The sequence below is a fragment of the Kitasatospora sp. DSM 101779 genome (assembly GCF_025655475.1).
GTDB lineage: Bacteria > Actinomycetota > Actinomycetes > Streptomycetales > Streptomycetaceae > Kitasatospora.
The window spans coordinates 2,690,896-2,736,338 of record NZ_JAHTIK010000001.1 but is presented as its reverse complement, the minus strand read 5'-3'; the positions used below and the strand labels follow the sequence as shown (position 1 = coordinate 2,736,338).

34 protein-coding genes are annotated in these 45,443 nt (G+C 73.8%); 14 read left to right on the top strand and 20 right to left on the bottom strand.

The genetic code is table 11. The features are described from left to right. Positions 1-121: 121 nt before the first annotated feature. Positions 122-1,519 (bottom strand): CHASE3 domain-containing protein, encoded by a 1,398-nt coding sequence (locus KSNIM_RS12635; RefSeq protein WP_263103334.1) that lies wholly within the window; start codon positions 1,517-1,519, stop codon positions 122-124. 235 nt (positions 1,520-1,754) lie between these two features. Between KSNIM_RS12635 and KSNIM_RS12630 the strand changes: the two genes are divergently transcribed. After that, positions 1,755-2,330 (top strand): nucleosidase, encoded by a 576-nt coding sequence (locus KSNIM_RS12630; RefSeq protein ID WP_263103333.1) that lies wholly within the window; start codon positions 1,755-1,757, stop codon positions 2,328-2,330. Positions 2,331-2,400: 70 nt separating this feature from the next. Here KSNIM_RS12630 and KSNIM_RS12625 read toward each other — a convergent pair whose 3' ends face one another. The 8 genes from KSNIM_RS12625 to KSNIM_RS12590 all read right to left on the bottom strand — a co-directional run bounded on the left by KSNIM_RS12625 (position 2,401) and on the right by KSNIM_RS12590 (position 11,174). Beyond that, positions 2,401-2,823, bottom strand: a complete 423-nt coding sequence (locus tag KSNIM_RS12625; protein ID WP_263103332.1) for a hypothetical protein — start codon at positions 2,821-2,823, stop codon at positions 2,401-2,403. Positions 2,824-3,057: 234 nt separating this feature from the next. After that, positions 3,058-4,074 carry an N-acetylglucosamine kinase gene (locus KSNIM_RS12620; protein ID WP_263103331.1) on the bottom strand — a complete coding sequence of 339 codons (1,017 nt, stop codon included), beginning with the start codon at positions 4,072-4,074 and terminating at the stop codon, positions 3,058-3,060. A 54-nt stretch (positions 4,075-4,128) separates the two neighbouring features. Continuing rightward, positions 4,129-5,409 carry a 6-phospho-beta-glucosidase gene (locus KSNIM_RS12615; protein WP_263107929.1) on the bottom strand — a complete coding sequence of 427 codons (1,281 nt, stop codon included), beginning with the start codon at positions 5,407-5,409 and terminating at the stop codon, positions 4,129-4,131. An 8-nt stretch (positions 5,410-5,417) separates the two neighbouring features. Next, complete coding sequence (locus tag KSNIM_RS12610) at positions 5,418-6,308, bottom strand: carbohydrate ABC transporter permease (protein ID WP_263103330.1); 891 nt, start codon at positions 6,306-6,308, stop codon at positions 5,418-5,420. Between the two features lie 3 nt (positions 6,309-6,311). Further along, complete coding sequence (locus KSNIM_RS12605; protein ID WP_263103329.1) at positions 6,312-7,265, bottom strand: carbohydrate ABC transporter permease; 954 nt, start codon at positions 7,263-7,265, stop codon at positions 6,312-6,314. 10 nt (positions 7,266-7,275) lie between these two features. Beyond that, positions 7,276-8,625, bottom strand: coding sequence for an extracellular solute-binding protein (locus KSNIM_RS12600; protein WP_263103328.1), 1,350 nt, complete (start codon positions 8,623-8,625; stop codon positions 7,276-7,278). Between the two features lie 85 nt (positions 8,626-8,710). Continuing rightward, positions 8,711-9,898 carry an ROK family transcriptional regulator gene (locus KSNIM_RS12595; protein WP_263103327.1) on the bottom strand — a complete coding sequence of 396 codons (1,188 nt, stop codon included), beginning with the start codon at positions 9,896-9,898 and terminating at the stop codon, positions 8,711-8,713. A 223-nt stretch (positions 9,899-10,121) separates the two neighbouring features. Continuing rightward, on the bottom strand, positions 10,122-11,174 hold the full coding sequence (locus KSNIM_RS12590; RefSeq protein ID WP_263107928.1) for a mechanosensitive ion channel family protein: 1,053 nt from the start codon (positions 11,172-11,174) through the stop codon (positions 10,122-10,124). 407 nt (positions 11,175-11,581) lie between these two features. Between KSNIM_RS12590 and KSNIM_RS12585 the strand changes: the two genes are divergently transcribed. Next, positions 11,582-12,202 carry an HNH endonuclease gene (locus KSNIM_RS12585; RefSeq protein ID WP_263103326.1) on the top strand — a complete coding sequence of 207 codons (621 nt, stop codon included), beginning with the start codon at positions 11,582-11,584 and terminating at the stop codon, positions 12,200-12,202. Positions 12,203-12,308: 106 nt separating this feature from the next. Further along, complete coding sequence (locus KSNIM_RS12580; protein ID WP_263103325.1) at positions 12,309-13,004, top strand: HAD family hydrolase; 696 nt, start codon at positions 12,309-12,311, stop codon at positions 13,002-13,004. Here KSNIM_RS12580 and KSNIM_RS12575 read toward each other — a convergent pair. Then, positions 12,994-16,788, bottom strand: a complete 3,795-nt coding sequence (locus tag KSNIM_RS12575; protein WP_263103324.1) for a beta-N-acetylglucosaminidase domain-containing protein — start codon at positions 16,786-16,788, stop codon at positions 12,994-12,996. The two genes, KSNIM_RS12580 and KSNIM_RS12575, sit on opposite strands and share 11 nt — an antisense overlap. A 293-nt stretch (positions 16,789-17,081) precedes the next feature. Here KSNIM_RS12575 and malQ point away from each other — a divergent pair, with 293 nt between their 5' ends. Then, the gene (gene malQ / locus KSNIM_RS12570; RefSeq protein ID WP_411543697.1) at positions 17,082-19,205 is read left to right on the top strand and encodes a 4-alpha-glucanotransferase; all 2,124 of its coding nucleotides are present in this window, start codon (positions 17,082-17,084) and stop codon (positions 19,203-19,205) included. 20 nt (positions 19,206-19,225) lie between these two features. Continuing rightward, a complete protein-coding gene (locus KSNIM_RS12565; RefSeq protein WP_263103323.1) occupies positions 19,226-19,459 on the top strand; it encodes a hypothetical protein in 234 nt (77 codons plus the stop codon). A gap of 82 nt (positions 19,460-19,541) precedes the next feature. On the opposite strand, the gene KSNIM_RS12560 is transcribed toward KSNIM_RS12565, so the two are convergent. The 3 genes from KSNIM_RS12560 to KSNIM_RS12550 are packed head-to-tail and all read right to left on the bottom strand — an operon-like array spanning position 19,542 to position 22,179. Beyond that, the gene (locus KSNIM_RS12560) at positions 19,542-20,297 is read right to left on the bottom strand and encodes an FAD:protein FMN transferase (protein WP_263107926.1); all 756 of its coding nucleotides are present in this window, start codon (positions 20,295-20,297) and stop codon (positions 19,542-19,544) included. Between the two features lie 29 nt (positions 20,298-20,326). Then, on the bottom strand, positions 20,327-20,800 hold the full coding sequence (locus tag KSNIM_RS12555) for an FMN-binding protein (protein WP_263103322.1): 474 nt from the start codon (positions 20,798-20,800) through the stop codon (positions 20,327-20,329). Between the two features lie 23 nt (positions 20,801-20,823). After that, on the bottom strand, positions 20,824-22,179 hold the full coding sequence (locus KSNIM_RS12550) for a ferredoxin reductase family protein (RefSeq protein ID WP_263103321.1): 1,356 nt from the start codon (positions 22,177-22,179) through the stop codon (positions 20,824-20,826). A gap of 192 nt (positions 22,180-22,371) precedes the next feature. Between KSNIM_RS12550 and KSNIM_RS12545 the strand changes: the two genes are divergently transcribed. Continuing rightward, the gene (locus KSNIM_RS12545; RefSeq protein ID WP_411543696.1) at positions 22,372-23,121 is read left to right on the top strand and encodes a response regulator transcription factor; all 750 of its coding nucleotides are present in this window, start codon (positions 22,372-22,374) and stop codon (positions 23,119-23,121) included. 65 nt (positions 23,122-23,186) lie between these two features. Next, complete coding sequence (locus KSNIM_RS12540; protein ID WP_263103319.1) at positions 23,187-24,632, top strand: sensor histidine kinase; 1,446 nt, start codon at positions 23,187-23,189, stop codon at positions 24,630-24,632. Positions 24,633-24,689: 57 nt separating this feature from the next. Here KSNIM_RS12540 and pepN read toward each other — a convergent pair whose 3' ends face one another. Beyond that, the gene (gene pepN / locus KSNIM_RS12535; RefSeq protein WP_263103318.1) at positions 24,690-27,272 is read right to left on the bottom strand and encodes an aminopeptidase N; all 2,583 of its coding nucleotides are present in this window, start codon (positions 27,270-27,272) and stop codon (positions 24,690-24,692) included. A 336-nt stretch (positions 27,273-27,608) separates the two neighbouring features. Between pepN and KSNIM_RS12530 the strand changes: the two genes are divergently transcribed. The 6 genes from KSNIM_RS12530 (at position 27,609) to KSNIM_RS12505 (ending at position 36,135) form a co-directional block, all read left to right on the top strand. Continuing rightward, entirely contained in the window at positions 27,609-28,805 is a 1,197-nt protein-coding gene (locus KSNIM_RS12530) for an ROK family transcriptional regulator (protein WP_030266291.1), read from the top strand. A gap of 232 nt (positions 28,806-29,037) precedes the next feature. After that, positions 29,038-30,132: a sugar ABC transporter substrate-binding protein gene (locus KSNIM_RS12525; protein WP_263103317.1), complete on the top strand. Its 1,095-nt coding sequence runs from the start codon at positions 29,038-29,040 to the stop codon at positions 30,130-30,132. 190 nt (positions 30,133-30,322) lie between these two features. Then, complete coding sequence (locus tag KSNIM_RS12520; protein ID WP_263103316.1) at positions 30,323-31,111, top strand: ATP-binding cassette domain-containing protein; 789 nt, start codon at positions 30,323-30,325, stop codon at positions 31,109-31,111. Continuing rightward, on the top strand, positions 31,108-32,400 hold the full coding sequence (locus tag KSNIM_RS12515) for a sugar ABC transporter permease (RefSeq protein ID WP_263103315.1): 1,293 nt from the start codon (positions 31,108-31,110) through the stop codon (positions 32,398-32,400). The genes KSNIM_RS12520 and KSNIM_RS12515 overlap by 4 nt, the downstream gene beginning before the upstream one ends. A gap of 183 nt (positions 32,401-32,583) precedes the next feature. Further along, the gene (gene dxs / locus KSNIM_RS12510; protein WP_263103314.1) at positions 32,584-34,491 is read left to right on the top strand and encodes a 1-deoxy-D-xylulose-5-phosphate synthase; all 1,908 of its coding nucleotides are present in this window, start codon (positions 32,584-32,586) and stop codon (positions 34,489-34,491) included. Positions 34,492-34,542: 51 nt separating this feature from the next. Next, a complete protein-coding gene (locus KSNIM_RS12505; protein ID WP_411543695.1) occupies positions 34,543-36,135 on the top strand; it encodes an ArnT family glycosyltransferase in 1,593 nt (530 codons plus the stop codon). A 166-nt stretch (positions 36,136-36,301) separates the two neighbouring features. Here the strand turns inward: KSNIM_RS12505 and KSNIM_RS12500 are convergent, their stop codons facing one another. The 5 genes from KSNIM_RS12500 to KSNIM_RS12480 form a co-directional block, all read right to left on the bottom strand. Next, positions 36,302-38,428 carry a 3-hydroxyacyl-CoA dehydrogenase NAD-binding domain-containing protein gene (locus tag KSNIM_RS12500; RefSeq protein ID WP_263103312.1) on the bottom strand — a complete coding sequence of 709 codons (2,127 nt, stop codon included), beginning with the start codon at positions 38,426-38,428 and terminating at the stop codon, positions 36,302-36,304. A 2-nt stretch (positions 38,429-38,430) separates the two neighbouring features. Further along, positions 38,431-39,648, bottom strand: coding sequence for a thiolase family protein (locus KSNIM_RS12495; RefSeq protein ID WP_263103311.1), 1,218 nt, complete (start codon positions 39,646-39,648; stop codon positions 38,431-38,433). A gap of 290 nt (positions 39,649-39,938) precedes the next feature. Further along, a complete protein-coding gene (locus tag KSNIM_RS12490; RefSeq protein ID WP_263103310.1) occupies positions 39,939-41,174 on the bottom strand; it encodes a ribonuclease D in 1,236 nt (411 codons plus the stop codon). 196 nt (positions 41,175-41,370) lie between these two features. Further along, positions 41,371-42,096, bottom strand: coding sequence for a response regulator transcription factor (locus KSNIM_RS12485; RefSeq protein WP_263103309.1), 726 nt, complete (start codon positions 42,094-42,096; stop codon positions 41,371-41,373). Between the two features lie 430 nt (positions 42,097-42,526). Next, positions 42,527-43,171, bottom strand: coding sequence for a DUF3000 domain-containing protein (locus tag KSNIM_RS12480; protein ID WP_263103308.1), 645 nt, complete (start codon positions 43,169-43,171; stop codon positions 42,527-42,529). A 199-nt stretch (positions 43,172-43,370) separates the two neighbouring features. On the opposite strand from KSNIM_RS12480, the gene hemE reads away from it, so the two are divergent. Further along, positions 43,371-44,417 (top strand): uroporphyrinogen decarboxylase, encoded by a 1,047-nt coding sequence (gene hemE / locus KSNIM_RS12475; RefSeq protein ID WP_263107925.1) that lies wholly within the window; start codon positions 43,371-43,373, stop codon positions 44,415-44,417. Positions 44,418-44,456: 39 nt separating this feature from the next. Here hemE and KSNIM_RS12470 read toward each other — a convergent pair. Further along, on the bottom strand, positions 44,457-45,443 hold a 987-nt coding region (locus KSNIM_RS12470), incomplete at its 5' end, for a DUF4349 domain-containing protein (RefSeq protein WP_263103307.1).

Here is a 45,443-nt window from a genome sequence, read left to right as displayed (position 1 = left end):
GCCGTGCCGCCCGCGAGCAGCCCGGCGGCCGCCGCGAGCGCCGCTGCGGCCGCCGTGCCGCCCGCGACGGCCGCCCGCACCCTGCGGGCCTTCACCGTGCGCACCGTCATCCCCCGCCCCCTCACCGGTACTCGGCCAGTCGACGGCCGATGCCCCTGACCACGCCCGCCGCCGCCAGGACGGCCAGCACCGCCGCCCCCGCGGCCAGCGCCTCGTACCCGCCGGCCACGCCGGAGGTCTCCGCGGCGAAGCGGGCCTGCTCGGCCTCGCCTGCCGCGGCCAACTGTCGGTCCATCGCGGCCCAGGCGGCCTCGGTGGTGGTGTCCGAGGCGACGGCCACGGTCGCCCGCAGCGCCGCCTCGTAGTCGCCGGCCCGGTCGCTCGCCGCGGCCGCGTCGTGCCGGGAGTCCCACTGCGCGAACTGCTTGCCGGCCTCGTCCAGCCGGCGTTCCGCCTCGCCCGCGGGGGCCAGTTCGGCCGCCCGTGCCAGCGTGCCTCCGCCGGCCCGGCCGCCGCCCGGCACCGGCGTACCGCCGAGCGACCCGGTGACCGTCTGCCAGCGCTTGCCGTAGCTGTCGCTCGCGCCGCGGGCGACCAGGTTGAGGTTCTCCGCGGCGCGGGCCTGCAGCGCCTCCGTCCGGGCCTGGCCGAGCACCCGCAGCGGTTCGGCGCCCCCGGTGCGGCCGGCCGCCAGCGAGGCGCTGGCGACCGCGCCGCCCACGGCCAGCCACAGCACCACGGCCAGCACCACCGCCGAGGCCGCCACCAGCCCCGGGTTGAACACCCGGTTGGTCCGGCGGAAGAGCAGCACCTGCTGGCCGCCGAGCGCGGCCAGTGCGGCCAGCCCCAGCAGCAGCGCGGCCACGGGCATCGCCCCGGCCGCGGCGAAGTCCTCGTCGAGCTGCCCGGACTCCGCGGCGACCAGCTGCTGCGCGGACGGCAGCATGGTGTTCTGCATCAGCCCCGAGGCGTACCGCAGGTAGGCGCCGCCGAGCGGCAGGCCGAGCCGGTTGTCGGCCCGCGCGGTCTCCACCAGTCCCGCGTACTGCGGCAGTTGGCGGCTCAGCTCGTCGATCCGGTGCTGCGCCTCGGAGTTGGCGGCCGTCCGGGCGGCGGCCCGGGTGAGCAGCTCGCCGGCCGTGGCGAGGTCGTCCTCGTAGCGCTTGCGCAGTCCGGCCGGCTCGTCGCCGGCGAGCAGGAAGCCGCTGGCCGCGGTGGTGTCGGCGTCGGCGAGGGAGCGGTAGATCTCGGCCGCGTCCCGGCTGAGCGGCTGGCTGTGTCCGACCACCCGGTCGGTGGCTGCGGCCCGCCGGTCGGCCTGCCGGGCCGCCGTCCCCCCGAACAGCAGCAGCAGTGCGACCAGGGCGGCGCCCGCCAGCCGCAGCCGGCCCGGCGGGGTGCCCGCCGCCCGCCGCAGTCCGGCCAGCCGTTCGCCGGCGTCCTGCAGCCCGGGCAGCCGTGCCGCGGCGCCGCGTCCCGCCGGCGGCGCCGTGCCCTCGACGACCGTCGGTCCCGTCACCCGCCCCACCTCCCCCTGTGTGCCCCGGATCCCCGGGCGCCCCGCAGGGCGCCGGCCCCCTGATGCCAGCAGTATGGCCGCCGGATGTGACGACCACACGCGAGTTGTGCCGATCTTGAGACTGCACCAAAGGGCCGTTCCGCCCGAACGCGGACGTTCTGTGTGCGCAGCTGCCCGCCCGGGAGCCCGAACACCGCCGCCCGGGGCTCCGCGGCGGCGGCCGTAGCATGGCGGCATGCGTCTGCTCGGCACCATCACCCCGGACCGCCCGCTGCTCGTCGTCGCCGTCCGGGAGGAGGCGGCCCACCTGGGCGAGCGCCTCCCCGTCCTGCTCACCGGCATCGGCAAGATCAACTCGACGGCCGCGCTGGCCACCGTGCTCGCCCAGGGCGCGCGGCCGGCCGAGGTGGTGAACCTCGGGACGGCGGGAGCGCTGCGCGCCGGCCTGGCCGGCACCACGCACGAGGTCTCCCGGGTGCTGCAGCACGACATCGACACCCCGGTGCTGCGCGCGCTGACCGGCCGCAGCTACGGCGCGCCGATCACCCTCAACGACGGCGTCGGCCCGACCCTGGCCACCGGCGACCTCTTCGTCTCGGACGGCGCGGCCCGCGACCGCCTCGCCGAGCAGGCCGACCTCGTCGACATGGAGGGCTACGCGATCGCCACCGTCGCCCGCCGGGCCGCGGTGCCGGTGCGGCTGGTCAAGTACGTCAGCGACGAGGCCGACGACGGCGCCGCTCACACCTGGCGCGAGTCGGTGGACGCCTGCGCGAAGATCCTCGCGGCCTGGGCGGACGAGCACCTCTGAGCCCCGCGTGCAGACACGGCGGAGGCCGGGACCGCTGTGGTCCCGGCCTCCGGCCGTCTGCGCGCGGGGCTCAGCCGGTGATCTGCACGCCGGTCAGCGCGGGCACGAACTGGTCCAGCTCGGAGCGCCAGTAGCGGGCGACGTTCAGGCGGGTCGGCTTCTGCTCGCCGGGGAAGTGGAACTGCATCGAGCTCCACATCGCGGCCCGCTTCACCTCGGTGATCAGGGTGCGCGCCTGCTCCAGCGGCACCACGTGCACCAGCTCCTGCGGCCGGTTGCTCATCCGCGAGGCGCGGTGCACGACGACGACGCGCTCGGTGAGGGTGACGAAGTAGTACTTCACGAACAGCTGGCCGATCAGGCCGAGCTGGCTCATCAGCCACGGGCTCGGGCCGGTGACGGTGTGGAAGGTGACGACGGGCCGGTCGTTCGGCTCGATCGCCGCGATCGCCTCGGCGACCTGCTCCTGCATGGTGGACTTACGGATCGCCATCTGGCGCTTCCCCCTGGGGATCGGGTGGGCGCCCCGTGGACGGGCGCCGTACGAAGCCGGGAGCGTAGCGTTCGTAGGACCGTCCGATCAACGTTCAAACCTTCCGACCCGGATTCTTGACCGTCCCTTGACCGGCAGGTCGCCCGCGGTCCACCGGCGGACCCGCCGCCGCCCGGGGTGTGCGGGCCCCGGGCGGCGGCGGGGGATCAGGGCGCCGGAGAGCCGGACGAGGGGTCAGGCGGCCGCCGGGCGCACGGGTTCGTACGCGGCGCGCAGCCGCAGCTGCGCGCCGTCGCCGGCGCCGATCCGGTCGAGGCCGAGCAGGGCGGCACCGAGGACGGGCGGTGCGACCACGATCCGCGGCTCGGCGAGCGGCGCCACGGCGGCCAGCCGGGCCGTCACGTTGTCGACCAGCAGCGGCAGCCGGGCGGCGAGCACACCGCCGCCGAGTACCACCGGGACGGCCTCGTCCAGCAGGTCGAGCCGCCGCAGCGCCACGGTGGCGAAGCGGACGATCTCGTCGGCCTGCCGGTCGACCAGGCGGAGCGCCACCCGGTCGCCCGCCCCGGCGGCGGCGAACAGCACCGGGACGATCTCGTGCAGCCGGTCCGCGGCGATCTCCCCGAGGTGCATCCCCTCGGCCACCGCGGTGGCGGTGGGCCGCCCGAAGTGCGCGCCGATCGCCGCGGCGAGCCCGGTCGGCGCGCCCCGGCCGTCCTCGGCCCGGGTGGCGTGCCACATCGCCTCGGCGGCCAGTCCGCCGCCGCCGCCCCAGTCGCCGGTGAGCCGCCCGAGGGCGGGGAAGCGCGCGGTGCGCCCGTCCGGCAGCAGGCCCACGCAGTTGATGCCGGCGCCGCAGACCACGGCGACGCCGCGCGGGCCGTCGGTGCCGGCCCGCAGCAGCCCGAAGGTGTCGTTGGCGACGGCGCTGGTGGTGCCCCAGCCGCGGGCCTGAAGGGCGGCGAGCAGCCGCTCCTCCTCGACCGGCAGGTCGGCGTTGGCGAGGCAGGCGGACACGTGCGCGGCCACCGGGGTGCCGGGTCTCAACCCGGCCTGCTCGGCGACCGATTCGACGAGTGGGGCGAGGCCGCCGATGGCCTCGTCGGCGCCGTCGAGCTGCGGCTGGAAGCCGCCGCCGCGGGCGGAGCCGAGCACGGTGCCGTCGGCGGCGACCAGCGCCACGTCGGTCTTGCTGTTCCCGGCGTCGACGGCGAGGACGCCGGGGAGCGGGGCGTCGTGCTGGCGGGTCATCGGTTCCCCTCGGTGCGGTTCGGGGCGGGGTGGTGCGAGGCGGTCATCGTCGGGTCACGCCCAGCCGAGGTGGGCGCGGTTGTGGGCGATCAGCCGGTCGGTGAGCCGGTCGGCGAGGTCGATCTGGCCGACCAGCGGGTGGGCGAGCAGGGCGTCGAACACGCGGTCCCGGCCGCCCTTGAGCGCGGCCTCCAATGCCAGCTGCTCGTAGCCGGTGACGGCGGCGATCAGGCCGGCGTACAGCGGCTCGACGGGGCGCTGCGGCAGCGGGCGCACGCCCTGCGGGTCGACCTCGGCGGGGACCTCGATCACCGCGTCGTCGGGCAGGAAGGGCAGCACCCCGTTGTTGCGGGTGTTGACCACCTGCACGCCCGTGGTGCCGTCGGTGCCGAGCAGGGCGGCGATCAGCTGGACGGCGGCCTCGGAGTAGAAGGCGCCGCCGCGCCTGCCGAGCAGTTCGGGCTTGGTGTCCAGGGCCGGGTCGGCGTACATCTCCAGCAGCTGCCGTTCGATCGCGGCCACCTCGGCGGCCCGCGAGCCCTTCTCCTTCAACTCCTCGACCACCAGGTCGTGCTGGTAGAAGTAGCGCAGGTAGTAGGAGGGGACGACGCCGAGCCGGCGGACCACGTCGAGCGGCAGGTGCAGGTCGGCGGCGATCGCCTCGCCGTGGCCGGCGAGGAGTTCGGGCAGCACCTCGCGGCCGGTGGCCGCGCCGGGGGCGTCGAGCAGGGTGACGCCGCGCTCCCAGGTGAGGTGGTTGAGGCCGACGTGGTCCAGCCGGATGCGGTCGGGCTCGACGCCGAGGTGGCCGGCGAACTTCCGCTGGAAGCCGATCGCCACGTTGCACAGGCCGACGGCCTTGTGGCCGGCGGTCTGCAGGGCGCGGGTGACGATGCCGACCGGGTTGGTGAAGTCGACGATCCAGGCGTCCGGGTTGGCCCGGCGCACCGTCTCGGCGATGTCCAGCACCACCGGCACGGTGCGCAGCGCCTTCGCCAACCCGCCCGCGCCGGTGGTCTCCTGGCCCACGCAGCCGCACTCCAGCGGCCAGGTCTCGTCCTCGTTGCGGGCGGCCTGCCCGCCGACCCGCAACTGCAGCAGGACGGCGTCGGCGCCCTGCACCCCGGCGGCGACCTCCGACGCGGTGGTCACCACCGCGTCGTGGCCCTGCCGCGCGAAGATCCGCCGGGCCAGGCCGGCGATCAGCTCCAGCCGATCGGCGGCCGGGTCGACCAGGACGAGTTCGCCGATCGGCAGGGTGTCCCGGAGCCGGGCGAAGCCGTCGATCAGCTCGGGTGTGTACGTGGAACCGCCGCCGACGATTGCCAACTTCAGTGCGGACATCAGCCCTTGACCCCTGTCAGTGTCACGCCTTCGATGAAGGCCTTCTGTGCGAAGAAGAAGAGGATGATCACCGGCGCCATCACCAGCAGGGTGGCCGCCATGGTGAGGTTCCAGTCGGTGTGGTGGGCGCCCTTGAACGACTCCAGGCCGTAACTGAGCGTCCAGGCGCCCGGGTTCTCGCTGGCGTAGATCTGCGGGCCGAAGTAGTCGTTCCAGCAGTAGAAGAACTGGAAGAGCGCGACCGCGGCGATCGCCGGCCGGGCCATCGGGAGGACCACCCGCAGCAGGGTGCGGACGTCGCCGCAGCCGTCGATCCGGGCGGCCTCCAGGTACTCGTTCGGCACGGTCAGCAGGAACTGCCGCAGCAGGAAGATCGAGAACGCGTCGCCGAAGGCCATCGGCACCAGCAGCGGCCAGAGCGAGCCGGTGAGGTGGAGCTGCTTGGCCCAGAACAGGTACATCGGGATCACGGTGACCTGCGGCGGCAGCATCATCATCGAGACCACCGCCATCAGGGCGAGCCGCCGGCCGCGGAAGCGGAACTTGGCCAGGGCGTACGCCACGGGGAGGCTGGAGACGACGGTGAGCAGGGTGCCGAGGCCGGCGTATAGCAGGCTGTTGCGCCACCAGGTGAGGAAGCCGGGGGTGCGCCAGACCTGCGCGTAGTTCTCCCAGTGCCAACTCGTGGGCCACAGCTCGGAGGTGAGCGCCTGGCGGTCGCTCATCACCGAGGTGAGCAGCACGAAGACGAAGGGCAGCAGGAAGAACAGCGCGGCGGCGATCGCCAGCGAGTGCACGGCGACCCACTGGAGGGCGGCGCGCCGGCGGGCGGTGCGGGCGGCGGCCGTCCGGACGCCGGCCGGCAGCGGCAGAGCGGGGTTGAGCGTCATGGCTCAGTCCTCCACCAGGCCGGAGCCGCGCCGCAGCAGCAGGGCGGTGAAGGCCATCGAGATCGCGAACAGGACGAGGGCGGCGGCACAGGCGGTGCCGGTGTCGAAACGCTGGAAGCCGAGGTTGTAGACCATCTGCGGCAGGGTCCAGGTCGAGCCGTGCGGGTAGCCGGGCTCGAACTGCTGGCCGGAGCCGCCGATCACGCCGCTGGCGACCTTCCCGGCGACGATCGCCTGGGTGTAGTACTGCATGGTCTGGATGACCCCGGTGACCACGGCGAACAGCACGATCGGGGTGATGTTCGGCAGGGTGACGAAGCGGAACCGCTGCCAGGGGCCCGCGCCGTCCAGCTCGGCGGCCTCGTACTGCTCCTTCGGCACATCGAGCAGCGCCGCCATGAAGATGACCATCAGGTCGCCGATGCCCCACATGGCGAGCAGGGTGAGGGCCGGCTTGGACCAGTCCGGGTCGGTGAACCAGCCGGGCTGCGGCAGGCCGAGCTCGCCGAGCAGGTGGTTGACCGGGCCGGTGCCGGGGTTGAGCAGGAAGGCGAAGGCCATCGTGGCGGCCACCGGCGGCGCGAGGTAGGGCAGGTAGAAGGCGGTGCGGAAGAAGCCGGCGCCGGTCTTGACCTTGGTGATGAGCACGCCGACGCCCAGGCCGAAGGCGACCCGCAGGGTGACCATGACGGCCACCAGCCACAGGGTGTTGCGCAGGCCCTGCCAGAAGAACGGGTAGTGCTCGAAGAGGTACGTCCAGTTCTTCAGGCCGTTGAAGGTCGGTGCGGTGAAGCCGTCGTACTTCATGAAGGAGAAGTACGCGGTGGAGACCAGCGGGTAGGCGAAGAACAGGCCGAAGCCGATCAGCCAGGGGGAGAGGAAGGCCAGGGTGCGGACGGCCTCCCGGCGGCGCTTGCGGCGCAGCGCCGCCGGCCGGGGGGTGTCGAGGAGTGCCATGGCGCGTCCGTCACTTGGCCTGGTCGATGGCCGCGTCGATCTCCTTGGCGGTGGCGGTGAGCCCGGCCTTCAGGTCGGTGAGTCGGCCGGACTCGTACTCGTAGCCGAGGTTCTGCAGCGAGACCTGGTAGGCGCCGCCGTTGACCGAGGCGGGCGTGGTGGAGGAGTTCGGGTTCTTCGCGATGGCCAGGAAGGTACGGAAGTTCGCGTCGGCGTCGAGCTTCGGCGAGTCGAGCGCGGCGAAGGTGCTGGGCACGTTGTGGATGGCGTTGGCGAAGCCGACGACCGCATCGGTGTCCGTGGTCAGGTACTTGACGAGCTGCCAGGCGGCGGTCTGCTTCCGGCTGCCGTTGGCGATGCCGATGATGGTGCCGGTCTGGTAGCCGCGGCCGTAGGTGGCTGCCTGGTCATCCGGGACGGGGAAGGGTGCGGTGGCCCACTCGAAGGCCGGCTTGTCCTCGGCGAGCGAGGCGGTGCGCCACTCGCCGTCGATGGCCATCGCGACCTGGCCGGTGGTGAACGGGTTCTTGGCGCTGAACTCGTCGCCGAAGCCGGTGCGGTACTTCTCCAGCTTCTCGAAGCCGCCGAGCTTGTCGGCCAGGCCCTTCTGCCAGGCGAACATCGCGGCGACCCGGGGGTCGGAGGCTATGTCGGACCTGCCGTCCTGCCCGAAGTAGCCGGCGCCGTACTGGCCGAGGAAGTGCGAGGGGGTGGACTCGTAGCCATGGTAGTTCGGCATGAAGCCGAGCTGCTTGTAGCCGTCGCCCTGGGCGGTCGTCAGCTTGACGGCGTCCGCCTCGAACTCGCCGAAGGTCTTCGGCGGGGCGGTGATGCCGGCCGCGGCGAAGGCGGTCTTGTTGTAGTAGAGGCCGTACGCGTCGCCGAGCAGCGGCAGCGAGCACTGGTTCCCGCGGTAGCCGCTGTAGGAGAGCATCGCGGCCGGGAAGGTCCTGGCCGGGTCGATGCCGTCCTTCTTCAGGAAGGGCGTGAGGTCGGCCCAGACCTTGGCGGAGCAGAACTTGCCGACGTTGTCGGTGGTGAACGAGGAGACCACGTCGGGGGCGTCGGCGCCGCCGGCCCGCAGGGCCTGCTCGCTCTTGTCGTCGGCGATGTTGCCGACCACCTTGACGTGGATGTTGGGGTGGAGCTTCTGGAAGGCGGCGATGTTGGCGTCGATCGCCTTGGTCTCGTTGTCCTGGCTCCAGCCGTGCCAGAAGGTGATGGTGACGTCCTTGCCCTCGGCGGAGCCGTCGTCCCCGCCGCCCTGGGGGGTGCCGGTGCAGGCGGTGAGCAGGGCGAGGGCGGCGGCGGCACCGGTGGCGGCGGCGAGCGTCCGGCGGGTTCTGCGCGGGGTGTGCACTTCGGGGTCCTCCTGGGGGTACGCGGGCAGGGGGCATCGCCCCTCGGCCCGTGTGCGGGAGACGGTGGCGTGGCGGTGGTGCGGGTCAGTGGGTGGAGAAGGCCGCTTCCCGGGCGGTGGCCAGGGCGCGCTGGAGCGCGCCGTGCAGGACGGGGGAGCCCGGGACGGCGCTGCAGCGCACCTCGGGGCGGGGGATGGAGATCAGGGCGAGCGACTCCTGGACGAGGGCGCGCAGCCGCTCGCCGCCGGCGGTGGGGATGCCGCCGGAGAGCACCAGCAGTTCGGGGTCGACGACGGAGACGATGACGGCGAGGCCGACGGCGATCCGCTCGGCCAGCTCCGCGAGGAAGGCGTCGCCGTCGCCCTCGGTCCGCAGGGCCAGGGCGACGGCCTCCTCGGCGGTGCCGGCGGTCAGGCGGTGCGCGGCGGCGAGCTCCAGGACGGCGTCGGCGCCGGCGAGTTCCTGGAAACCGCCGGAGTTGCGCCGCCGCACGTCGCGGACGACCGGGGCGCCGGGCACCGGCATGTAGCCGACCTCGCCGGCGCCGCCGGTGAAGCCGCGGTGCAGCCGCCCGGCGATGACGATCGCGGCGCCGATGCCCTCCTCGGCCCAGAGCAGGACGAAGTCCTCGCAGCCGAGCGCGGCGCCGAAGGCCTGTTCGGCGATGGCGGCCAGGTTGACGTCGTTCTCGATCGAGAACGGGGTGCCGAGCGCGGCCTCCAGGTCGGCGAGCAGCCGCGGGGAGTGCCAGCCCGGCAGGTGGGAGGCGTAGCGGAGCTTGCCGGTGGCCGGGTCGAGCGCGCCGGGCACGCCGATGACGACCTGGTGGAGGCTGCCGGGGGCGAGGCCGGCCCCGCGGACGGCGTCGGCGACGGCCTCGCCGACCTTCTCGACGGTGCCGGCCGCGGACCAGCCCTTGGTGGCGACCTGGTGCTCGGCCAGGGTGGTGCCGGTGATGTCGGCGACGGCGATCCGCACGTGGGTGGTGGTGACGTCCAGTCCGGCGACGTATCCGGCGGCCGGGTTGACCTGGTAGAGCTGCGCGTTCGGCCCGGGCCCGCCCGCGGTGGTGCCCACCGGTACCACCAGTCCGGCGGCCTCCAGCCGGGTCAGCAGCTGGGAGGCGGTCGGCTTGGAGAGGCCGGTGAGGGTGCCGATCTGGGTTCTGGAGAGCGGGCCGTTGGCGAGCAGCAGTTCCAGGGCGGCGCGGTCGTTGATCGCGCGGAGCAGGCTCGGGGTGCCCGCGAGCGGGGGTCGGGTGGTGTCGGTCACGGCTCGATCCTCCTCTGCGGGTGCAAAACGGTCACCCGCGGGTCCGCCGGGTGACGCGGTGAACTGTTAGGAAAGTTTCCAATTGCTTCGAGAGGACCGTAGATCCCGGCCGGAGCAGGTGTCAATGACCTGATGTCGAAGCGTTACCCCGGGTACGCGGCCCGGCACGGAAAAGGGCCCCGTTCCCACCCGGGAACGGGGCCCTGCCGAACACCTGCTGCCGCTAGGGCTGCTCCACCGACTGTGCCGGTATCGGCTTGACCGCGGCGGACTGCGGCGACGCCGGGTCCGAGAGCGCCGAGGGCGCTGCGATGTCGGCGGCCGGGACGGCGGCGACCGGTGTGGCCGACACGGTGACCGCCTCGTCCTTGAGCTTCACCCCGGCCTCGTCGAAGGCCTGCTTGAGTCGCTGCCGCAGCGCCCGCGCCACCTGCGCCGACCTGCCCGGCGTCGTCCGGGCCTCGACCTTCAGCACCAGCGAGTCGGTCGCCACCGAGTCCACGCCCAGCACCTTGACCCGGCCCCAGATCAGCTCGTCGTACGGGGTCTCCTTGGACAGCTGCTCGGCCGCCTCGGTGATCAGCCCCTCGACCCGGACGAGGTCCTCCTTGTAGCCGACCTGGACGTCCACCGTGGCGGTGCCCCAGCCCTGGCTCATGTTGGCGATCCGCTTCACCTCGCCGTTGCGGATGTACCAGATCTCGCCGCCCACACCGCGCAGCTTGGTCACCCGCAGGCCGACCTCCAGCACCGTGCCGGTGGCCACCCCGGTGTCGATCTCGTCGCCGACGCCGTACTGGTCCTCCATGATCATGAAGACGCCGGACAAGAAGTCCGTCACCAGGTTCCGCGCGCCGAAACCGATCGCCACACCGGCCACACCGGCACTCGCCAGCAGCGGCGCGAGGTTCACGCCCAGCGCCGAGAGCACCATCAGCGCCGCCGTGCCGAGGATGGTGAACGAGGCCACGCTGCGCAGCACCGAGCCGATCGCCTCGGAGCGCTGCTGGCGGCGCTCGGTGTTCACCACCCCGCTGTTGGCCAGCAGGCCGCCGAGGCGGCCCATCATCTCGTCCTCGTCCTCCGAGGGACGGCCCATCCGCGACACCAGCTGGGTTATCAGCTTGCGGACGACCGCGCGCAGCACCAGCGCGAGGACCACGATGAAGACGATCCGCACGCCGCCCTCGACCCAGCTCTGCCAGTTCTGGTCGAACCAGCTGGCGGCCTGCTTGGTGGAGGCCGTCACCTCGTCCGCGCTGGTCGGCAGCTTCAGGTCGAGGGTGGGTTGGGCGGGCGAAGGGGTGGCTTCGGCCAGGAGGCCGGTGACACCGGAGCGGAACACGTGCGGGCCTTCCGTGGTGCGGGGTACGGCCGGCGCACGGCGCCGGCACGGCCCGGCTGGCGGACCGTCCCGTCCCACCCTAGCGGCCCGGGCGGGCACGCCCGGACGGCCCGTCAGCCTGCCCCGGCACCCGCACACACCCCCTCACCGGCGGCGACGCGTGCACCGGGCCCGGCGCGCGGGCATACGTCCTATGACGGATTCCACATCCGGTCCGTTACACAGGAGTGGTGGCGCCGTACGAAGGCGTAAGGCGACACTGGGGGAGATCGCGCCACAGCGCGATCACCGCTCGTCCCGGCGCGAGCCACGCGCCGCAGGCGTCCAAGGAGGCATCCGTGCCGCATGTCCTGGTCCTCAACGCGTCGTACGAGCCACTCGGAGTGGTCTCCACCCGCCGCGCCCTCATCCTGGTCCTCAACCACAAGGCGGTCAGCCTCGAGGACTCCGGAACCACACTGCACAGCGCCACCACCACCGTGACGGCACCGTCCGTCGTCCGTCTGACCCGCTTCGTGCGGGTCCCGTTCCGCGGGCCCGTCCCGCTCACCCGCCGCGCACTGTTCGCCCGTGACCACGGGCGCTGCGTGTACTGCGGGGCCGCCGCGACCAGCGTCGACCACGTCATTCCGCGCAGCCGGGGCGGCCAGCACCGGTGGGACAACGTGGTCGCCGCCTGCCGCCGCTGCAACCACGTCAAGGCCGACCGGCACCTCTCCGACCTCGGCTGGCGCATGAAGCACGCCCCGGCCCCGCCCAGCGGCCTCGCCTGGCGCGTCATCGGCACCGGGATCAAGGACCCGCGCTGGCGCCCCTACCTGGAGCCCTACGGCGGCCTCGACCAGTTCCGTGAGTACGAGCACCACGACCATACCGACCATGCGGGTGCCCTGCCGGCCCCGGCCGCGAGGACCCACCCGACCCGCCGCCGCGGGGAGCCCGAACCGCTCTCCGCCTGACAGACAAGGGCCTGCCCGTCACACTTCGGTACGCCTCATGGGCCGCCGGCGCACCCCCCAGCGGGAGCGTCGGCGGCCCGCCGTCTGCATCCCAGGAGCCCGCACCGTGCCGCCCGAGAGCCGCCGCCCCGCCACCGCCGAACCGCTGTCCTCCGACGCCGTCTCCTTCGACGCCGTCTCCTTCGACGGCGACGACACCCTCTGGGACTTCGCCGCCGCCTTCGCCCCGGCCATCGCCCACGCCGCCGACCTGCTCGGCGCCGAGCTCGGCGCGCCCGTGGAGGTCGACTGGCTGCAGCGGATCCGCGAGGAGGTCGCCGCCGGCCTGCCCGGTGCCACCCTGCCCGAGCTGCGCCTGGCCGCCTTCGCCGAGGCCGTCCGCCGCCGTGCCGGCCGCCCGGAGCTCGCCGACCGGGCCTTCGAGGCGTTCATGGCCGCCCGCGCCCGCTCCACCCGGCTCTTCCCCGAGGTCGCGGAGGTCGTCGCCGCACTCGCCGCCCGGATGCCGCTCGCGCTGACCACCAACGGCAACGCCGAACTCTCCTGGACGGGCCTCGACCCGTACTTCAGCGCGGTCGTCCGCGCCGTCGACTGCGGTCGCTCCAAGCCCGACCCGGCGATCTACCTGATCACCGCCGAGCGGCTCGGCGTCGCGCCGGCCCGCATCCTGCACGTCGGCGACCACCCCGTCGAGGACGTCGCCGGGGCCCTCGCCGCCGGGTTCCAGGCGCGGCTGATCGACCGGACCGGCCGCACCCCCGGCGCCCTCACCTCACTGGCCGGGCTGCTGCTCAGCCGGTGACGGCGTACAGCTCGACGCCCCACAGCGAGTAGCCGTACTTCGTCGCCCGGGTCACCCCCTGCACGCGCAGGAACCGGGTGCCCGGCGCGTCGAAGCGCACCGTCTCCACGCCGCCCTCGCCGTCGTCCACGGTGGCCACCGTCGTCCAGGTCACGCCGTCCGCCGAGGTCTGGACCTTGTAGGCGGCCGCGTGCGCGTCCTGCCAGTGCAGCACCGCCGAACCCAGCCGCGCCGCCTGGGGCAGCGCCAGCTGCACCCACGAGCCGTCGGTCGCCGGCGAGGACCAGCGGGTCCGCGGATCGCCGTCGTTGATGTTGGCGGCCGGGAAGGCCGGCGTCTCGTCCGCCGAGGAGGTGGCGGTCGCGGCCCGCGCCAGGTCCGGCCCGCCGGCCGGCGGCACCACGTGCACCAGCAGGTCCTGCCGGACGGTCAGCGTGCCCGCGGTGAACGTCACCGGCAGCCGGTAGGTGCCCGAGGGCGTCCCGGCCGCCGCCACCACCTGCAGCGGCACCCCCACCCGGCCGCCGCGCGGCACGGCCACCGCGGTGCCCTGGGTGACGGTCAGCCCCTTGGCGACCGCAGGCACCTCCACCTTCAGCTCGCCGCTGGTGCCCTCCGGCCGGCCGGTCTCGAGCACCGCCTTCGTCACCTGCGGCACGGCCTGGCCGGTCACCACGTCCAGGCTGGAGTCCGACAGGCTGAGCCGCGCCGCCGGGGTGTCCGCGTACCAGGGCACGATCTGGTTGACCACCGGGGCCTGGAAGCCGGGCGCCCACACCAGCCGGATCGCGTCGGCCGGCCGCCCGCCGGCCGGGAGCTCGTTGTAGCCCGGCTTCAGCGTGCCGATCGCCGTCCAGAGGCCGTCCGCACCGCGCACCGCCACCGTCGCGACCGCCTGCACCGTCGGGTCGGTCAGCACGGTGACCCGGTCCAGCGGCCGGGCCGCGCCCAGCTCCACCGTCAGCGGCGCCGAGACCGACGTCGGCGCCTCCGCGGCGCGGAACGCGGTGTCCGGGTCGCCGTCCAGCACCGCGTCCGGCGAGGAGCCCGGCGCCGCGGCCGGGCCGGTCACCACCGCGGGCGTGTCGTCCGGCGCCGCGACCGAGAACTCCCGGACGGCCACCGCGGTCTTCTGCGCCGTCCGCGCGCGCAGCCGCACCGCCTTCGCCACCGTGCCGGCCGGGGCGGTCACCGACACGCTCTTCTGGCCGTGCACGACCGCCAGCTGCTTCCAGCCGCCGCTGCCCGTCGAGTACTCCAGCACCCCGTCGCGCAGGTAGTCGTCGGCCGCGGTCGCGGCGTCCGGGCCGTCGCCCCACGAGCCCATCAGCACGGTCACCCGGCCGAGCGGACGGCCGTTGCCGAGGTCCAGGCCGACCGCGTCGCCGGCCTGCGGCGGGGACGCGCTCCAGTAGAAGGTGTCCGCGGCGCCGTCCGTCATCAGCGCCGGCCCGTGGTCGTTGGCCGTGCCGATCGTGGTGGTCGGCGTGCCCGCGCCGGCGTCCACACCGGCCCAGGTGTCCGCGTCCTTGAGTGCCCGCTCCAGGAACGGGTCCAGCACCCCGGCGCCCAGCGTCACCGTGCCCTGCCCCAGCTGCTCGCGCAGCTGCCGCAGATCCACCCGGGCCTGCCAGGCCGCGCTGCCGTCCCCGCCGCGCTGCGCCAGCAGCATCGCGACCGCCGCCTGCCCGGCCCGGCCGTAGGTGGCCAGCCGGACCAGCCACGGGCCCGCGTCCTGCGCCACCGCCTCGCCGGCGAGGGCCTGCGGCGCACCCGCCATGGTGGCGAAGGCCTCCTGCAGCGGCGCGGCGGCCGCCTGCAGCGCCGCGCGGTCCGGGGTGCCGCCCGAGGACGGCTCCAGCGCCGCCCAGAAACGCTCCATCAGCGGAGTCAGGTAGCCCGACTCCTGCTTGTCCAGCGGCGAGGACGAGCTGTTCCCGGCCAGCGCCGCGAGCGCCGCCTCGGCGCCGCCGCTGCCGGACATCGCGTGCACCGCCGCCTTCAGCGAGTCCGCGGACCGGTAGCCCTCCGGCTTCCAGCCGAAGTCGGCGGCGGTCGCCAGTGGCAGCCGGGAGGCCACCGGCTGCGCCATCGCCGCGGTCAGCAGCACCGCCGAACGGGTCGCCACCGCCGGGTCGCGGTTGGTGTAGCCGCCGAGGAACAGCCGGTCCGGCGTGGAGTCGTTGACCGGGTAGTTGTCCATGGTCACCAGCGGACGGTCGAAGAGCGCCGCCGTCTCGGCGAGCTGGTCGCCGGTCACCTTCGGCGCGATCACCGCGCCGCCGCTCCACGCCACCTGCACGCCCGCCGGCAGCGCCGCCGCCAGCGCCTTGCGGTACGGCGTCGCGCCCTGCTTCTGGTACTCCGTCGGCACCACCGACAGCGGCGCCAGCTCGGGGTGCGCGGCGATCAGCCGCTTCTGCACCTTGGCGGCCAGCTCCGCCTGCGCCTTCGCCGCCGCGGCCGGGCCGGTGCCGTAGGTGCGGCGGTCACCCGGGCAGTGCCACTCGTCGTAGCTGACGTCCAGGAACTGCAGCTGGAAGGCGCCGAAGCCGAGCCTGCGCAGCCCGTCCAGCTTGGCGACCAGCGCGTCCACGTCCTTGCCGGAGCCGTAGCAGAACGACTGTCCGGGGTCGATGGAGTAGCCGAGCACCACGTGGTTGTCCCGGGCCCGCTCGGCCAGCCGGCGCAGCGCGTCCTGCTGCGCCTGCGGGTACGCCTCGCGCCAGCGGGAGGTCCGGTACGGGTCGGCGCCGGGCGCGTAGAGGAAGAAGTTCTGCTTGGTGCGGCCGAGGAAGTCGATCTGCTCCAGGCGCTCCGCGGTCGTCCACGGGGTGCCGTAGAAGGACTCGGCGGTGCCGCGGACGGGCGCGCCCGTCGGCCAGTCCCGCAGGACGACCCCGGGGAAGCCCCGGCCGGCCTCGGCCGGGCCCTGGCCCTGGCCGGACTGGATCGGCGCGAGCAGCTGCCGCAGGCTCTGCGCCGCGTAGAAGGTGCCGGTCGCGTCGGCGCCGGACAGCACCACCGCGCCGTACGTCCCGCCGCCCGCCGCGGGCAGCTGCCCGGCGGCCAGCACGTAGCCGCCGGCCGGCAGCCCGGTCACCGACACCTCGGAGGCTGCCCGCCCGGCGGCCGAGGCCAGCCGGCGCAGGACCTGGTCGGTGTCGCCTCCGGCACCCTCGCCGGGGCCGCCCACGTACACCACCAGCGAGCCGGCGGCGGGGGAGGCGCCGGGGTCGGCCTCGACGATGTCGGTGGCGCCCGCGGCGCCGAGCACCTGCCGGACGGCGGCTAGCGCGGGGCCGTCGGCGTGGTGCGGTGCGACCAGGGCGACGGTGTCCGGCACCGCGACGGCGCCGCCCGCGGCCTGCAGCTGCTGCGGGCGCGGGTACACCTGCGGCTCGGTGATCGAGCCGAGCGGGGTGACCGGGGCGGTGGTGACGGGGCGGTCGCCGATCGACGGTGCGGCGAGGGCCGCCGGCCCGGCCAGCAGACCGCCGACCACCGCGGCCGCGGACAGCGTCGCGGCCAGCTGCAGGGCGCTGCGGCGGCGGCCGGCGGGGGTGCGCCGCTCGGCACGGACGGACGCGAGCAGCGGCTCGGTGCCCTTGATGTCGGCGATGAAGCGGTCCGCGGCGCGGGGCGCCAGCTGGCGGGCCGTCCGGGCGGCCGTCCGGCGCGCCGTCAGCGCGGCCGGGTGGTTGAGGAGTTCGCGCAGCGCAGGGCTGTGGTCCAGCTGCTGCCTGAGCCGCCGCCCGGCGGCCACCGACACCCGTGCCTGCACCGGACCTCCTCCACGCTCCGGGCAGCCGGTCCGCCGGGCCCGCCACCCGGGGTCACCGCCGTGCCCGCCTAGCGGGCCAGCCCACCAGGTGACCGGCCGGGTGTCAACGCCGTTGGCGGGTATGCCCGATTTGCGCATCTGTCGGTCGGTGACCGGGTCCGGCCCGGCGCGCGTCCGCCGATCTGCGTCGGCGTGCCCGGTCGGTCCCGTGTCGGTCGGGGTCGCGAAGGGTGCGGGCGGGTAGGACTGTGCCTGTTCGCGTTCGGTGATGTCCCGACTCCAGGGAGCCGCGAGTGGCCGCATACCTTGACCGTGACCAGGCCGGGGAGCAGGTCCCCGCCGAGGACGCTCCGCCCCCGCCGCCGGACCTGGTGGCGCTGGCGCACGCGTACGGGGTGGACAGCACGTACAACCCGGGCGGCGGGAACGTCCCGGTCGGGTCGGACACACTGGTCGCGGTGCTGGCCGCGCTCGGGGTGGACGCCTCGACGCCGGAGTCCGTCCGTGCGGAGCTGCACCGGCACCGGGTGGAGACCGCCGCCCGGCTGCTGCCGCCGACGGTGGTGGTCCGTCAGGGCCGCCGCACCGCGCTGGACGTCCCCGCCGAGGCCGAGCTCGCGGTCGAGCTGGAGGACGGAGGCCACTGGGGCCTCCCGAAGGGCCACTCGCACTGGCTGCCCGCCGACCTGCCGCTCGGCCGCCACCGCCTCACCGCCAAGGCCGGCCCCCGCGAGGCCTCCGCCGCGCTGATCGTCGCCCCGGAGCGGCTGCCGGAACTGCCCGGCCGCTCCTGGGGCTTCCTCGCCCAGCTCTACTCGGTGCTCTCCGACCGCTCCTGGGGCATGGGCGACCTCGGCGACCTGGCCGACCTCGCCCAGTGGGCCGGCCACACGCACGGCGCCGGCTTCGTGCAGATCAACCCGCTGCACGCGGGCATGCCGGGCACCCCGTCCGACCCGTCGCCCTACCGTCCGTCCTCGCGCCGCTTCGCCGACCCGGTGCACCTGCGGATCGAGGCCGTCCCGGAGTACGCCTACGCGGGCCTCGACGGGTACGCGGAGCGGGCCGGCCGGCTGCGCGCCGAGGTGCTCGACCACGACGGCCTGATCGACCGGGACGCCGTCTGGGCGCTCAAGCGCGAGGCGCTGGAGGCGCTGTACGCCGTGCCCCGGACGGCCGGCCGGGAGGCCGCCCTGCGAGCCTTCACCGAGCGCGAGGGCGAGTGGCTGGAACGGTACGCCACCTGGTGCGCGCTCGCCGAGGTGCACGGCCCGAACTGGCACGGCTGGCCGAAGGGCCTGCGCCGCCCCGACGGCCCGCACCTCGCCGCGGCCCGGGCGGAGCTGGCCGAGCGGATCGGCTTCCACCGCTGGCTGGCCTGGCTGGTCGACGAGCAGCTCGGCCGGGCCCAGCAGGCCGCCGAGGACGCCGGCATGGCGGTCGGTCTGATCCACGACCTCGCGGTCGGCGTGCACCCGGACGGCGCCGACGCCTGGGCGCTGCAGGACGTCCTCGCCAACGGCATCTCGGTCGGCGCCCCGCCGGACGCCTTCAACGCGCACGGCCAGGACTGGGGCCTGCCGCCCTGGCGCCCCGACGCGCTGGCCGCCACCGGCTACCGGCCGTTCGCCGACCTGCTGCGGGCCGCCGCCCGGCACGCGGGTGCACTGCGGATCGACCACGTGATGGGCCTGTTCCGGCTCTGGTGGGTGCCGGCCGGCCATCCGCCCACCCGCGGCGCCTACATCCGCTACGACGCGGAGGCGATGCTCGGCGTGCTCGCCCTGGAGGCGCTCCGGGCCGGCGCGTACGTCATCGGCGAGGACCTCGGCACGGTGGAGCCGGGCGTCCGCGAGGAGCTGGCCTCCCGGGGCGTCCTCGGCACCTCGGTGCTCTGGTTCGAGCGGGACTGGCAGGCCAAGGGCGAGATCCTCCCGCCGGAGCGCTGGCGGGCCGGCTGCCTGGCCACGCTGACCACCCACGACCTGCCGCCGACCGCGGCCCGGCTCGGCGGCGAGCACGTGGAGCTGCGCCACCGGCTGGGCCTGCTCGCCCGCCCGCTCGGCGAGGAGCAGGACGCGGCCCGGACCGAACTCGCCGAGTGGGCCGCCGAACTCACCGCCCGGGGGCTGCTCCCGGAGGGCGCCGAACCGACGCCGGAGGCGCTGTACGCCTTCCTGCTCGCCACCCCGGCGGCCCTGGTCGGCGTCTGGCTGCCGGACGCGGTCGGCGACCCGCGCCCGCAGAACCTGCCCGGCACCTGGGACCAGTACCCGAACTGGCGCCTCCCGGTGGCCGACCGGGAGGGCCACCCGGTCACCCTCGACGCCCTCGCCGCGGCCCCCTCCACCGCCCGCCTGGTGGCCGGTCCGGCGGCCCGGCTCGGAAGGCGCACCCCGCCGAGCGGCGGCGTGTGAGCGGCCGGTACGGTGGCAACGTGGACAAGAGGAACGCTATGCGCGCCGGTGCGGTCACCGCGGCGGCCACGCTGATGATGCTGATGACGTCGCCCGCGATGGCCCTGACCCGCGACGACGGTGACCAGCCGGGCTCCGGGATCAGCACCGCCGAGGTCGTCGGCATCTACGTGCTGCTGCCGATCGCGCTCTTCCTGGTGATCGCCGGTCTGGTCTGCCTGCCCTCGCTGAAGAACAAGGGCAAGAACAAGTAAGACGTCCGTCCGAGCGCCGTCGGGGCACCGCCCCGGCGGCGCTCCGGCATGTCCGGGGCGCTCCGGCACCCGGTCGGGGCCGTCAGGAGGCGGCGGCCGGGTGCCAGTCGGCGGGGCCGGCGGGCGGGAGGTGGCGGGGGAGTCCGTCCGTCCACCGCTTGGTGCCGTCGGGCAGCACGGCGAGCGCCTCGACGCCGGGCCGGCGGGCGGCCCAGGCGAGGGCGCGGTCCGGGCCCATGGCGAAGGCGGCGGTCGTCCAGGCGTCCGTCCGCGCGATCCCGGTGCCGGGGTCGCCGACCAGGGTGAGCGAGGCGAGTCCGCCGGCCGGGCGGCCGGTGTGCGGGTCGACGACGTGCGCGCCGCGTTCGGCGGTGCCGGAGGTCGCCACCGCCAGGCCGCGGCCGCCCAGGACGGCCGCCAGCCGGCCCGGCCGCAGCGGATGGGCGACCCCGACCCGCCACGGTCCGCCCGCGGTCTGCACGTCCCCGCCGCCGCTGACGCAGTGCTCCCGGGAGCCGGACGCGTGCAGCATCCGGGCGGCCTCCTCGATCGCCCAGCCCTTCACCCAGCCGCTGGGGTCGAGCCGTCCGCCGGGCCGCTCGGTGAACCAGCCGTCGGTCTCCGCCGCGACCTCCCGGCAGGCCGCGAGGACGGCCGGCACCTGGGGGTCGCAGGCGTCGAGGCCGAGTTCGCCGCGGTCCAGGCGGCTGATGTCGCTGTCGGTGCGGTACGGGGAGAAGACCGCGTCGATCCGGTGCAGCCGTTCGGCGATCCGGTCGAGCACCTGCGCGGTGTCCGGGCCGGGGTCGCGCACGGCGAAGGAGAAGACGGTGCCCATCACGGGCTCGGCACGGCGGAGCACGGGCGTCACCGCCCCGCCTTGTCGAGGGCGCTCTGCAGGGAGCGGGTGTAGCCGGCACTGGTGTAGGTCGCGCCGCTGACCACGTCGATCTGGGCGCTCTGGGCGGCTATCGCCTCCTGGTTCAGCAGCGGCAGCGCATAGCTGTTGATCTCCTGGTCGCGGTGGTCGTTGGAGGGGTACTGGATCACGTCGACGTTGGTGATCCTGCTCCCGTCCAGGGTGACCTTGACCTGGACGGGGCCGTAGCGGGTGTTGGCGGCGTCGCCGGTGACCGTTCTCGTCGACGACGACCCCGACGACCCCGACGACCCCGAGGAGCCGGCTGATCCGGACGAGCTGCCGGACGAGGTGTCGGTGGCGCCGCCCGTGCCGCCCGAGCTGATCACCGGGGCGGCCCCGGCCCCGCCGTGCGGCTTCAGGGAGAGCAGCAGCACGATTCCGGCCGCGGTGGCGGCGCTGCTGACGACGGCTCGGCGCATGGGTCCTCCTGGGGACGGGGGGATCAGAGGGCGAAGGACTCGCGGTGGATGCGGTTCGGCCGCACGCCGGCGGCCCGCAGCGAGCGGACGGCCTCCGCGGCCATCCCCTCCGGCCCGCACAGGTAGACCTCGTGCTCGGCGAGGTCGGGGACGAGCCGGCGCAGCGCGGTGCCGAGGTCGCCGACCTGGGAGCGCGAGCCGACCAGGGCATGCACCCGCCCGCCGCGCCGCCGGGCGATCGCCGCCAGCTCCTCCCGGAACATCAGGTCCTCGGGCCGGTGGGCCCGTTGCACCAGGGTCACCCGGCCGGGCAGCGTCTCGAACAGCGCCCGCAGCGGAGTGATCCCGACCCCGGCGCCGAGCAGCAGCACCCGGTGTTCCCGCTGCAGCCGGCCGGTGAACGCGCCGTACGGGCCCTCGGCGCGCACCCGGGTGCCGGGGCGCAGGGCGGCCACGGCGGCGCTGTGCCCGCCGAGGTCCTTGACGGTGAACCGGAGGAAGCGCGGGTGCGGCGGCGCCGACAGCGAGTACGGGTTGGCGGCCCAGCGCAGTCCGGGCGCCTGGAACTGCAGCCGGAAGAACTGCCCGGGTTCGGCCCGCAGTTCGTCCAGCCGGTGGCCGGTCAGGAAGAGCGACACCACGCCGGGGGCCTCCGGCCGGACCTCGGCCACCTGCAGCCGGTGGCGGCGGTCGAGCAGCCACGGCCGCACCAGCCGGTACCAGCCGACGAGGACGGCGGTGCCCAGGTACAGCGCGTACCAGAGGGCCTCGGCCTTGGGGTCGCCGAAGTCGGCTCCGGTCGCGAGCTGGTGGCCGAAGGTGAGCGCGACGGCCACGTAGGTGGCCAGGTGCAGGTAGTACCAGGTCTCGTAGGAGAGCCGGCGGCGGGCCGCCCGGGCCGAGACGGCGCCGGTGCCCAGCAGCAGGAGCGTGCCCAGCGTCGCCTTGATCATCTCGGGGTAGTGGAAGACGATGTCGACGCCCTCGGCGACCACCCCCCGGTCGTTGGTGAGCGCGTACCCCCAGACGATCGTCAGCACGTGGACGGTCACCATGGTGACCATCCAGCGTCCGCCGAAGGCGTGCCAGCGGGCCAGCCGGTCGGCGCCGACCTCCCGTTCGAGCGGGGGCAGCCGGGCCATCAGCAGGATCAGCACGGGTGCGGCGTAGCCGGCGAGCAGTCCGGTGAGCCGGCCCGCGTTGGTGAGCCAGCCGGCCGCACCGACGACCGAGGCGGTGTCCTTCCACCAGAGCGCGGTGACGCCGAGCGCTCCCGCCGCGATCAGCGCGAGCACGGCGGCCGGCGCGGCGGCGACCGGACGGCGCGGGGCCGCCCGGTGCGTCCGGGCGGCGGACCGCGGTGGGGCTGCGGTGGCCATCGGGAACCTCCTTCGAACCCGGCGGCGAGTACCGCCGAGGTGGCCCACGATGGCACCGCAAGCTCTCAGTTGCCTCTGAGTGCGAAGCGCCCCGACAGCCGCCGGGAGGTGTGTCTCCGCAGGTCGAGGCCGGTACGAGGGGTCCGGGCGGCGCCGCCGGATCTCAGCGCTTTCTCATCGCGGCGGGCCAGAATGAGAGCCCTGACAACGTACCGAGGGAGCACCATGGACGACTCCGCCGACCGGCAGGCCTGGCGGGTCCTCGTCGTCGACGACGAACCGGACCTGGTCGAGGTGGTCTGCGGTGCGCTCCGCTACGAGGGCTGGCAGGCGCTCGGCGAGACCACCGGCGAGGGCGCCGTCCGCACCGCGGCCGCCTGGCGGCCGCACGCCGTGGTGCTCGACATGATGCTGCCCGACCTCGACGGCATGGAGGTGCTGCGCCGCATCCACGCCGCGCAGCCCGAGGTGCGGGTGCTCTTCCTCACCGCCAGGGACGCCGTCGAGGACCGGATCGCCGGGATCGCGGCGGGCGGCGACGACTACGTCACCAAGCCGTTCAGCCTGGCCGAGGTGGTCGTCCGGCTGCGCGGACTGCTGCGCCGCGCGGCCCCGCCCGCACCCGCCGGGCAGCCTCCCGGGCACGCCCTGGTGCTGGGCGACCTCGTCCTCGACGAGCGGGCCCGCGAGGTCACCCGCGGCGGCGAGCCGATCGACCTCAGCCCCACCGAGTACGCGCTCCTCGCCCACCTGATGCACCACCCCCGGCAGGTGCTGAGCAAGGCGCAGCTCCTGGACGCCGTCTGGTCGTACGACTTCGGCGGGCAGGCGCACGTCGTGGAGCTGTACATCAGCTACCTGCGCAAGAAGATCGACGCGGGCCGGACACCGATGATCCACACCGTGCGCGGTGCCGGCTACCTGATCAAGGCGCCCGCGTGACGGCCGCTCGGCCGCGAACCCTCCGGCCGGGCGCCGCCCGGCTGCGGGCGCGCGCGGGTCGGCTCGTGCCGCGGACCCTGCGGGCCCGGCTGATCGCCGGACTGCTGGTGCTGCTGGTCGTCACCTGCGCCGCGGTCGGCTTCGCCACCACCGCGGCCCTGCGGCACTTCCTGGTCGACCGGCTGGACCAGCAGCTCGCCGACACCGGCGGGCGGTACGCCGCCAGTCTGGAGCACACCGGCCAGGGCGGCGCCGACACCCGGGCGCAGCCCCCCGGCACCTTCGGCGCCCGGCTGCTGGACGGCCGGGCCACCGCGGCCGGCGTGGTGGACGGGGACGCCGACGACGCCGACCGCCCCAACGCCGACGACCGGGTCGACCTCTCCGCAGCCGACCAGCGCGCCCTCGTGGCGCTGCCCGTCGGCGGCCCGGCGCGCACCGTCCGGCTGTCCGGCCTCGAAGGCCCGTACCGGATGCAGGCGGTCGCCGGCCGGGACGGCGACGTGCTGGTCAGCGGCCTGCCGCTGCATCAGGTCGAGGACACCGTGGAGCGTCTGACGACCCTGGAGCTGACGGTGTTCGCGATCGCGGTCTTTGCGGCGGGGGTGGCCGGCGCGCTCTGGGTCCGCTGGTCGCTGCGGCCGCTGGACCGGGTGGTCGCCACCGCCGAGCGGGTCAGCACCCTGCCGCTCGCGAGCGGCGCCGTCGACCTCTCCGAGCGGGTGCCCGACGACGACCCGGCGACGGAGGTCGGCCGGGTGGGCGCCGCGCTCAACCGGATGCTCGGCCACGTCGGTGCCGCGCTCGCCCGACGCCACGCGGTGGAGGAACGGCTGCGGGCGTTCGCCGCCGACGCCAGCCACGAGCTGCGCACCCCGGTCGCCGCCGTCCGGGGGCACGCCGAGCTGGCGCTGCGCCACCCGGGTGAGGTGCCGGAACCGGTGGTGCACTCGCTGGAGCGGATCGGCGCCGAGGCCGGGCGGATGGGCGCCATCGTCGAGGACCTGCTGCTGCTCGCCCGTCTGGACGCCGGACGGCCGCTGGCCGACCAGGAGGTCGACCTGACCCGGATCGCGCTGGACGGCGTGGCCGACGCCCGCGCCGCAGGGCCGGACCACCGCTGGCGGCTGGTGCTGCCGGAGGAGCCGGTGCTCGTCCGTGGGGACGCCGGCCGGCTGAGCCAGGTGACGGCCAACCTGCTGGCCAACGCCCGCACCCACACACCGCCCGGCACCGTGGTGGAGCTCGCCCTGGAGCGGGTGGGCGCGGAGGTGCGGCTGTCCGTCGCCGACACCGGCCCGGGCATCCCGCCGGAGCTGGCGGACCGGGTCTTCGAGCGGTTCGTGCGCGGGGACCGGGGCCGGTCGCGGGCCACCGGCTCGACCGGGCTCGGCCTGGCGATCGTGCAGGCGGTCGTGCAGGCGCACGGCGGCACGGTGGAGGCGGCGAGCCGGCCGGGCCGCACCGTCTTCACCGTCCGGCTGCCGGCCGTGCCGTCGCCGCGGACATGAGCCGCGGCGTGAGGGCCGGCGGCCGGACGGGGTGTGCCGCCCGGCCGCCGGAACGGGTCAGTGCCGCTCGCCGGCCGCGCGGTCGGCGGCCTGCGCCCTGAGGGCGCGCTCGATGCCGGCGCGGGACTCGACGACCTGGCGGCGCAGGGCCGGCGCCGGGTCGGCGGAGGCCAGCCAGGCGTCGGTGGCGTCCAGGGTGGCCTGCTCGACCTGGTACGACGGATACAGGCCGACGATGATCTGCTGCGAGATCTCGTGGCTGCGGCTCTCCCAGACGCCCTTCACCGCGGCGAAGTACTTCTCGCGGTAGGCGGCGATCAGCTCGCGCTGGTCGGGCTGCTGGAAGCCGCCGATGACGGCCTCCTGCACGTAGTTGGTGAGCTTGTCGGACTCCACCACGGAGGCCCACGCCTCGGCCTTGGCCTCGGCGGTCGGACGGGAGGCCCGGCAGCTGGCGGCGTGCTCCTGGCCGGATGAGGTGTTGTCGCGCACCAGCTCCTCGTCCACGGCCTTGTCGTCGGCGCGGCCGGTGGCGACCAGGCGGGCCAGCAGGCTCCACCGCAGCTCGGTGTCGACGGCCAGGCCCTCGATCACCTCGGAGCCGTCGAGCAGGCCGGCGAGCAGGCCGAGCTGGGCGTCGGTGCGGGCGGCGGCGGCCAGGGTGCGGGCCCAGGCGAGCTGGTGGTCGCTGCCGGGGGCGGCGGCGCGCAGCTGCTCCTCGGCGGCGGCGGCCCAGCGCTGCAGGCCCTCCTCGCGCCAGGCCGGGTCGGCGTACATCTCCAGGGCGAGCTTGACCTGGCGCTGCACGGACTGCACGACGCCGATGTCGGACTCGCGCTGCAGGCCGGAGAGGGCCAGCGCCAGGTAGTCGCGGGTGGCGAGCTCGCCGTCGCGGGTCATGTCCCAGGCGGAGGCCCAGCACAGGGCGCGCGGCAGCGAGTCGGCGAAGTCGCCGAGGTGGCCGGTGACGACGGCCAGCGAGTCCTCGTCGAGGCGGACCTTGGCGTACGACAGGTCGTCGTCGTTGAGCAGCAGGACGGCGGGGCGGTGCCGGCCGACCAGCTCCGGGACCTCGGTGCGCGGGCCGTCGACGTCGAGCTCGATCCGGTCGGTGCGGACCAGGGCGCCGTCGACCAGCTCGTAGAGGCCGATCGCGATCCGGTGCGGGCGCAGCACGGCCTCGCCGCGGGCGCCAGCGGGCAGCGCGGGGGCCTCCTGGAGGACCGTGAAGGACTCGATCTCGCCGTCGGTGTTGATCCGCAGCTCGGGGCGGAGCACGTTGATGCCGGCCGTCTCCAGCCAGGCCTTCGACCAGGTCCGCAGGTCGCGGCCGCTGGCCTCCTCGAGCGCGCCGAGCAGGTCGGGGAGGGTGGTGTTGCCCCAGGCGTGGCGCTTGAAGTAGGCCTGCACGCCCTGGAAGAAGGCGTCCTGGCCGACGTAGGCGACCAGCTGCTTGAGCACCGAGGCGCCCTTGGCGTAGGTGATGCCGTCGAAGTTGACCTGGACGTCCTCCAGGTCGTTGATCTCCGCCATGATCGGGTGGGTGGACGGCAGCTGATCCTGCCGGTACGCCCAGGTCTTCATCTGGTTGGCGAAGGTCGTCCAGGAGTGCGGCCACTTGGAGCCGGGGGCCTCGGCCTGGCAGACGGCCTCGGCGAAGGTCGCGAAGGACTCGTTCAGCCAGAGGTCGTTCCACCACTCCATGGTCACCAGGTCGCCGAACCACATGTGGGCGAGCTCGTGCAGGATCGTCGCGGCGCGCATCTCGTAGGAGGCGTCGGTGACCTTGGAACGGAAGACATACTGGTCACGCAGGGTGACGGCGCCCGCGTTCTCCATCGCGCCGGCGTTGAACTCCGGGACGAACAGCTGGTCGTACTTGGCGAACGGGTAGGCGAAGTCGAACTTCTCCTGGAAGTAGTCGAAGCCCTGCTTGGTGACGTCGAAGATCGCCTCGGCGTCCAGGAACTCGCGCAGCGAGGGACGGCAGTAGACGCCCAGCGGCACCCGCTGGTCACCGTTGGCGTACTCGTCGAAGACGCCCACGTAGGGGCCGGCCACCAGTGCGGTGACGTAGGTCGACATCCGCGGCGTGGGCTCGAAGGCCCAGGTGCGGGTGGCGCCCTCGCCAGCCGGCTCGGGGGTGGGGGAGTTGGAGACCACGACCCAGCCCGCCGGGGCGGTCACGGTGAAGCGGAAGGCCGCCTTGAGGTCGGGCTGCTCGAAGGCGGCGAACACCCGGCGGGCGTCCGGGACCTCGAACTGGGTGTACAGGTAGGTCTCGCCGTCGACGGGGTCGACGAAGCGGTGCAGGCCCTCGCCCGTGTTGGTGTAGGCGCAGTCGGCGACCACCCGGAGCTCGTTCTCGGCCTGGACGGCGGGCAGTGCGATCCGGCTGTCGGCGAAGTTGGCGACGTCCAGCGACTCGCCGTTCAGCACGATCTCGGAGACGCTCGGCGCGACCAGGTCGATGAAGGTGGCGGCACCCGGGGTGGTGGCGGAGAAGCGGACCACGGTGGTGGACCGGAAGGTGCCCCCTTCGGGGGCCGAGCCCAGGTCGAGCTCGATGTCGTACGACTCCACATGCAGGAGTGCGGCCCGGGTACGGGCCTCCTCACGGGTCAAGTTGGTGCCAGGCACTCGCAGGACTCCTTCGTCAGGCTTGGTTGGGGGCATCCTTTCACGAGCGTCCCCCGCGCGGACCTGCGATTTCCGGGGCTGTCGGGCGGTTCGGGCGTTCGGCTACGACACTCGACGTAGGGCGGCGGCTGAGGTTTCGCAACGATCTGCCTTCGCCCTTGACTCTGTATTGCGGACTTGGCTGAGCTTAGAGTTCAGAAGTTGAAGATGAACGCCCGGTTGAGGATTCGACACCGCAGGGTGACGGCCCGGCCGGCCACAACGAGCTCCGCCGCAAGGGCGCGGCAGGGACGGGAGCGGTCGGGTTCCCGTGCCCTGGGAGGGTGAATCATGTCGATGGACACGCCGGGATCGCAGTCGTCGCTGCACCGGGCGAACCTCGAGAGGGTGCTGCGGGCCGTGCGGATGGCCGGCTCGCTCACCCAGGCCGAGATCGCCAGGTCCACGGGGCTGTCGGCGGCCACGGTGTCCAACATCGTCCGCGAGCTGAAGGAGAGCGGCACCGTCGTGGTGGCCGACACCTCCTCGGGTGGCAGACGGGCGCGCAGCGTCTCGCTCAGCGGGGACGCCGGGATCGTGGTCGGCGTCGACTTCGGCCACACCCATCTGCGGGTCGCGGTGGGCAATCTGGCGCACCGTGTGCTGGCCGAGGAGAGCGAGCCGATCGACACCGACGTGTCGGCGCAGCAGGGCTTCGACCGGGCCGAGACGCTGGTCGGGCGGCTGCTGTCGCAGGCCGGGTTCCGGCCGGACAAGGTGATCGGCGTGGGTCTGGGCGTGCCCGGCCCGATCGACGTGGAGACCGGCGCGCTCGGCTCGACGGCGATCCTGCCGGGCTGGACGGGCGTCAACCCGGGCCGGGAGCTCTCCCAGCGCCTGGGCATGCAGGTGTACGTCGACAACGACGCCAACCTGGGCGCGCTGGGCGAGTTGGTGTGGGGTGCGGGCCGCGGCCTGAGCGACCTCGCGTACATCAAGGTGGCCAGCGGCGTGGGCTCCGGACTGGTCATCAACGGGCAGATCTACCGGGGCCCCGGCGGCACCGCCGGCGAGATCGGGCACATCACGCTGGACGAGGCCGGACCGGTCTGCCGGTGCGGCAACCGCGGCTGCCTGGAGACCTTCGTCGGCTCGCGCTACCTGCTCAACCTCTTGAACGCGAGCCACCCCGGTGAGTTGACGCTGACGAAGGTGGTGCAGCTGGCGCAGCAGGGCGACCTCGGCTGCCGGCGGGTCATCGCGGACGCCGGACGGCAGATCGGCTCGGGCGTCGCCACCCTGTGCAACCTGCTGAACCCGCGTCGGGTGATCCTCGGCGGCGAGCTCGCGGAGGCCGGTGAGCTGGTGCTTTCCCCGATCCGGGACTCGGTGGCGCGGTACGCGATCCCGAGCGCTGCGCGGCAGCTCTCGGTCGTCCCGGGCACGCTCGGCGGCCGCGCGGAGGTGCTCGGCGCGCTGGCCCTGGTGATGAGCGAGATGGGTGAATCGGGCGCGATCCGGCACACCGGGCTGGCGTCCGCGTCCAGTGCCTGAGTGGCCCGCGAGCAGCCTCTGAGCCCCCTCTGAGCTGCGCCGATCGGCCCCCGACCTGTTCCGGCAGGCGGGGGCCGAGGTCGTTTGATCTCGGCTTCGCCTTCAGGAAGATAACGAAAGGGTTCGGATCACCGCAGTTGCGGTTTTACTTATTGACGACAAGGTGCGGGCCGGGTTGACTCCACTCAACCTCGCCGCAAGGTTGCGGCACTGTCAGGGAGGCACCCCCACCATGAACGCAATGATGCGTCGCGCTGTCATCGGCACCGCTGCTGTTTCGATGGCCCTCTCCATGGCCGCCTGTGGCAAGGCGGGCAGCGACAAGAAGGACGACGCCAAGGGCGGCGACAGCAAGTCGATCGGCCTGCTGCTCCCGGAGAACGCGTCCTCCGTCCGCTACGAGTCCTTCGACAAGCCGTTCATCGAGGCCAAGGTCAAGGAGCTGTGCGGCGACTGCACCGTCAAGTACAGCAACGCCGAGGGCTCGGCCGCCAAGCAGAAGCAGCAGTTCGACACCCTGATCGCCCAGGGCGTCAAGGTGATCATCCTGGACGCGTTCGACGCGGCCTCCACCCAGTCCTGGGTGAAGGAGGCGGCCGACAAGGGCGTCAAGGTCATCGCGTACGACCGCCTGGCCACCGGCCCGGTCTCCGCCTACGTCTCCTTCGACAACGAGAAGGTCGGCGAGCTGCAGGGCCAGGCCCTGCTGGACGCCCTGGGCGCCAAGGCCGCCGAGTCCAACATCGTCATGATCAACGGTGACGACGCCGACCCGAACGCCGGCAAGTTCAAGTCCGGTGCGCACAAGGTCCTCGACGGCAAGGTCAAGAAGGTCGTCTACGAGCAGTCCGGTGAGTGGAAGCCCACCGTGGCCGGCCAGAAGATCGGCGCCGCGATCACCCAGCTCGGCAAGGACGGCTTCCAGGCCGTCTACTCGGCCAACGACGGCATGGCCGCCGCGATCATCACCCAGCTGAAGTCCGCGGGCATCAACGTCCCGGTCGGCGGCCAGGACGCGGGCCTCGACGCCATCCAGCGCCTCGTCAGCGGCGAGCAGTCGTACACCATCTACAAGGCGTACAAGCCGCTGGCCGACTCGGCCGCCGAGCTCGCCGTCGCCCTGCTCCAGGGCAAGGACGTCAAGTCGATCGCCGCCGCCAGCATCGACAGCGACACCAACAAGGGCATCCCGGCCAAGCTGCTCGACCCGAAGGTCGTCACCAAGGCCAACATCAAGGACACCGTGATCGCCGACAAGCTGTACACCGCCGCCGACATCTGCACCGGCGCCTACGCCGAGGGCTGCAAGGCCGCGGGCCTGCAGTAAGTCCACCCGGGTGGGCGCTCCCCGGCGGGAGCGCCCACCCTGCTGCGAGGCCGGCCTCCACCCCTCGTGACGGGGCCCCACCCGGGCCGGCCGGTCCCCACCCCTTTTCTCGCACTAACCTTCGCGCCCGGGTCGGCGCGCGGCAGGCCGTGTCATGCCCAAGTCCGGGGGCTGGCACGGAACGAAGGAGATGGTTCACGTGACAGGCGCACCCGTACTGGCGTTGCGCGGTGTCTCCAAGCGCTTCGGTGCCGTTCAGGCGCTCACCGATGTGCACCTGGAGGTCCACGCCGGCGAGGTCGTCGCCCTGGTGGGCGACAACGGTGCAGGCAAGTCGACGCTGGTGAAGACGATCGCCGGCGTGCACCCCATCGACGAGGGCGCGATCGAGTGGGAGGGCAGCAAGGTCGCGATCAACCGGCCGCACGACGCCCAGGCCCTCGGCGTCGCCACCGTCTACCAGGACCTCGCGCTCTGCGACAACCTCGACGTGGTCGGCAACCTCTTCCTCGGCCGCGAGCTGCGTCGCTTCGGCGCGCTCGACGAGGTCGCCATGGAGAAGCGCGCCAAGGAACTGCTCGACACCCTGTCGATCCGCATCCCCAGCGTCCGCATCCCGATCGCCGCCCTCTCCGGCGGCCAGCGCCAGGTCGTCGCGATCGCCCGCGCCCTGGTCGGCGACCCCAAGATCGTGATCCTGGACGAGCCCACCGCCGCCCTCGGCGTCGAGCAGACCGCCCAGGTCCTCGACCTGGTCGAGCGCCTGCGCGACCGCGGCCTCGGCGTGATCCTGATCAGCCACAACATGGCCGACGTCAAGGCCGTCGCGGACACCGTCGCGGTGCTCCGCCTGGGCCGCAACAACGGCGTCTTCGAGGTGGCCGGCACCTCGCACGAGGAGATCATCTCCGCCATCACCGGCGCCACCGAGAACGCCGTGACCCGGCGTCAGGCACGTCTCGCGGAGGAAGCGAAGTGACGACCGACCAGACCACCAACGAGGCCGCGGAGCAGGCTCCCGAGCCCGCCGCCCCGGCCGCCGCCCCGGCGGTCGACCCGCGCCTCCTCGTCCGCGAGGCGGGCTTCGCCGGCTACATCGCCGAGTTCAAGCGCAAGATGAAGAGCGGCGACCTGGGCTCCGTCCCGGTCGTGCTCGGCCTGATCCTGATCGGCGCCATCTTCCAGGGCATCACCGGCGACTTCCTGAACGCCGACAACCTCACCAACATCACCAAGTGGGTCGCCGGCCCCGGCCTCATCGCCGTCGGCATCGTCTTCGTGCTGCTGCTCGGTGAGATCGACCTCTCGCTCGGCTCGATCGCCGGCGTCTCCGCCGCGATAGCCGCCGTCCTCTCGGTGCGCTCCGGCCTCAACGAGTGGCTCGCCTGCCTGATCGCCATCGCGGCCGCCGTCGCGATCGGCGCCCTGCACGGCTTCTTCTTCGCCAAGATCGGCGTCCCCGCCTTCGTCGTCACCCTGGCAGGCCTGCTCGCCTGGAGCGGTCTGCAGATGTACGTCCTCGGCGACAAGGGCACCGTCAACGTCCTGAACGACGGCGTCCTCGCCAACCTGGACACCTACTTCCTCGGTGACGGCGACGTCGCCTTCACCTGGGGCTTCGCGATCCTCGGCATCGCCCTCTTCGGCGCCGGCCAGTTCCTGGACGCCAAGCGCCGCGGCGACGCCGGCCTGCCGGCCCGCCCGATGAGCGAGATCGCCCTGCGCACCGGTGTGCTCGCCGTCATCGGCCTGGTCGCCGCCTACATGCTGAACCAGGACCGCGGTCTGCCGCTGCCCCTGGTGATCTTCCTGTCGATCGTCGTCATCACCGACTTCGTGCTCCGCCGCACCTCCTACGGCCGGCAGATCTTCGCGGTCGGCGGCAGCGTCGAGGCGGCCCGCCGGGCCGGCATCAACGTGGCCTGGGTCCGGATCTCGGTCTTCATGATCTCGGCCGGCATGGCGGCCCTGGGCGGCCTCTTCATCGCCTCCCAGCAGGGCTCCGCGGACAAGCTGCTCGGCAGCGGCAACGTCCTGATGAACTCCATCGCGGCGGCCGTCATCGGCGGCACCAGCCTCTTCGGCGGCCGCGGCAAGACCTGGTCCGCCCTGCTCGGCATCCTGGTCATCCAGTCGATCATCACCGGCCTCGACCTGGTCCACGTGAACCAGGCGATCCAGTACATGATCACCGGCGCGGTGCTGCTCGGCGCCGTCGTGCTCGACTCCGTCTCCCGCCGGACCCAGAAGTCCAGCGGCCGGGGCTGACGACACGCCCGGAGCAGTGTGAGGCCCGGCACCCGAACCGATCGGGTGCCGGGCCCCGTCATGTGTAACCGGAGCCCCCATGCGCCGCATGGTGTCCGCCAGCCGGACATTAGACTCTTGCAGTCGGGGAAGCCCGGCCAGGCCGGACAGAGAGGTCTGGGAACAGTGAACGAGGAGGAACGGGTGGCCCTGCTGACCCGCATTAGGGGACCGCGCGATCTCGACCGGCTCACCCCGGCGCAGCTGGCCGACCTGGCCGAGGAGATCCGTGGCTTCCTGGTCGAAGAGGTCTCGAAGACCGGCGGCCACCTCGGCCCGAACCTGGGCGTGGTGGAGCTCACCATCGCGATGCACCGGGTCTTCGACTCGCCGCGCGACCGGATCCTCTTCGACACCGGCCACCAGAGCTACGTCCACAAGCTGCTCACCGGCCGCCAGGACTTCTCCCGGCTGAAGATGAAGGGCGGCCTGTCCGGCTACCCGTCGCGCGCCGAGTCCGAGCACGACGTGATCGAGAACTCGCACGCCTCGACCGTGCTCGGCTACGCCGACGGCCTCGCCAAGGCCAACAAGATCCAGGGCCACAAGGACCGCCCGGTCGTCGCCGTCATCGGCGACGGCGCGCTCACCGGCGGCATGGCCTGGGAGGCGCTCAACAACATCGCCGACGCGAAGGACCTGCCGGTCGTTATCGTCGTCAACGACAACGAGCGCTCCTACTCCCCGACCATCGGCGGCCTGGCCAACCACCTCGCCACCCTGCGCACCACCCAGGGGTACGAGCGGTTCCTCTCCTGGGGCAAGGACGCGCTGCAGCGCACCCCCGTCGTCGGCCAGGCGATGTTCGACACCCTGCACGGCGCGAAGAAGGGCCTGAAGGACTTCATCGCCCCGCAGGGCATGTTCGAGGACCTCGGCCTCAAGTACATCGGCCCGATCGACGGCCACGACCTGGTGGCGCTGGAGTCCGCGTTCACCAAGGCCCGCGGCTTCGGCGGCCCGGTCATCGTGCACTGCATCACCGAGAAGGGCCGCGGCTACCACGCCGCCGAGAACAACGACGAGGACCGCTTCCACGCGGTCGGCGTCATCCACCCCGACACCGGCCTGCCGGTGAAGTCCTCCGGCAAGGACTGGACGTCCGTCTTCGGCGAGGAGATGGTCGCCCTCGGCCGCGAGCGCAAGGACATCGTGGCGATCACCGCCGCCATGCTCCACCCGGTCGGCCTGGCCCCCTTCGCCAAGGCCTACCCGGACCGCATCTTCGACGTCGGCATCGCCGAGCAGCACGCGGCCGTCTCCGCCGCGGGCCTGGCCACCAACGGCCTGCACCCGGTCGTCGCCGTCTACGCGACCTTCCTGAACCGCGCGTACGACCAGGTCCTGATGGACGTCGCCCTGCACAAGCTGGGCGTCACCTTCGTCCTCGACCGGGCCGGCGTCACCGGCACCGACGGCGCCTCCCACAACGGCATGTGGGACATGTCGATCCTGCAGACCGTCCCGGGCCTGCGGCTCGCCGCCCCGCGCGACGCCGACCAGGTCCGCGCGCAGCTCCGCGAGGCCGTCGAGGTGCCGGACGCGCCCACCGTCGTCCGCTACTCCAAGGGCAGTGTCGGCCCCGCCGTCCCCGCGGTCGGCAAGGTCGGCGGTATGGACGTGCTCCGCGAGAGCGGCGAGAGCGGCGGCGACAGGCGCGCCGACGTGCTCATCGTCTCGGTCGGCGCGATGGCCCCGCTCTGCCTGGAGGCCGCCGAGCTGCTCGACGCCCAGGGCATCACCTCCACCGTCGTCGACCCGCGCTGGGTCAAGCCGGTCGACAAGGCCCTGCCCGGCCTCGCCGCCGAGCACCGCGTCGTCGTCACCGTCGAGGACAACGGCCGCGTCGGCGGCGTCGGCTCCGCGATCGCGCAGGCCCTGCGCGACGCCGACGTCGACCTGCCGCTGCGCGACTTCGGCATCCCGCAGGAGTTCCTCGACCACGCCAAGCGCGAGGAGATCCTCGCCGAGATCGGCCTCACCGCCCCGGACGTCGCCCGCCAGGTGACCGCCCTGGTGGCGCGCCTCGACGCCCAGCCCGTCCAGGCCTGACCGCCGCCCGTCCGTCGGAGCCCCGGGTGCCGCTGCACCCGGGGCTCCGGCATGCCCGGAACCGGGCAGATCGGGCGCGATCCCGGGCCAGCGCGCCCGCCGACACGGGCGCCCGGTAGGTTGTCACCCGTGCCCACACCGACCTCCAGCCGCCCCGCCGTGACCGCCCGCCTCCGCGAGCAGGTCCGGACGGGCTACTGGACGAGGCTGGTGCCGGTGCTGGCGCTGCTCGCGGTGGCCACCCACATCCCGTCCTTCCTGCGGCCGGTGTGGAGCCCCGACGAGGGCTACCTCGCCACCCAGGCCCGCATGCTGGCCGACGGCGGGGTGCTCTACGACACCGTCGTCGACCGCAAGCCGCCGCTGCTGCCCTGGCTCTACCAGGCCTGCTTCGCGCTGTTCGGCTCCGGCTCGCTCTGGCCGCTGCGCAGCCTGGCGATCGTCGCCCACCTGGTCACCGCCGTGCTGCTGGCCTCCATCGCCCGCGGGCGCTGGGGCAACCGGGCCGGCGGCGCGGCCGGCGTGCTCTATCTGCTGCTGTCCATCGGCCTGTCGCCGGAGGACACCCAGGCGGCGACCTTCGAGGTCTTCATGCTGCCCGCGATGGTCGCCGCCTTCCGGTACGCCGAGCGGCGCCGCTGGCTGGCCGCGGGCATCGCGGTGGCGGTCTGCTCGCTGACCAAGCAGACCGGCGGCGCCGTCCTGCTGCCGGTGCTGTGGATGCTGCTGCAGGACGCCCGCCGGCGCGGGGTGCGCTGGCCCCCGGTGCTGGCCGCCATCGGCTTCGGCTTCGCGCTGCCGATAGCGCTGGTCGCGCTGATCCTCACCAAGCCCAAGGGGTTCCTGTTCTGGGTGGTCACCGGCAGCGGGGACTACGCCTCGCTCGGCGGCGCCTGGCTGCAGATGACCGGCCGGGCGCTCGGCAACTCCGCGATCCTGCTCGCCGCCGGCCTCGGCTTCGTGGTGCCGATCGGGTACCGGCTGTGGCTGCGGCGCGGCCGCCGCAGCGTCCCGGGCGCGGGCGAGGAGCACGGCTCCACCACCGACCTGTGGGTATGGCTGCTGTCCTCGGCGATCGCGGTCAGCGTGGGCTTCCACTTCTTCGGCCACTACTACCTGCAGCTGATGCCGTCGCTGGTGCTGCTCGGCGTCGGCGCGGTCTCCACCTCGGCGGTGCGCTGGCGGCCGGTGCTCACCTACTCGGCGGTCGCCTGCACCTTCTTCTGGGGCCTCGCGGTGTTCTGGCCGGGCCAGAAGCTCACCCAGACCACCGAGGTCGCCACCGCGGTCGCCAAGCAGACCACCCCCAAGGACACCGTGCTGGTCTGGGGCATGCACCCCGAGCTGTACTGGCTGGCCGACCGCCGCCCCGCCAGCCGCTACCTGACGGCCGGCTTCCTGACCAACTTCAGCGGCGGCAAGGACGGCCAGAAGGTCGGCGAGCAGTACAGCGTCAGCGAGGCCTGGCAGACCTTCGACGAGGAGCTGGCCGCCAAGGGCCTGCCCGAGATCGTCGTCGACGACTCCGGCACCGCCCCCTACCAGCCGCTGCTGATCCCCCGCATCGAGAGCCTCCTCGACACCCACTACGAGGTCGTCGGCGTCACCGGCGACACCGTCATCTACCGCCTCAAGAAGCGGTAGCCCCCACCGCCGGGGCAACGGACCGCCCGGGGCGCCGGCACGGGGGCCTGCGTGCGCTGCGACCGGCCCACCCCTGTCCGGCGGCCCGGAGGCGGCCGCAGCGGCCCTCCAGGACGCGCGAAGGCCCCCCGCCGGGTGGCGGGGGGCCTTCGTGGTGCTACGGGGCTCAGGCCGGGACGGAGGCCACGCCCTGGGCGAGGAAGCGCTTGCCGTTCACGCGCTCCGCGACGCCCTCGCGGTCCAGGTACGGCGTGATGCCGCCCAGGTGGAAGGGCCAGCCCGCGCCGGTGATCATGCACAGGTCGATGTCCTGCGCCTCGCCGACGACGCCCTCGTCCAGCATCAGGCCGATCTCCTGCGCCACGGCCTCCAGGGCGCGGGCGAGGACCTGCTCCTCGGTCAGCACGGTGTCGCCGAAGGACAGCAGCGCGAGGACCTCGGGGTCGAGGACCTGCTGGCCGTCCTGCCAGACGTAGAACCCGCGCTTGCCGGCCTTGACCAGCTTGGTGAGGTTCTCCGAGACGGTGTACCGGTCCGGGAAGGCGGCGGCCAGGGTCTCCGAGACGTGCAGGGCGATGGCCGGGCCGACCAGCTCCAGCAGGACGATCGGGGACATCGGCAGGCCGAGCGGCAGCACGGCCCTCTCGACGGTCTCGATCGGGGTGCCCTCGTCGATGGCGCCCTGGATCGCGTCCATGAAGCGGAGCAGGATCCGGTTCACCACGAACGCCGGGGCGTCCTTGGTCAGGACGGCCGTCTTCTTCAGCTTGCGGGCGACGCCGAAGGCGGTGGCCAGCGAGGCGTCGTCGGTCTTCTCGGCGCGGACGATCTCCAGCAGCGGGAGGATCGCGACCGGGTTGAAGAAGTGGAAGCCGACGACCCGCTCCGGGTGCTGCAGCTTCGAGGCCATCTCGGTGATCGACAGCGAGGAGGTGTTGGTCGCCAGGATGGTGGTCGGCGAGACCACGGCCTCCAGCTCGGCGAAGACGTTCTGCTTGACGCCCATCTCCTCGAACACGGCCTCGATCACGAAGTCCGCGTCGCCGAAGGCGACCGCCTTGTCCAGGTGGCCGGAGACCAGGCCCTTGAGCTTGTTGGCCTTGTCGCCGTTGATCCGGCCCTTGGCGAGCAGCTTGTCGATCTCGCCGTGGACGTAGCCCACGCCCTTGTCGATGCGCTCCTGGTCGATGTCGGTCAGCACGACCGGCACCTCGAGGCGGCGGGCGAACAGCAGCGCCAGCTGCGAGGCCATCAGGCCCGCGCCGACGACGCCGACCTTGCTGACCGGGCGGGCCAGCGACTTGTCCGGCGCACCGAAGGGGCGCTTGGCCCTGCGCTGCACCAGGTTGAAGGCGTAGAGGCCGGCACGCAGCTCGCCGCCCATGATCAGGTCGGCCAGCGCCACGTCCTCGGCGTCGAAGCCGGCCTGAAGGTCGCCGTCCTTGACCTGCTGGATGATGTCCAGCGCCTTGTAGGCGGCCGGCGCGGCGCCGTGCACCTTGCCGTCGGCGACCAGGCGGCCCCAGGCGACGGCGTCGTCCCAGGCCTTGCCGCGGTCGATCTCCTCGCGCTCGACGACGGTCGCGCCGGTGAGCACGGAGGCCGTCCAGTGCAGCGACTGCTCCAGGAAGTCGGCCGGCTCGAAGATCGCGTCCGCGATGCCGAGCTCGAACACCTCCTTGCCCTTGAGCTGCTTGTTCTGGCTCATCGAGTTCTCGACGATGACCTTGACGGCCTTCGCCGGGCCGATCAGGTTCGGCAGGATGGTGCAGCCGCCCCAGCCCGGGACGAGGCCCAGGAAGACCTCCGGCAGCGAGAACGCCGGGATGCCGGAGCTCACGGTGCGGTAGGTGCAGTGCAGGCCGACCTCGACGCCGCCGCCCATCGCCGCGCCGTTGTAGTAGGCGAAGGTGGGGACGGGCAGTGCGGCGATCCGCTTGAAGACGTCGTGGCCGCCCTTGCCGATGGCCAGCGCGTCGCTGTGCTCCTTGAGCACCTCGACGCCCTTGAGGTCGGCGCCGACCGCGAAGATGAACGGCTTGCCGGTGATGGCCACGGCCGCGATCTTGCCCTCGGCGGCCTCGGCCTCGACCTGGTCCAGCGCCTCGGAGAGCTTCGCGAGCGAGCCCGGGCCGAAGGTGGTCGGCTTGGTGTGGTCGAAGCCGTTGTCCAGGGTGATCAGCGCCAGCTTGCCGGCCTGCTGCGGCAGGTCGAGGTGGCGGACGTGCGCGGTGGTGACGACCTCGCCGGGGAACAGCTCGGCGGCGCGCTTCAGCAGCTCGGTGGTGCTCACGGTCACTTGTTCCCCTCGAAGTGCGGGTTCTCCCAGATGACCGTGCCGCCCATGCCGAAGCCGATGCACATGGTGGTCAGGCCGTAGCGGACGTCGGGGCGCTGCTCGAAGCGGCGCGCCAGCTGGGTCATCAGGCGGACGCCGGTGGAGGCCAGCGGGTGGCCGAAGGCGATCGCGCCGCCGTACGGGTTGACGCGCTCGTCGTCGTCGGCGATGCCGTAGTGGTCGAGCAGCGAGAGCACCTGGACGGCGAAGGCCTCGTTGATCTCGAAGGCGCCGATGTCGTCGATGCCCAGACCGGCCTTGGCCAGCGCCTTCTCGGTCGCCGGGACGGGGCCGATGCCCATGACCTCGGGCTCCACGCCGGCGAAGGCGTAGGAGACCAGGCGCATCTTGATCGGGAGGCCGAGCTCCTCGGCGACGTCCTCGGCGGCCAGCAGCGAGGCGGTGGCGCCGTCGTTCAGGCCGGCCGCGTTGCCCGCGGTGATGTTGCCGTGCGGGCGGAACGGGGTCTTGAGGTTCGCCAGCGACTCCATGGTGGTGCCGGGGCGCATCGGCTCGTCCGTCGTCGCCAGGCCCCAGCCGGTCTCGCCGACCTCGGGGTTGGTGTTGCGGATCGCGATCGGCACCAGGTCCGGCTGGATGTCGCCGTTGGCGTACGCCTTGGCAGCCTTCTCCTGGGAGCGCACGGCGTAGGCGTCGCAGCGCTCCTTGGTGATGTGCGGGAGGCGGTCGTGCAGGTTCTCCGCGGTCATGCCCATGAACAGCGCGGACTCGTCGACCAGCTTCTCCGACACGAAGCGCGGGTTCGGGTCCACGCCCTCGCCCATCGGGTGGCGGCCCATGTGCTCGACGCCGCCGGCGACGACGATGTCGTACGCGCCGAAGGCGATGCCGCCCGCGGTGGTGGTCACGGCGGTCATCGCGCCGGCACACATGCGGTCGATGGCGTAGCCGGGGACGGACTTCGGCAGGCCGGCGAGCAGGCCGGCGGTGCGGCCGATGGTCAGGCCCTGGTCGCCGATCTGCGTGGTCGCGGCGATGGCGACCTCGTCGATGCGCTCGACGGGCAGGTTCGGGTTGCGGCGCACCAGCTCACGGATGCACTTGACGACAAGGTCGTCCGCGCGGGTCTCGTGGTAGATGCCCTTCGGGCCTGCCTTGCCGAACGGGGTGCGGACGCCGTCGACGAAGACGACGTCCCTCGCGGTACGAGGCACGGGGGCTCTCCTCCCAGGGGACATGACGTTAAGCGCAGACCGCACGGCTCACGGGTGGAGCGGCGCTGCTTCACAGTCATGCTACCCGTCGGTAACTAACTTGCCCAGGGGCCACACCCCCCGGACGGGGTGTGTCGCCCAGCACACCGGCCGGGCGGAGCGGGAACAGGGGAGCGGGTGCGTGTGCGGCGAAGTGAGAACAGGGGCGCGTGGGGGCACCTTCCAGCCTTCGGCCGGGAGGTGCCCCCACGCGCCCCTGATTTGGGTTGCCCGTGTCTGCGGGCCGTGCCCTAGCTCGCGGCCTGGTCGAAGGCGGTCACCAGGGCCGGGGCGACCAGGTCGGTCTGCCACTGGCGGGCGCCGAGCCGGCGCAGGGAGGCGGCGATGTTCTCGGCGTCGGACACCGCCGGAGGCTCCCAGCAGACCCGTCGCACGAGGTCCGGCGTGATCAGGTTCTCCGCCGGCAGGTGCTTCTCCTCGGCGATCGCCGACACCGCGGCCCGCGCCGCACTCAGCCGCGCCGCCGCGACCGGGTCCTTGTCCGCCCACGCCCGCGGCGGGGGCGGCCCGTCGTGCGGTGCCGTCGCGGCGGGCAGCTGCGACTCGGGCAGCTCGCGGGCCCGCTGCAGCGCGGCGAGCCACTGGTCGACCTGGCGCCGGTTCACCCGCGGGCCGAAGCCCTGCACGGCGACCAGGCCGGCGGCGTTGGTGGGCATGGCGAGGGCGGCGTTGACGATGGCGGCGTCGGGCAGCACCCGGCCGGGGGACACGTCGCGCTCGCGGGCCATCCGGTCGCGGGTCTGCCAGAGCTCGCGGACGGCGGCGAGCTGGCGGCGGCGCCGGACCTTGTGCAGCTGGGAGGTGCGCCGCCAGGGGTCGACCCGCGGGCTGGGCAGCGGTGCGGCGGCGAGCGCCGCGAACTCCTGCAGCGCCCATTCGAGCTTGCCCTGGGCGTCCAGCTCCTGCTCGAGTGCGTCGCGCAGCTCGACCAGCACCTCGACGTCCAGAGCGGCGTAGCGCAGCCAGGGCTCGGGCAGCGGGCGGGTGGACCAATCGACGGCGGAGTGCTCCTTGGCCAGGGAGAGGCCGAGGACGCTCTCGGTCATCGGGCCGAGGCCCACGCGGGGGAAGCCGGCGAGCCGCCCGGCCAGCTCGGTGTCGAACAGCGACTGCGGGCGCATGCCGACCTCGCCGAGGCACGGCAGGTCCTGGGTGGCTGCGTGCACCACCCATTCGGCGTCGGCGAGGGCCGCGCCGAGGGCGTGCAGGTCGGGGCAGGCGATCGGGTCGATCAGTGCGGTGCCCGCGCCCGCCCTGCGGAGCTGGATGAGGTAGGCCCGCTGGCCGTAGCGGTAGCCGGAGGCGCGCTCGGCGTCGACGGCGACCGGCCCCGTCCCGGCGGCGAAGGCCGCGACCGTGGCCGCGAGCGCCCGCTCGTCGGCGACGACGGGTGGCAGCCCCTCCCGCGGTTCGAGGAGCGGGACCGGGGCTGTCTCTTCTGGGATGGCTGCTACGGCGTCGGTCACCCCCCAAGGGTACGACGGCGTACGGGGCCGGGAGTGTTGTCGGACTGGTCAGACCGCGTTCGGACATATGCCCCCGGCCCGTGGCCGGGCGGCCATCCGCCCCGGGCGGGTCCGCCACCTGCTCCGGACCGGGTCGTGCACCCCGCCGGACGGTGCGCCGGAGCCGGCCCGCGCGGGGGCCGGGCCGGTCCGGGCGTCAGTGGATGATGCCGGTGCGCAGGGCGACCGCGACCATGCCGGCCCGGTCGCCGGTGCCCAGCTTGCGGGCGATCCGCGCGAGGTGGCTCTTGACGGTCAGCGCGGACAGGCCCATCGCCACACCGATCGCCTTGTTGGACTGGCCCTCCGCCACCAGCCTCAGCACCTCGACCTCACGGCCCGACAGCTCCCGGTAGGCGGTGGGCTGCGCACCGGGGGCACCCGGCGCGCCGGGGGCTCCGGGCGCCCCCGCGGCTCCGGGGGCGCCGGGGACTCCCGGCATGCCGGGCCGGCGCATCCGGCCGGCCAGGTGGGCGGCGCCGAGCGGCAGGCCGGGGCGGCCGGGCATGGCGAGGTTGGTGCGGGTGCCGGTGACCACGTAGCCCTTGACGCCGCCGGCGAGCGCGGAGCGGACGGCCCCGATGTCGTCGGCCGCGGAGAGCGCGAGGCCGTTGGGCCAGCCCGCGGCGCGGGTCTCGGCCAGGATGGTGAGCCCGGAGCCGTCCGGGAGGTGCACGTCGGCGATGCAGATGTCGCGCGGGGTGGCGACCCGCGGGCGTGCCTCGGCGATCGAGGAGACCTCGATCACGTCGCGCACACCCAGGGCCCACAGGTGCCGGGTGACGGTGTTTCGGACGCGCGGGTCGGCGATGACCACCATGGCGGTGGGCTTCGTCGGACGGTACGCGGCCACGTGTGCGGGGTGCTCGAGAAGGACCGACACCAGGCCTCCTGTGGGGAGTGGCGGACGGAACCCCGATGGGGGCGGTCGGAGTGTTCCGCGTTCGGAAAGGGTCACTGACACCTTCGGCATCATCCGTGCCCGGCTTTAGCGAAAGATCACGATCTAGTGAGTAACAATACGGACAAATCGCGCAGGTGACTGATACGACATGCCCTGGAATCGTACGGATTCGATCGCAATCGGATCGAAATGATCAATTTCAACCGAGTAATTGACACAGACCGGGACGGAAGTCACACTCCATCAGCCCTGGGGGTGGCGCTGCGCCGGGCCGTCCGGGGCGTCCCCCGGAAGGGCAGCGGCCCGGGAACGGCAGAGGCCGGCCCGCCGACGGGCCGCCGTGCGGACGGACCCCCGGCGGGCGGACGGACCCCCGGTTGCGGACGGGGTCTCGGCGCGGGGCGGAGTCTCAGTGCGGGCGCGGCCGGCGCCGGGCGGGCATCGGCACCACGCCGCCGAGTGACGGGGCGTCCGGCATCGGCGCCCCCGCGGTCGGCGGCAGGCCGGCGCAGATGCACAGCAGGTCGCCCCAGGCCGCGAGGTGGCGCTCGAACCGCTTGTCGGCCGGCGTCCAGGACGCCCGCACCTCGATCTCGGTCGACGCCTGCCGCTCGGCCAGCGCGCCGAAGTAGTGCGAGGCGCAGCGGGTCACCGTGCCGCCCGGCTCCGCGTACCCGGCCCCGTGCGCCTGCAGCGCGTCCATCAGCCAGGCCCAGCCGACCTCGCCGAGCATCGGGTCGCCGGCGATCTCGGGCTCCAACTCGGCGCGGGTCATGGTGACCACGCGGAAGTCGCCGTTCCAGGCGGACTGCCCGGCGGGGTCGTGCAGCAGCACCAGGCGGCCGTCCGCGAGCTCCTCGCCGTCCACCTCGACCGCGGCGGTCACCGCCCACGCGAACGGTGCCAGCCGTCGGGGCGCCGGCGCGGGGGAGAGCTGCACCTCGGGCCGGAGCCGGGCGCCCGCGAGCGCCTCGACCGCACGGCGGAACTCGATCGGCGCCGCCTCCTTGTCCGTTCCGCCACCTTGTGCGGGGTGTCCGCCGACCGCTGCCATGGAGGGAAGCCTAGGTCGCCCGCGGCCCCAATCCGAGCAACTTCCCGCGGTGCGGCGCGCCGTAGCGCCACCGGCCGGACATCTCGGACGAACCTACGAGGCGCCCGTGGCCGCCGCGCGTACGGCGCGTGCGAAGATTTGACCCGTGAGCGAGACACCCGCGGCGAGCCCCGCAGCCGAGACCGACCAGCAGTCCACCGTGCGCCGCGGCGCCGCGTACGACTCCGTCTTCCTGCGCGCCGCCCGCCGCGAGCCGGTGCCGCACACGCCGGTCTGGTTCATGCGGCAGGCGGGCCGCTCGCTGCCGGAGTACCTGAAGGTGCGCGAGGGCATCCCGATGCTGGAGTCCTGCATGCGGCCCGAGCTGGTCAAGGAGATCACGCTGCAGCCGGTGCGCCGGCACAAGGTGGACGCCGCGATCTTCTTCAGCGACATCGTGGTGCCGCTCAAGGCCGTCGGCATCGACGTGGACATCAAGCCCGGCGTCGGCCCGGTGATCGCCGACCCGATCCGCACGGTCGAGGACCTGCAGCGGCTGCGCCCGCTGGAGCCGGACGACATGCCGTACATCACCGAGGCGGTCGGCCTGCTCGTCGACGAGCTCGGCACCACCCCGCTGATCGGCTTCGCCGGTGCCCCGTTCACCCTGGCCAGCTACCTGGTCGAGGGCGGCCCGTCGAAGAGCCACGAGAAGACCAAGGCCATGATGTACGGCGCGCCCGAGCTCTGGGCGGGCCTGGTCGACCGGCTGGCCGGGATCACCTCCGCCTTCCTGAAGATCCAGATCGAGGCCGGCGCCTCCGCCGTGCAGCTCTTCGACTCCTGGGTCGGCGCGCTCGCCCCGGACGACTACCGCCGTTCCGTGATGCCCGCCAGCACCAAGGTCTTCGAGGCGGTCGCCGACTACGGCGTGCCGCGGATCCACTTCGGCGTCGGCACCGGTGAACTCCTCGGGCTGATGGGCCAGGCCGGCGCGGACGTGGTGGGCGTCGACTGGCGGGTGCCGCTGAACGTCGCCGCCGACCGGGTCGGCCCCGACAAGGGCCTGCAGGGCAACCTCGACCCGGCGGTGCTCTACGCCCCCACCCGCGTCGTCGAGACCAAGGCGCGCGAGGTGCTGCACGCCGCTGCCGCGCTCGGCGACAGCGGCCACATCTTCAACCTCGGACACGGCGTCATGCCGACCATGGACCCGGACGCGCTGACCCGCCTGGTCGCCTTCGTGCACGAGGCCAGCGCCCGCTGACCGGCCCGGCGGGGCCGGCCGCCCGGCCCCGCCGCCCCGTCACTCCCCGTCCGCCTGCGGCGGAGCGGCCGGGCGCTCCGGCTCCGCGTCCGCCTGCGGATCGGCAGCGGCCCGCGGCTCGGCGGGACGCTGCGCCTCCGCAGGCCGTGCCTGCGGGTGCTGCGGCTGCGCGGGCGCCTGGACCGGAGCACCGGCCTGCCGCGGCACACCCCAGACCGGCACCGGCGGCACCGGCCGCGCCGGCCTGGACGCCGCCCGCCGCTTCAGACCGCGGCGCAGCAGCCAGGCGCCGGGGGCCAGCACCACCAGGAACGGCGCCAGCGCGGCCAGGGCCACCAGCAGTCCGCGCACCAGCAGCAGCAGGGCGTGCCAGCCGCCCGCGAAGGCGTGCCCGACCGCCGCCCACAGCCCCCGTTCCGGCTTCTTCTCCTCGACCGGCGCATCGGCGGGCCGGCGCAGCTCCACCGTGATGGTGGAGAGCGAGGTCTGCGAACCCAGCTCCTGGAGGCGCTGCTTCAGCGACTCCAGGTCCGCCTCCCGGCGGGTCAGCTCGCTCTCCAGCGACACCACCTCGGAGAGCGACTTCGCGTCCGCGAGCAGCGCCCGCACCCGGTCCACCGACGCCTGCTGGGTCTTCAGCCGGCTCTCGGTGTCGACCACCTGCTCGGTGAGGTCGTCCGCGTCGCTGCTGCGGGACACCACCGTGCCGAGGCCGGCCAGCCGGTCCATCGCCTGCTGGTAGCGGGCCGAGGGCACCCGCAGCACCAGCCGTCCGGCCTCCGCGCCGCCGCTGTCGGAGAGCGACTCGCTGCCGACGTAGCCGCCGGTGTCCACGGCCGTCCTGCGGACCGCGTCCGCGGTGCCGCCCTTGTCGTCCGCCTTCAACTGCAGCAGCAGGCGGCCGGAGTAGGCGATGTAGCGGTGGTCGGCGGCGTTCCCGACGGGGGCGCCGGACGGGTTGCCGGTGCCCGCCGCGGTCGGCTGCCCGGCCGGCCGGTCCGCCGCCCCCGCCCCGGCCGCGGGCCC

Coding starts and splice junctions, on each gene's coding strand:
- KSNIM_RS12630 (WP_263103333.1), top strand. CDS start 1,755: ATGCGTCTGCTCGGCACCATCACCCCGGACCGCCCGCTGCTCGTCGTC.
- KSNIM_RS12625 (WP_263103332.1), bottom strand. CDS start 2,823: ATGGCGATCCGTAAGTCCACCATGCAGGAGCAGGTCGCCGAGGCGATC.
- KSNIM_RS12620 (WP_263103331.1), bottom strand. CDS start 4,074: ATGACCCGCCAGCACGACGCCCCGCTCCCCGGCGTCCTCGCCGTCGAC.
- KSNIM_RS12610 (WP_263103330.1), bottom strand. CDS start 6,308: ATGACGCTCAACCCCGCTCTGCCGCTGCCGGCCGGCGTCCGGACGGCC.
- KSNIM_RS12605 (WP_263103329.1), bottom strand. CDS start 7,265: ATGGCACTCCTCGACACCCCCCGGCCGGCGGCGCTGCGCCGCAAGCGC.
- KSNIM_RS12560 (WP_263107926.1), bottom strand. CDS start 20,297: ATGGGCACCGTCTTCTCCTTCGCCGTGCGCGACCCCGGCCCGGACACC.
- KSNIM_RS12555 (WP_263103322.1), bottom strand. CDS start 20,800: ATGCGCCGAGCCGTCGTCAGCAGCGCCGCCACCGCGGCCGGAATCGTG.
- KSNIM_RS12550 (WP_263103321.1), bottom strand. CDS start 22,179: ATGGCCACCGCAGCCCCACCGCGGTCCGCCGCCCGGACGCACCGGGCG.
- KSNIM_RS12545 (WP_411543696.1), top strand. CDS start 22,372: ATGAGAGCCCTGACAACGTACCGAGGGAGCACCATGGACGACTCCGCC.
- KSNIM_RS12530 (WP_030266291.1), top strand. CDS start 27,609: ATGGACACGCCGGGATCGCAGTCGTCGCTGCACCGGGCGAACCTCGAG.
- KSNIM_RS12525 (WP_263103317.1), top strand. CDS start 29,038: ATGAACGCAATGATGCGTCGCGCTGTCATCGGCACCGCTGCTGTTTCG.
- KSNIM_RS12520 (WP_263103316.1), top strand. CDS start 30,323: ATGGTTCACGTGACAGGCGCACCCGTACTGGCGTTGCGCGGTGTCTCC.
- KSNIM_RS12505 (WP_411543695.1), top strand. CDS start 34,543: ATGCCCGGAACCGGGCAGATCGGGCGCGATCCCGGGCCAGCGCGCCCG.
- KSNIM_RS12480 (WP_263103308.1), bottom strand. CDS start 43,171: ATGGCAGCGGTCGGCGGACACCCCGCACAAGGTGGCGGAACGGACAAG.